This is a genomic window from Micromonospora sp. NPDC051924 (assembly GCF_055586005.1).
In genome coordinates this window covers 114069-170824 of the sequence record NZ_JBVJJA010000008.1, presented here as the reverse complement: position 1 = coordinate 170824, position 56756 = coordinate 114069, and the positions used below count along the sequence as shown (strand labels likewise).

The 56756-nt window shown below is 72.4% G+C and carries 54 protein-coding genes (2 of these 54 cut by a window edge); 31 read left to right on the top strand and 23 right to left on the bottom strand.

The window, feature by feature from the left end:
* Positions 1–146, bottom strand: the 5' portion of a protein-coding gene (locus ACZ6S5_RS09225) for a phospho-sugar mutase (protein ID WP_465999368.1). It extends 1528 nt beyond the left edge of the window; 146 of the gene's 1674 nt are visible here — the first part of the coding sequence; it begins with the start codon at positions 144–146; its stop codon lies beyond the left edge, outside the window.
* 49 nt (positions 147–195) lie between these two features.
* Entirely contained in the window at positions 196–2334 is a 2139-nt protein-coding gene (locus ACZ6S5_RS09220; RefSeq protein ID WP_465999366.1) for a serine/threonine-protein kinase, read from the bottom strand.
* Between the two features lie 209 nt (positions 2335–2543).
* Here ACZ6S5_RS09220 and ACZ6S5_RS09215 point away from each other — a divergent pair, with 209 nt between their 5' ends.
* The gene (locus ACZ6S5_RS09215) at positions 2544–4127 is read left to right on the top strand and encodes an acyl-CoA mutase large subunit family protein (RefSeq protein ID WP_465999364.1); all 1584 of its coding nucleotides are present in this window, start codon (positions 2544–2546) and stop codon (positions 4125–4127) included.
* Positions 4128–4829: 702 nt separating this feature from the next.
* Positions 4830–6089: an amidohydrolase gene (locus ACZ6S5_RS09210; RefSeq protein WP_465999362.1), complete on the top strand. Its 1260-nt coding sequence runs from the start codon at positions 4830–4832 to the stop codon at positions 6087–6089.
* On the opposite strand, the gene ACZ6S5_RS09205 is transcribed toward ACZ6S5_RS09210, so the two are convergent.
* Complete coding sequence (locus ACZ6S5_RS09205; RefSeq protein WP_465999361.1) at positions 6046–7035, bottom strand: DUF4349 domain-containing protein; 990 nt, start codon at positions 7033–7035, stop codon at positions 6046–6048. The two genes, ACZ6S5_RS09210 and ACZ6S5_RS09205, sit on opposite strands and share 44 nt — an antisense overlap.
* A gap of 121 nt (positions 7036–7156) precedes the next feature.
* Here ACZ6S5_RS09205 and ACZ6S5_RS09200 point away from each other — a divergent pair, with 121 nt between their 5' ends.
* From ACZ6S5_RS09200 to ACZ6S5_RS09185, 4 genes are read left to right on the top strand one after another with little or no spacing between them, the layout of a single operon-like run.
* On the top strand, positions 7157–7786 hold the full coding sequence (locus ACZ6S5_RS09200; RefSeq protein ID WP_465999359.1) for an MBL fold metallo-hydrolase: 630 nt from the start codon (positions 7157–7159) through the stop codon (positions 7784–7786).
* Positions 7787–7791: 5 nt separating this feature from the next.
* Positions 7792–8730, top strand: a complete 939-nt coding sequence (locus ACZ6S5_RS09195; RefSeq protein WP_465999357.1) for a hypothetical protein — start codon at positions 7792–7794, stop codon at positions 8728–8730.
* 43 nt (positions 8731–8773) lie between these two features.
* Complete coding sequence (locus ACZ6S5_RS09190; RefSeq protein WP_465999355.1) at positions 8774–9514, top strand: SCO6745 family protein; 741 nt, start codon at positions 8774–8776, stop codon at positions 9512–9514.
* A gap of 41 nt (positions 9515–9555) precedes the next feature.
* Positions 9556–10518, top strand: coding sequence for a GNAT family N-acetyltransferase (locus ACZ6S5_RS09185; protein ID WP_465999353.1), 963 nt, complete (start codon positions 9556–9558; stop codon positions 10516–10518).
* Positions 10519–10592: 74 nt separating this feature from the next.
* Here ACZ6S5_RS09185 and ACZ6S5_RS09180 read toward each other — a convergent pair whose 3' ends face one another.
* A complete protein-coding gene (locus ACZ6S5_RS09180; protein WP_465999351.1) occupies positions 10593–11048 on the bottom strand; it encodes a gamma-glutamylcyclotransferase in 456 nt (151 codons plus the stop codon).
* A gap of 106 nt (positions 11049–11154) precedes the next feature.
* Between ACZ6S5_RS09180 and ACZ6S5_RS09175 the strand changes: the two genes are divergently transcribed.
* Positions 11155–12558 (top strand): NAD(P)H-quinone dehydrogenase, encoded by a 1404-nt coding sequence (locus ACZ6S5_RS09175; RefSeq protein ID WP_465999349.1) that lies wholly within the window; start codon positions 11155–11157, stop codon positions 12556–12558.
* Here ACZ6S5_RS09175 and ACZ6S5_RS09170 read toward each other — a convergent pair.
* Both ACZ6S5_RS09170 and ACZ6S5_RS09165 read right to left on the bottom strand, forming a co-directional pair.
* On the bottom strand, positions 12536–13225 hold the full coding sequence (locus ACZ6S5_RS09170) for a DUF998 domain-containing protein (RefSeq protein ID WP_465999347.1): 690 nt from the start codon (positions 13223–13225) through the stop codon (positions 12536–12538). The two genes, ACZ6S5_RS09175 and ACZ6S5_RS09170, sit on opposite strands and share 23 nt — an antisense overlap.
* An 87-nt stretch (positions 13226–13312) precedes the next feature.
* Positions 13313–13939, bottom strand: coding sequence for a DedA family protein (locus tag ACZ6S5_RS09165; RefSeq protein WP_465999345.1), 627 nt, complete (start codon positions 13937–13939; stop codon positions 13313–13315).
* Between the two features lie 505 nt (positions 13940–14444).
* Here ACZ6S5_RS09165 and thrS point away from each other — a divergent pair.
* Positions 14445–15677: a threonine--tRNA ligase gene (gene thrS, locus ACZ6S5_RS09160; RefSeq protein ID WP_465999445.1), complete on the top strand. Its 1233-nt coding sequence runs from the start codon at positions 14445–14447 to the stop codon at positions 15675–15677.
* A gap of 79 nt (positions 15678–15756) precedes the next feature.
* Here the strand turns inward: thrS and ACZ6S5_RS09155 are convergent, their stop codons facing one another.
* The 3 genes from ACZ6S5_RS09155 to ACZ6S5_RS09145 form a co-directional block, all read right to left on the bottom strand.
* Positions 15757–17715 (bottom strand): ABC transporter ATP-binding protein, encoded by a 1959-nt coding sequence (locus ACZ6S5_RS09155; RefSeq protein WP_465999443.1) that lies wholly within the window; start codon positions 17713–17715, stop codon positions 15757–15759.
* Positions 17716–17822: 107 nt separating this feature from the next.
* Entirely contained in the window at positions 17823–19556 is a 1734-nt protein-coding gene (locus tag ACZ6S5_RS09150; protein ID WP_465999343.1) for an ABC transporter ATP-binding protein, read from the bottom strand.
* Positions 19550–20077 carry a MarR family winged helix-turn-helix transcriptional regulator gene (locus ACZ6S5_RS09145; protein ID WP_465999341.1) on the bottom strand — a complete coding sequence of 176 codons (528 nt, stop codon included), beginning with the start codon at positions 20075–20077 and terminating at the stop codon, positions 19550–19552. The genes ACZ6S5_RS09150 and ACZ6S5_RS09145 overlap by 7 nt, the downstream gene beginning before the upstream one ends.
* 86 nt (positions 20078–20163) lie before the next feature.
* Between ACZ6S5_RS09145 and ACZ6S5_RS09140 the strand changes: the two genes are divergently transcribed.
* Positions 20164–20718: a TetR/AcrR family transcriptional regulator gene (locus tag ACZ6S5_RS09140; protein ID WP_465999339.1), complete on the top strand. Its 555-nt coding sequence runs from the start codon at positions 20164–20166 to the stop codon at positions 20716–20718.
* 86 nt (positions 20719–20804) lie between these two features.
* Here the strand turns inward: ACZ6S5_RS09140 and ACZ6S5_RS09135 are convergent, their stop codons facing one another.
* Both ACZ6S5_RS09135 and ACZ6S5_RS09130 read right to left on the bottom strand, forming a co-directional pair.
* On the bottom strand, positions 20805–22244 hold the full coding sequence (locus ACZ6S5_RS09135) for a GuaB1 family IMP dehydrogenase-related protein (protein WP_465999337.1): 1440 nt from the start codon (positions 22242–22244) through the stop codon (positions 20805–20807).
* Positions 22245–22395: 151 nt separating this feature from the next.
* Complete coding sequence (locus tag ACZ6S5_RS09130; RefSeq protein WP_465999335.1) at positions 22396–24147, bottom strand: acetyl/propionyl/methylcrotonyl-CoA carboxylase subunit alpha; 1752 nt, start codon at positions 24145–24147, stop codon at positions 22396–22398.
* A gap of 133 nt (positions 24148–24280) precedes the next feature.
* Here ACZ6S5_RS09130 and ACZ6S5_RS09125 point away from each other — a divergent pair, with 133 nt between their 5' ends.
* The 4 genes from ACZ6S5_RS09125 to ACZ6S5_RS09110 all read left to right on the top strand — a co-directional run bounded on the left by ACZ6S5_RS09125 (position 24281) and on the right by ACZ6S5_RS09110 (position 28090).
* Positions 24281–24892 carry a PadR family transcriptional regulator gene (locus ACZ6S5_RS09125; RefSeq protein WP_465999441.1) on the top strand — a complete coding sequence of 204 codons (612 nt, stop codon included), beginning with the start codon at positions 24281–24283 and terminating at the stop codon, positions 24890–24892.
* Between the two features lie 121 nt (positions 24893–25013).
* A complete protein-coding gene (locus ACZ6S5_RS09120) occupies positions 25014–25973 on the top strand; it encodes an ATP-binding cassette domain-containing protein (RefSeq protein WP_465999333.1) in 960 nt (319 codons plus the stop codon).
* Positions 25974–25990: 17 nt separating this feature from the next.
* Positions 25991–26746, top strand: a complete 756-nt coding sequence (locus tag ACZ6S5_RS09115; protein WP_465999331.1) for an ABC transporter permease — start codon at positions 25991–25993, stop codon at positions 26744–26746.
* A 66-nt stretch (positions 26747–26812) separates the two neighbouring features.
* Positions 26813–28090, top strand: coding sequence for an MFS transporter (locus ACZ6S5_RS09110; protein ID WP_465999329.1), 1278 nt, complete (start codon positions 26813–26815; stop codon positions 28088–28090).
* A gap of 206 nt (positions 28091–28296) precedes the next feature.
* Here the strand turns inward: ACZ6S5_RS09110 and ACZ6S5_RS09105 are convergent, their stop codons facing one another.
* The 5 genes from ACZ6S5_RS09105 to ACZ6S5_RS09085 form a co-directional block, all read right to left on the bottom strand.
* Positions 28297–28950, bottom strand: coding sequence for an O-methyltransferase (locus ACZ6S5_RS09105; RefSeq protein WP_465999327.1), 654 nt, complete (start codon positions 28948–28950; stop codon positions 28297–28299).
* 9 nt (positions 28951–28959) lie between these two features.
* Positions 28960–29616 carry a Maf family protein gene (locus ACZ6S5_RS09100; protein WP_465999325.1) on the bottom strand — a complete coding sequence of 219 codons (657 nt, stop codon included), beginning with the start codon at positions 29614–29616 and terminating at the stop codon, positions 28960–28962.
* Positions 29617–29626: 10 nt separating this feature from the next.
* Positions 29627–30766: a S8 family serine peptidase gene (locus ACZ6S5_RS09095; RefSeq protein WP_465999440.1), complete on the bottom strand. Its 1140-nt coding sequence runs from the start codon at positions 30764–30766 to the stop codon at positions 29627–29629.
* 1387 nt (positions 30767–32153) lie between these two features.
* Positions 32154–32606, bottom strand: coding sequence for a hypothetical protein (locus tag ACZ6S5_RS09090; protein ID WP_465999323.1), 453 nt, complete (start codon positions 32604–32606; stop codon positions 32154–32156).
* A 90-nt stretch (positions 32607–32696) separates the two neighbouring features.
* Positions 32697–32909 (bottom strand): acyl-CoA carboxylase subunit epsilon, encoded by a 213-nt coding sequence (locus tag ACZ6S5_RS09085; protein ID WP_465999321.1) that lies wholly within the window; start codon positions 32907–32909, stop codon positions 32697–32699.
* A 91-nt stretch (positions 32910–33000) separates the two neighbouring features.
* Here ACZ6S5_RS09085 and ACZ6S5_RS09080 point away from each other — a divergent pair, with 91 nt between their 5' ends.
* Positions 33001–34929: a serine/threonine-protein kinase gene (locus ACZ6S5_RS09080; RefSeq protein ID WP_465999319.1), complete on the top strand. Its 1929-nt coding sequence runs from the start codon at positions 33001–33003 to the stop codon at positions 34927–34929.
* An 89-nt stretch (positions 34930–35018) separates the two neighbouring features.
* Complete coding sequence (locus ACZ6S5_RS09075; RefSeq protein WP_452309725.1) at positions 35019–35249, top strand: hypothetical protein; 231 nt, start codon at positions 35019–35021, stop codon at positions 35247–35249.
* 76 nt (positions 35250–35325) lie between these two features.
* On the opposite strand, the gene ACZ6S5_RS09070 is transcribed toward ACZ6S5_RS09075, so the two are convergent.
* On the bottom strand, positions 35326–36078 hold the full coding sequence (locus ACZ6S5_RS09070) for a GH25 family lysozyme (RefSeq protein WP_465999317.1): 753 nt from the start codon (positions 36076–36078) through the stop codon (positions 35326–35328).
* A 247-nt stretch (positions 36079–36325) separates the two neighbouring features.
* On the opposite strand from ACZ6S5_RS09070, the gene ACZ6S5_RS09065 reads away from it, so the two are divergent.
* The 4 genes from ACZ6S5_RS09065 to ACZ6S5_RS09050 all read left to right on the top strand — a co-directional run bounded on the left by ACZ6S5_RS09065 (position 36326) and on the right by ACZ6S5_RS09050 (position 39575).
* Entirely contained in the window at positions 36326–37069 is a 744-nt protein-coding gene (locus ACZ6S5_RS09065; RefSeq protein WP_465999315.1) for a M50 family metallopeptidase, read from the top strand.
* A gap of 98 nt (positions 37070–37167) precedes the next feature.
* Positions 37168–38151, top strand: a complete 984-nt coding sequence (locus ACZ6S5_RS09060; RefSeq protein ID WP_465999313.1) for a ketopantoate reductase family protein — start codon at positions 37168–37170, stop codon at positions 38149–38151.
* 58 nt (positions 38152–38209) lie between these two features.
* Positions 38210–38710: a SigE family RNA polymerase sigma factor gene (locus ACZ6S5_RS09055; RefSeq protein ID WP_465999311.1), complete on the top strand. Its 501-nt coding sequence runs from the start codon at positions 38210–38212 to the stop codon at positions 38708–38710.
* The gene (locus ACZ6S5_RS09050; RefSeq protein ID WP_465999310.1) at positions 38703–39575 is read left to right on the top strand and encodes a hypothetical protein; all 873 of its coding nucleotides are present in this window, start codon (positions 38703–38705) and stop codon (positions 39573–39575) included. The genes ACZ6S5_RS09055 and ACZ6S5_RS09050 overlap by 8 nt, the downstream gene beginning before the upstream one ends.
* 184 nt (positions 39576–39759) lie before the next feature.
* Here ACZ6S5_RS09050 and ACZ6S5_RS09045 read toward each other — a convergent pair whose 3' ends face one another.
* Positions 39760–41343, bottom strand: coding sequence for an acyl-CoA carboxylase subunit beta (locus tag ACZ6S5_RS09045; RefSeq protein ID WP_465999308.1), 1584 nt, complete (start codon positions 41341–41343; stop codon positions 39760–39762).
* 97 nt (positions 41344–41440) lie between these two features.
* On the opposite strand from ACZ6S5_RS09045, the gene ACZ6S5_RS09040 reads away from it, so the two are divergent.
* Positions 41441–42313 carry a biotin--[acetyl-CoA-carboxylase] ligase gene (locus ACZ6S5_RS09040; RefSeq protein WP_465999306.1) on the top strand — a complete coding sequence of 291 codons (873 nt, stop codon included), beginning with the start codon at positions 41441–41443 and terminating at the stop codon, positions 42311–42313.
* Between the two features lie 79 nt (positions 42314–42392).
* Positions 42393–42965, top strand: a complete 573-nt coding sequence (locus ACZ6S5_RS09035) for a PH domain-containing protein (protein WP_465999304.1) — start codon at positions 42393–42395, stop codon at positions 42963–42965.
* 118 nt (positions 42966–43083) lie between these two features.
* Here the strand turns inward: ACZ6S5_RS09035 and ACZ6S5_RS09030 are convergent, their stop codons facing one another.
* Entirely contained in the window at positions 43084–43803 is a 720-nt protein-coding gene (locus ACZ6S5_RS09030; protein WP_465999302.1) for a GtrA family protein, read from the bottom strand.
* 63 nt (positions 43804–43866) lie between these two features.
* A complete protein-coding gene (locus ACZ6S5_RS09025) occupies positions 43867–44457 on the bottom strand; it encodes a GtrA family protein (RefSeq protein ID WP_465999300.1) in 591 nt (196 codons plus the stop codon).
* A 428-nt stretch (positions 44458–44885) separates the two neighbouring features.
* On the opposite strand from ACZ6S5_RS09025, the gene ACZ6S5_RS09020 reads away from it, so the two are divergent.
* The 4 genes from ACZ6S5_RS09020 (at position 44886) to ACZ6S5_RS09005 (ending at position 49705) form a co-directional block, all read left to right on the top strand.
* Positions 44886–46727 carry a phosphoenolpyruvate carboxykinase (GTP) gene (locus ACZ6S5_RS09020; protein WP_465999299.1) on the top strand — a complete coding sequence of 614 codons (1842 nt, stop codon included), beginning with the start codon at positions 44886–44888 and terminating at the stop codon, positions 46725–46727.
* A gap of 39 nt (positions 46728–46766) precedes the next feature.
* On the top strand, positions 46767–47645 hold the full coding sequence (locus ACZ6S5_RS09015; protein WP_465999297.1) for a hypothetical protein: 879 nt from the start codon (positions 46767–46769) through the stop codon (positions 47643–47645).
* A 124-nt stretch (positions 47646–47769) separates the two neighbouring features.
* Complete coding sequence (locus ACZ6S5_RS09010; RefSeq protein WP_465999438.1) at positions 47770–48903, top strand: NAD(P)/FAD-dependent oxidoreductase; 1134 nt, start codon at positions 47770–47772, stop codon at positions 48901–48903.
* Between the two features lie 31 nt (positions 48904–48934).
* Positions 48935–49705: an isoprenyl transferase gene (locus ACZ6S5_RS09005; protein WP_465999295.1), complete on the top strand. Its 771-nt coding sequence runs from the start codon at positions 48935–48937 to the stop codon at positions 49703–49705.
* A 132-nt stretch (positions 49706–49837) separates the two neighbouring features.
* Here ACZ6S5_RS09005 and otsB read toward each other — a convergent pair whose 3' ends face one another.
* The 3 genes from otsB to ACZ6S5_RS08990 form a co-directional block, all read right to left on the bottom strand.
* Positions 49838–50662 carry a trehalose-phosphatase gene (gene otsB / locus ACZ6S5_RS09000; protein WP_465999293.1) on the bottom strand — a complete coding sequence of 275 codons (825 nt, stop codon included), beginning with the start codon at positions 50660–50662 and terminating at the stop codon, positions 49838–49840.
* Between the two features lie 68 nt (positions 50663–50730).
* Positions 50731–51084 carry a hypothetical protein gene (locus tag ACZ6S5_RS08995; RefSeq protein ID WP_393175545.1) on the bottom strand — a complete coding sequence of 118 codons (354 nt, stop codon included), beginning with the start codon at positions 51082–51084 and terminating at the stop codon, positions 50731–50733.
* Positions 51085–51264: 180 nt separating this feature from the next.
* Positions 51265–51705 (bottom strand): XRE family transcriptional regulator, encoded by a 441-nt coding sequence (locus ACZ6S5_RS08990; RefSeq protein ID WP_465999290.1) that lies wholly within the window; start codon positions 51703–51705, stop codon positions 51265–51267.
* Between the two features lie 264 nt (positions 51706–51969).
* On the opposite strand from ACZ6S5_RS08990, the gene ACZ6S5_RS08985 reads away from it, so the two are divergent.
* The 6 genes from ACZ6S5_RS08985 to ACZ6S5_RS08960 form a co-directional block, all read left to right on the top strand.
* Positions 51970–52311, top strand: coding sequence for a hypothetical protein (locus tag ACZ6S5_RS08985; RefSeq protein ID WP_465999288.1), 342 nt, complete (start codon positions 51970–51972; stop codon positions 52309–52311).
* Positions 52308–52742: a hypothetical protein gene (locus tag ACZ6S5_RS08980; RefSeq protein ID WP_465999286.1), complete on the top strand. Its 435-nt coding sequence runs from the start codon at positions 52308–52310 to the stop codon at positions 52740–52742. The genes ACZ6S5_RS08985 and ACZ6S5_RS08980 overlap by 4 nt, the downstream gene beginning before the upstream one ends.
* Positions 52743–53086: 344 nt before the next feature.
* A complete protein-coding gene (locus tag ACZ6S5_RS08975) occupies positions 53087–54499 on the top strand; it encodes a PhoH family protein (protein WP_465999284.1) in 1413 nt (470 codons plus the stop codon).
* 275 nt (positions 54500–54774) lie between these two features.
* Positions 54775–55455 (top strand): aggregation-promoting factor C-terminal-like domain-containing protein, encoded by a 681-nt coding sequence (locus ACZ6S5_RS08970; protein ID WP_465999282.1) that lies wholly within the window; start codon positions 54775–54777, stop codon positions 55453–55455.
* A 112-nt stretch (positions 55456–55567) separates the two neighbouring features.
* Positions 55568–56248: a rhomboid family intramembrane serine protease gene (locus ACZ6S5_RS08965; protein WP_465999280.1), complete on the top strand. Its 681-nt coding sequence runs from the start codon at positions 55568–55570 to the stop codon at positions 56246–56248.
* Between the two features lie 85 nt (positions 56249–56333).
* Positions 56334–56756, top strand: the 5' portion of a protein-coding gene (locus ACZ6S5_RS08960; RefSeq protein ID WP_465999278.1) for an NAD(P)/FAD-dependent oxidoreductase. It continues 546 nt past the right edge of the window; only the first 423 of its 969 coding nucleotides appear in the window; the start codon lies at positions 56334–56336; the stop codon falls past the right edge of the window.

Genomic DNA, 56756 nt, shown 5'->3' with positions numbered 1-56756 from the left:
AACCGGTCGGCCAGCTCGGGGCCGCTGCCCGGCAGGCCGTCCAGGACGGCGCGCAGCTCGTCGCGGCTGGCCGGGTCGGGGTCGTCGTCCAGCCACCGCCGGGCCTGGTCGCGAAGGTCGTCAAGATCAGTGGTATCCGCCGCCATTGCCTCTTGATAGCACGGCGGCGGATCACCACGGTCCGTCGGCCTCGGCTCAGTTGCCCCCGCCGAGCTTGAACGAGCTCGCGATCGCGTCGAAGATCGGCCGGCTGGCGGCGAAGTCGGCGTCGTTGGCGGTCAGGTAGAACGAGTAGACCTTGCCGTCCTGCACGACGCCCAGCCACACCCCGTGCCGCTTGGTGTCGCCGTCGCCGCAGGTGTACTCGAACTCGGCGGCCGGCTTACCGGCCAGCGTCGTCTCGGTCATCGCGAGCTGCTCGTACGGCTTGACGCAGGACTTGGCCTTGGTCCGCAGGTTGCGCGAGGCGAACTCGGCCCAGCTCTTCGAGGTGCCGCCCCATTCCTCGGCGAGGACGCGCACCTTCCGGCCGTCCTGCTGGGGGTCCACGAAGTCGACGAACACGCCGCCGGTGTTCTTGTCCCAGCCCTTCGGCACCTGCAGGGTGACGCCCTTGACCGACTCCTCCCGCATGTCCACCGGGGGCGGGGCCTGGGCGCTGCCGGTGGGCAGCGAGGTCACGATCGGCGGCGGCTGCTTGTCGCCGCCACCGGAGAGAGCGATCACGCCCACCAGCAGCAGCACGGCCACCCCGCCCGCGACCGCCAGCTGCACCTTGCGCGGCCAGCGCTTGACCGTGCCGACGAGCTGTCCGGCACCCTTGCCCTGGCCGGGACCGCCGGCCGGGGCCGGGGCGGCCCACGGCTGGCCGGTGCCGGGCACCGACCACTGGTTGCCGGCGGCGGCTCCAGGTCGCGGCGCGACGTCAGACGCGCCGAGCGGGAGTTGCCGTGCGTACACCGGCTGGGTGGCCTCGACGCCCCGGCCGTAGACGGGCTGCGTGGCGTCCGGGTGGCCGGTGGCGATCCGCTGGGTGACCTCCGGGTACCCGCCGCCGATCCGCTGGGTGGCGTCCGGCCGGACGCCCGGCGTGAGCCGCTGGAGCGAGTCCGGGGTGCCGCCCATCCCCATCCGCTGGGTGGCGTCCGGCGAGGTGCGCTGGGTCGCCTCCGGCGCGCCGGCCGGCAGGGCGCCGGTGGGGGTGTGCAGCGGCCCGGCCAGCGCGTCGGCGCTGGTCTCGTCGAGCGCGGCGCCGCCGGCGGCGGCCGGCTCGGGACGCTCGCCCCGGCGGAGGGCGGCCAGGCGGTCGGTCAGCGACTCACCGGGGGCGATCATCGCCCGGCCGCCGATCTGCCCGCTGGGCTTGGGCTCGGGGGCGACCGGCAGCGCCGCGGCCGGCCGCTGCACCGGCACCACCGAGTACGGGTCGGTGACCGAGTTGACCGCGGTGGCGTTGCTGGTCAGCGGGCCGGCGAGCAGCTCGCGCAGCATGCCCCGGGCGGTGTGCACGTCCAGCCGGCGGGCCGGGTCCTTCTCCAGCAGGCCCATCAGCACCCGGGTCAGCGGGCCGCTGCGCTGGGGCGTGGCCGGCGGGTCCTCGACCACGGCGTGCATGGTCTCGATCGGGTCGCCCTTGTCGAACGGGGGACGCCCCTCCACCGCGGTGTAGAGGGTGACGCCGAGCGAGAAGAGGTCGCTGGGCGGGCCGAAGTCCTGGCCCATGGCCCGCTCGGGCGAGATGAAGTGCGGCGAGCCGAGGACCATGCCGGGGGTGGTGAGCTGCACATCGGTCGGCATCCGGGCGACGCCGAAGTCGGTCAGCACGCAACGGCCGTCGGAGCAGATCAGCACGTTGGCCGGCTTGACGTCGCGGTGCAGCACGCCGATCGCGTGCGCCACCTCCAGGGCGCCGAGCAACGCGATGCCGATCTTGGCGACCGTCCGGCGCGCGACCGGCCCGTCCTCGATCACCATGTCGGCGAGGCTGCGGGCGTCCAGCAGTTCCATCACGATCCACGGGCGGCCGCCCTCGGTCACCACGTCGTACACCTGGACCACGGCCGGGTGCTGGATCGCGGCGGCGGCGCGGGCCTCGCGCAGGGTCCGCTCGTACATCGCGTCGCGGTCGCTGGGCGCCAGACCTGGCGGGAGGACGACCTCCTTCACCGCCACGTCGCGGCGTAGCAGCGTGTCTGTCGCACGCCAGACGGTGCCCATGCCGCCGTTGCCCACCGGCGAGCGCAGCGAGTAGCGACCACCGATGGTGGTGCCGGGTGCCGCGCGTCCAGTGGGGGGACTGACTGGTCCGCCGCTCCACGTCGGGATCTGAGTCACAGAAAAGCCACCGGGGGATATCGAGGGGGCTGGGACACAACCCCCCTATCTTGCTGGTTCCGACGGCCGATGCGAAACCCGACGCGGCCGACCTTTACCTACTCGACCGTACGTGGCGGGCTACTCACCGGCCGGTCACCCCCCGGGGCGGCCCCGATTGTGCGGAATCCCTCACTCATCGATGTCTTCCGGCGTCCTACCATCCGGGGATGAGCGAACGGCGGTCGAGCGAGTCCGGTTTCCCGATCAAGGGCGTCTACACGGCGGAGGACCTGCCCGGGGAACTGGCGGAGCGGCTGGGTGCCCCGGGTGAGTTCCCGTACGCCCGCGGGGTCTATTCGACGATGTACACCTCCCGCCCGTGGACCATGCGGCAGTACGCCGGCTTCGGCACGGCCACCGAGTCCAACGCGCGCTACCACCAGCTGCTGCGGGCCGGCACGATGGGCCTCTCCGTCGCGTTCGACCTGCCCACCCAGATGGGCTACGACTCCGACGACCCGATCGCGCACGGCGAGGTGGGCAAGGTCGGCGTCGCCATCGACTCCATCGAGGACATGCGGTTGCTGTTCGACGGCATCCCGCTGGACAAGGTCTCGACCTCGATGACCATCAACGCGCCCGGCTCGGTGCTGTTGCTGCTCTACCAGCTCGTCGCCGAGGAGTCCGGGGTGCCGGGCTCGGCGCTCAACGGCACCATCCAGAACGACATCCTCAAGGAGTACATCGCCCGGGGGACGTACATCTTCCCGCCGAAGCCGTCGCTGCGGCTGGTCGCCGACACCTTCGCGTACTGCCGCAAGGAGGTGCCGAAGTGGAACACCATCTCCATCTCCGGCTACCACATGGCGGAGGCGGGCGCGACGCCCGCGCAGGAGATCGCATTCACCCTGGCCAACGGCGTGGAGTACGTCCGCGCCGCGCTGGCGGCCGGGCTGGCCGTGGACGACTTCGCCCCCCGGCTGTCGTTCTTCTTCGTCGCCCGCACCACGCTGCTGGAGGAGGTCGCCAAGTTCCGGGCGGCCCGACGCCTCTGGGCCCGGCTGATGCGCGACGAGTTCGGAGCCAAAAACCCGAAGTCGATGATGCTGCGGTTCCACACCCAGACCGCCGGCGTGCAGCTCACCGCCCAGCAGCCGGAGGTGAACCTGGTCCGGGTGGCGATCCAGGGCCTCGGCGCCGTGCTCGGCGGCACCCAGTCGCTGCACACCAACAGCTTCGACGAGGCGATCGCGCTGCCCACCGAGAAGGCGGCCCGGCTGGCCCTGCGCACCCAGCAGGTGCTGGCGTACGAGACGGACCTGACCGCCACGGTGGACCCGTTCGCCGGGTCGTACGTGGTGGAGGCGATGACCGCCGAGATCGAGACGGCCGCCGACGAGCTGATGCAGCGGGTCTTCGACCACGGCTCGGCGGTGGACGCGATCGAGGCCGGCTTCCAGAAGCGGGAGATCGAGCAGTCCGCGTACCGGATCGCGCAGGAGATCGACTCCGGCGAGCGGGTGGTGGTCGGGCTCAACCGGTTCCAGATCGACGAGGAGGAGCCGTACGAGCCGCTGCGGGTGGACCCGGCGATCGAGGCCGCCCAGGCGGAGCGGCTGGCCAAGCTGCGCGCCGAGCGGGACGCCGGCGCGGTCGAGCGGAACCTCGGCGAGCTGCGGGCCGCCGCCGAGGGCAATGCCAACGTGCTCTACCCGATGAAGGAGGCGCTGCGCGCCAAGGCCACGGTCGGCGAGGTGTGCGGGACGCTGCGCGACGTGTGGGGGACGTACCGGCCGAGCGACCGGTTCTGACCTGCTCCGGCGGCGGCCCGCGCCGGCACCTTCCCCGGTGCCCGGCGCGGGCCGTCGCTCGTCTCCAGGGGTGACCCCTGACCTGGGCGGATGCTCTCGTCACGGGGCTTTGCGCGGGCGTACAGTCGATGGTCTCCCCGCGCACGGGCGGGGCGGTGACGGCTCTGCGAAGGTGCCGGCGGGCTCATGCCTGCCGGCCGCCCGGCGGCACCTTCGGTGCGGACCTCCCGGGCGACGCCGCCCGGCCCGGCTCCCGGCCGTAGGGCAGTGCGGCCCGCCGCCGGGCACGTGTGCGGATCGGGAATGCGGGTAACCCGATCGGGTGATCGTGACGGACAGCGTGTGCGGTCGCAGTTCGGGCCGACATGTCACCGTCGGGAGTTGCTCGGCAGCCGACCGTTGTCACGCAATTGTCGGAGCGGCAGTTAATCGCCGCGACTAATGCGACAATTCGGAACGATGGCCCGGGATTTGTGACCGCTGAATCGGTTACGCGTTGTAGGAGGTGTGGGACAGATGACGGCGCTCAACCCCGATCTACCTGCTGTCCCGCAGATATTCGAGCCCTCCCACCAGGGCATTCGTGACGCTGTGCGGTCCGACCGCTACGCGAAAGATGTTGCACAGCGTCACCGCCGAAGGTCTAGGCTGTCTGCTGTTCTCCCCGAAGATCCATCCATCTCTAGTGATCGAGAATTCGACGTGACGAGTGCGTTGACGCTGCCTTCCGGCAGCCCACTGGCGTCGTCCTGGCCGGAGACGCCATCCGGGTCCCAACCCCTGCCCTTCGAGCTGGACCACCTGCTTGCCCTCCGGGTACCCGGGCTCATCGCCACCCGCCGTCACATCCACTCCCACCCGGAGCTGTCCGGCGAGGAGTTCGAGACGGCCGCCCTGATCCACCGGGAGCTCTCCCTCGCCGGGCTGAACCCGCGACTGCTCCCCAAGGGCAACGGCGTCATCTGCGACATCGACGGGCGTCCGGACGGCCCGGTGATCGCGCTCCGCGCCGACATCGACGCGCTGCCGCTGACCGACCCGAAGGACGTGCCGTACCGGTCCACCGTGGACGGGGTCTGCCACGCCTGCGGGCACGACGTGCACACCACGGTGATGCTCGGGGTCGGCATGCTGCTGGCCCAGCTCGCCGACCTCGGCCAGCTCGGCGGCCGGGTCCGGCTCATCTTCCAGCCGGCCGAGGAGATCCTGCCCTGCGGCTCGCTGGAGGTCATCGAGGCCGGTGGCCTGGACGACGTGGTGCAGATCTTCGCCGTGCACTGCGACCCGAACCTGCCGGTCGGCAAGGTCGGCCTGCGGGTCGGTCCGATCACCGCCGCCGCCGACAACGTCACCGTCCGGCTCACCGGCCCCGGCGGGCACACCGCCCGGCCGCACCTGACGGTCGACCTGGTCGACGCGCTCGGCCGACTGGTCACCGAGGTGCCGACCCTGGTCAGCCGCCGGGTGCCGGCCAACAGCGGGCTGCTGCTGGTGTTCGGCCACGCCTCGGCCGGCACCCGCTACAACGTCATCCCGTCCGAGGCGTGCGCGGCCGGCACACTGCGGGTGATGGACCGCGACACCTGGGACCAGGCCCCGAAGATCGTGGCCCAGGTGGTCCGCGACGTCATCGCCCCGACCGGGGCCACCGTGGACCTGGAGTACCTGCGCGGCCGGCCGCCGGTCACCAACGACGCCCGGGCCATCGGCGTGCTCACCGCCGCCACCGCCGCCGCCCTCGGCCCCGAGGGGATCGCGGAGACCCCGCAGAGCATGGGGGGCGAGGACTTCTCCTGGTACCTGGAGCACGTGCCGGGCGCGCTCGCCCGCCTCGGTGTCGGCCGGAACGGGCCCAACGTGGACCTGCACCGGGCCTCGTTCGATGTGGACGAGCGCGCCATTCCGGTCGGCGTACGCCTCATGGTGCAGACCGCGTTGCGGGCACTGGCGGCGGCCCGCTAGGCGCCGGACCATTCACCGGACCGGCCGGTCCCGGCACCGCCGGGGCCGGACCGGCCGGCGGACCGCGTCGGGCCCGGCGACGGCGCGCCCGGCGGACCAGCAGCACCACCGGTACGCCGATCACCAGCGCGAACGGCAGCAGCGCGCCCAGCACGGTGAGCAGCACGAAGAACGTGGTGACGAAGACGTTCCAGCCGCCCTTCAGCCCCACCAGGAAGCCGAGTTCGGGCCCCTGGTCGGCAGTGGTGTCGTCCGGGCCGAGGAAGGTCACCGTGATCGTGGAGAGCGCGGTCAGGTCGGCCAGCCGGCGCTTCTTCGCCTCCAGCGACGCCAGGTCGGCCTCCCGCCGGCCCACCTCGTTCTCCAGCGTGACCAGCTCGTTGATCGTGCTGGCCCGGGCCAGCAGCTTCCGGGCGCTGTCCACCCGGGCACGCTGGGTGGCGATCCGGGCGTCCAGGTCGACGGTCTCCTCGGTGACGTCCTGGGTCTGAATCTCGCGCCGCTCCTGCTTGCCGAGCCCGGCCAGCTGGTCGATGACCGTGGTGAACCGGTCCGCCGGCACCCGCAGGGTCAGCTCGGCCCGGGCATCCGCGGACTCGCTGCTGCGCTGGTCGCCGCCGACGAAACCGCCCGCCGCCGTCACCCGGTCGGTCGCCTCGCGGGCCGCCCGGTCGACGTCCTCGACCCGGACCTGCATGGTCCCGGTGTAGATGATCGACCGCTGGTCCACCCGCAGGTCCGCCCCGCCTGAGCCGGTCGCGGCCGGCGCCGCCTTCTCTGGAGCCCCGCCGGCACCCGCGTTCGCGGCCCCGCCGGCGGCGGGCGCCCGTCCGGAGTCCGACGCGCTGTTCCCGCCGTCCGCGCCGCAACCCCCCGCGACCAGTACCGCGGCCAGTCCCACCACCGTGAACAGCACGCCCCGGCGGCGTCTTGCTCTTCCGCTCATGTCCCCGCTCCACTCGTCGACGACCCCGCGCCGGGGTCGATACCTCGGACGCGACGCGTCATCGCGCCGGTTCCGGCAGACTGCGACGAGGACGTCACGATTCGATAATCGAGGAGTCACGATGCAGGTCACCAAGTACGCCCACTCCTGCCTCCGGATCGAGCACGACGGGGGAGTGCTCGTGGTGGACCCCGGTGTCTACAGCGAACCCGAGGCGCTGGACGGGGCGGACGCGGTGCTGATCACCCACGAGCACCCGGACCACCTGAACGTCGAGGTGCTCACCCGCGCGCTGGAGCGCCGGCCGATGCCGGTCCACGGCCCGGCCTCGCTCGCCGGTGTCCTCGGCGACGCGGCCGAGGCGCTGGTCGTGGTCGCGCCGGGCGAGTCGTTCACCGCCGCCGGTGTGCCGGTCCGGGCGTACGGCGGCCAGCACGCGGTGATCCACCCGGACATCCCGGTGATCCCGAACCTGGGCTACGTCGTCAACGACGTGGTCTATCACCCCGGCGACTCGCTGGTAGTCCCGGACGACGTCCAGGTGGACACCCTCTTCGCCCCGATCCACGCGCCCTGGAACAAGTTCTCCGAGGTGGTCGACTTCATCCGGGCGGTCGCCCCGCGCCGGGCGTACGCGGTGCACGACGGTCTGCTCAACGCCAACGGGTTCGGTGTGCTGGGCCGGCAGTACACCGCGCTGTCGAACACCGACTACCGCCGCCTCGAACCGGGCACCCGGATCGACGCCTGACCGCCGTGCCCGGACCCACCCCCGAACAGGTCCAGCGGCTCTACGCGACGCCCCCGGACCGCTTCGTCGCGGCCCGGGACGCTGCGGTCGCCGAGGCGCGTCGGTCCGGCGACCCGAAGGCCGCCCGGGAGATCGGCCGGCTGCGCCGGCCCACCGTGGCCGCCTGGCTGGTCAACCTGCTCGCCATCCGCCGCCCCGAGCTGGTCGCCGACCTGGCCCAGCTCGCCGAGTCGCTGCGGACCGCCCAGCGCGAACTGCGCGGTGCCCGACTGCGCGAGCTGTCCGCGCAGCGCCGGGCCGTGGTCGGCGCCCTCGTCGCCGAGGTACGCAAGCTGGCCGCCACCGAGCCCGGCGCCCCGCCGGCCGGGAAACTGCCGTTGGGCGAGGTGGAGGCGACCCTCAACGCCGCCCTCTCCGACACCGAGGTGGCCGAGCAGGTCCGGGCCGGCCGGCTGCTCCGGCCCGTGCACTACGCCGGCTTCGGCGAGGTGCCCCGGCCGCAGCTGCGGCTGGTCACCGGGGGCGGCGAGGAGCCACCCGTACCGGACCGGGCGGCCGAGCGGGCCGAGAGCCGGCGGGCGCGCGACGAGCGGGCCGCCGAGCGGGCCGCCCGGGCGGAACGGGCGAAACGCCGCCGGGCCCTGGAACGCGAACTGGCCAAGGCCCGCGGCGACCAGGACCGGGCCGAGCGGGAGCTGACCGAGGCCACCCGGTCCGAGCAGGACGGGGTCGCCACCCTGGACCGGATCGAGACCGAGCTGGCCGAGCTGGAGCGCCGCCGGGCCGTCGCCGAGCAGGAGCTGAGCCGCGCCAAGCTGACCCGCCGGGGTGCGGAACGCTCGGTCACCGCGGCCCGCCGGCGCGCCGGCGAGGTGGAGGGTGCCCTGGAGGCGCTGGACGCCGAAGAGGGGGATGCCGCAGACGGTGGTCACCGGGCAGACTGAGCGTGATGGATGCCCATGGTGGACGGACGGTGGTGCCGCGCCGATGACGCCGGAACAGGTCGCCGCCGCCAGCAAGCCGCTGGTGCTGGAGCTGGGGGAGGCGTTCGCCCGTTGCCCGGCGACGCTGCGCCGGGCCCGGCTGCTGGGCATCTCCGGCTGGGCCTTCTACATCACCGGCCGGGCCGGCGCGCTCGGGGACGTACGGGCCGAGACGGTCGCCGCCGCGCTCGGCTTCATCGCGCCCGAGGCCGTCGCGGACGGCTGGGACGCCGCCGCGCGCACCGTCCGGCCGCTGGAGGTGGCCGGCGCGAACCTGGCCGAGTGCTGCCGGTGGGGGGCCGAACGGCTCGGCGACGCCCCCGAGGCACCCCGCCTGGCCGCCCTGCTGGACCGGGCGGTCGGCGCGGCGGAGAGCAGCGGGATGCCGCTCTTCGCCGCCTGGCGGGCCATGCCGGTCCCGGACCGCTCGCCGGGGGCCCGGGCGGCGGTCGGGTTTCTGCTACTCCGCGAGCACTTCGCCGGGGCCCACCTGCTCGCCGTGCGGGCCGCCGGGATGACCCCGCTGGAGGCGGTGCTGGCCGGCCCGGAGGGGGAGGCGGGGGCCGCCGCCTGCGGCTGGGCGCCCCCGTACCCGCCGGTGGGGCCGCTGGTCCGGCGGCGGCTCTGGGCCGAGGCGGTGACCGACCGGCTCGCCTCGCCCGCCTTCCGCGCGCTCGCCCCCGCCGAGGGAGCGGAACTGCTCAACCTGCTCACCGCCGCGCGGCTGCACCTGCGCGGCGGATAAATCAGCGGCGCGACCCCGGGGCGCCTGCCAGGATCGCCGGCGTGACGCTTCCCGCCGGCTGGACCGCCCGCCGCCCCACCCTCGACGACGTGCCCGCGATCCTGGCGGTGGTGCACGCCGCCGACACCTTCGCCGTCGGCTACCCGGACTTCGACGCCGAGGACGTCCGCGACGCGCTGACCGCCCCCTTCGTCGACATGGCCCGCGACTCCTGGCTGGTCACCGACCCGGTGGGCGTCGCGGCCGGCTGGACGATCCTGAGCAACCCCACCGGGGTGGGTCGGGAGTTCGTCGAGGTCTACGTCGACCCGGAGCGCGGGGCCGACCTGCGTGCGCCGCTGCTGGCGCGGCTGCTCGACCGGGTCGCCGAGCGGGCCGCCGAGCGCGGCCTGCCCGCGCTCAACGTCCGTACCGCCGCCTTCGCCCCGGAGACCCGCTGGGCGACGGAGCTGGCCGAGGCGGGCTTCACCCTGGTCAAGCGGTACGTGCGGATGACCCGGTCGCTGGCCGACCTGCCCGCCGAGCCGCCGCCCCCGCCCGGGGTGACCGTCCGGCCGCTGCGCCCCGACGACGAGTCGGACCTGCGCGAGTTCCACCAGATCTTCGACACGGCGTTCCGGGACACCCCGGACTACGAGCCGCTCGGCTTCGCGCAGTGGCGGGAGCTGCTCCCGTCGTCGGGCAAGGTCTGGGACGAGTGGTTCGTCGCCGAGGTTGACGGTGCGCCGGCCGGCGCCCTGCAATCCTCCGACCAGGCGCTGGACCAGGACATGGGCTGGGTCCGCACACTCTCGGTGCTGCCCGCGTACCGGCGGCGCGGGGTGGGGGCGGCGCTGCTGCGGCGGGCCTTCGCGACCTACGCCGGCAAGGGCCGGTCCGGCGCCGGGCTCGGCGTCGACCTGGCCAACCCGACCGTCCCGGTGACCCTCTACCGCGCCGTCGGGCTGCGTGAGAAGCGCTGGACCGACATGTACGAGCGGACCGTCCCGGCCACGGCGGTGTGACACGCGACCCGCGCTCCGGGGTCACCCTGCGGCCGGCGAACCGGCCGGAGGACACTGGGGCTGTGGGAGAGCCGCTAGGCCGAAGCCGTGCCGGTGGGGCGGGACCGCAGCTCGGTGACGTAGTCGTCCGGCGCGCCCGCCTTCTCCGCCGCGTTCGCGATCTCCGACAGGTACCAGGACGTCGGCAGGCCGCCCTCGTAACCGTCGAAGACGTAGAACCACGCGGTCACGTCCCCGTCCAGCGTCGAGACGCGGACGGTGAGCGTCCGGTACGTCCCGGCGGTCACCCCCTCGATCTCGTCGAGCTGGGCGGCGTCGTACGGGTGGACGTCGTAGAGCGCCACGAAGACCCGGTCGCCCGGGGACTCGACCACGGTGCTGACCGAGCCCTCCCAGCCGATGACGTCCTCGCCCGCGAAGGTGAGCCGCCACCCCTCCAGCCAGCCGGTGCCCACCATCGGCGAATGCGGGCAGTAGGCACGCATGCGAGCGGGGTCCAGGTTTGAGCCGTAAGCGGCGTACAGACGCACGGCGATGACGATAGCCCGGTGGGCGGGTGAGGGAGAATACGACGGAGCGTGTCGAGCGCGATGGGGAGAAGAAAGTCACTGTGAGCACTGACGAGGGGCGAGCGCTGTGAGCCAGATCGTGATCATCGGCGGGGGACCGGCCGGGTACGAGGCGGCGCTGGTCGCCGCCCAGCTGGACGCTGATGTCACCGTGGTCGAGGCGGAGGGGGCCGGCGGTGCCTGCGTGCTCTCCGACTGCGTGCCGTCCAAGACCTTCATCGCCAGCTCCCAGGTGGTCACCGGCTACCGGGACACCGAGGAGTTCGGGGTGCACTCGGACGGGCTGGAGGCGGTCACCGTCGACGCCAGCGCGGTGCACGAGCGGGTGAAGCGGCTCGCCCTGGCCCAGTCCGCGGACATCCACGACAAGCTGGTCAAGGCCGGGGTCGAGTTCGTGGCGGGCACCGCCCGGCTGGGCGAGGACACGCTCGGTCACACCCACCGGGTGATCGTCACCCCCGCCGACGGCCGTCCGGAGTACTCCATCGCGGCGTCCACGGTCCTGATCGCCACCGGCGCCACGCCGCGGCAGCTCCCCACCGCCCCGCCGGACGGCGAGCGCATCCTGACCTGGCGGCAGGTGTACGACCTGCCCGAGCTGCCCGAGCACCTGGTCGTGGTCGGCTCCGGCGTCACCGGCGCCGAGTTCGCCAGCGCGTACCTGGCGATGGGCATCCAGGTCACTCTGGTCTCCAGCCGGGACCGGGTCATGCCGCACGAGGACGCCGACGCCGCGATGGCGATCGAGCAGGTCTTCCGCAGCCGGGGCATGACCATCCTCAACAACTCGCGCGCCGAGGCGGTCCGCCGGATCGGCGACGGCGTCGAGGTGGTGCTCGCCGACGGCCGGGTGGTGGTCGGCTCGCACGCGCTGATCACCGTCGGCTCGATCCCCAACACCGCCGGCCTGGGCCTCGCCGAGTACGGCGTCGAGCTGGCCCGGGGCGGGTACGTGAGCGTCGACCGGGTCTCCCGGACCAACGTCCCCGGCATCTACGCCGCCGGCGACTGCACCGGTGTCCTGGCCCTGGCCAGCGTCGCCGCCATGCAGGGCCGGATCGCGATGTGGCACGCGCTCGGCGAGGCGGTCCGGCCGCTGCGGCTGCGTACCGTCGCGGCGAACGTCTTCACCGACCCCGAGCTGGCCACCGTCGGCGTCTCCCAGAACGAGGTGGACGCCGGCAAGGTCCCGGCCCGCCAGGTGATGCTGCCGCTCTCCGGCAACGCCCGGGCGAAGATGGACGACCTGGCCGACGGCTTCGTCAAGCTGTTCTGCCGGCCGGCCAGCGGCCAGGTGATCGGCGGCGTGGTGGTGGCGCCGAAGGCCAGCGAGCTGATCCTGCCGATCACCATGGCGGTGGAGAACAACCTCACGGTCAACGAGCTGGCGCAGACCATCACCATCTACCCGAGCCTGTCGGGCTCGATCACCGAGGCCGCCCGCCAGCTCATGCTGCACGAGCTGGAGTGACCTGCCGCGCCCGGCCGGCGCCGGGCGCCACCTCGGCGAGCTGGCGGTGTCCCGGGACCCGGGAGGCCGCCACCTCGCCGATCCCGCGGCGGCGGACCAGGGTCCCCGCGACCACGCTGAGCAGCGCGACCTCGGCGAGGATGAGCAGCCGTTCGGCCAGGCCGAGCAGCACCCGGTCACCCGGGTACGCGGACCAGACCATCGCCCCGGCCAGCAGCAGACTGGCCACGGCGAGGACGCGCAGCCAGCCGCCGGCCCGCCCGCCCAGCGGACCGGCGAGCAGCCAGCCGGCGGCCGGCAGGACGAGGAAGGCCACCACCGAGGCGTACCGGTGCAGGTAGGCGCCGGTGCCCATGGCCGTGCCGGGCTCGTTGGTGGGGATCGTCGCGGTGACCAGCAGGCCGGCGGCCCAGGTCACGAGCAGGAACCGCGCAGGCCGGGGCGCGCCGGCCCGGCGCAGCGCCGACAGGAGTACGACGCTCGCCGCGGCGAGCACCACCATGGCCACGTCGATGACGCCGCCCCGGTCGGAGACGGCGAAGTCGCTGACGGTCAGCGACCAGGGGTTCAGGTCGTCGTTCACCTCGAGGTGACCGACCACGGCGAGCACCGCCGCCAGGGCGATCCCGCCGAGGGCCAGCAGGCCGTTTCTCCGGGTTCCGGGCATGGGCTCAGCCTGCTGCCGGAACCACCCGAAACGGATCCGGGCCGGCCACCCACTTCGCCCCCGGGGACGCCCCCTAGATGGCGTAATTCAGTCGACCGGGACCTTGACCGGGGTCTCGGTCTCGGTGCGGCTGTTGCGCGCGCTGATCGCGGTCATCGCCCAGCCGGCGGCGGCGAACCCGGCCGCCGCCACCGCGCCGATCACCGCGAGCCGCCACGCCGACTGGGTGAGCGCCGTGCCGCCGAGGTGACCGACCAGCGTCCCGTAGCTGGCCCAGGCGGTGGCGGCGGCGGCCTCGTAGAGCAGGAAGAGGCGGTACGGGTAGCGGCTGCGCCCGGCCGAGAAGCAGGCGGCCATCCGGCCCCCGGGCACGAAGCGGCAGAGCAGGATGACCAGCGGACCTGGTTCGCGCAGCCCCCGGGTGACCCGGGCGGCGGCCCGGCGGGCCCGGCCCGGCATCACGTGTCGGGCCTGTCGGCGGTCCGGGGCGGTCCGGCCCAGCAGGTAGCAGGCGAGGTCGCCGGCGAAGACGCCGAGCGCGCCGACCGCGATGGTGAGCGGCAGGCTCAGTCCGCCGTAGACGGTCAGCGCGCCGCTGGTGATCATGACGACCTGGGTCGGCACCACCGGTACGAACGCGTCGGCGGCCAGCAGCGCCAGCAGCACGAGATACGCCCACGTCGGCGACGCGACGTCAGAGATGAGTTCGGGCACGACCGTCACCTCGCCGGATTCCCCCGATGAACCGTTCCGAGCCTGCCCGCGTGTCCGGCGTCACCGTGGACAGCCCCGCCCGGTGGTGACCGCTGACACGACCGGGCCACCGATGGACAACGAAACAGGACCGCCGAATGTGACGCCCCGGGGCGGGCGGCGGATCGCCGATCCGCGGCGTACCGTTGACGGGACGCGACCGCGTGGGCGCCGGGTCCCCCGTTCCTGGCGACCGGGTCGCGGCGGGTCGCCGGCAGGTCCCGAGCCGGCGGCCCGCACCCTCTTCCCGCACCCGGCCGGTCCACCGGCGGGTTTCGGCTCGCCGAAATCCGGGTGCGCCCGCCGAGCCGTCGCGCGTACCGTCGCGGCATGCGCAGCGCGGTGGTGACCACGACGCCGGGAATCCCCGGCGCGCCGCACTGACGTTTCCGTCGACGAGGCCCCGGGGCGAACCGCCCCGGGGCCTCGCGGCGTACCGGGCCAGCTCGCCTCCGGGTCGTACCCGATCAAGGAGAGCGCCATGATCGACCACCGCAGGCTCGGCCGGGACCTGGAGCTGTTCGTCTCCGACCCGCTGGCGGGCGCCGGGTTGCCCATCTGGCTGCCGGCCGGCGCCGCCGCCCGGCACGCCGTCGAGGAGTACGTGCGGGACCTGGAGCGCCGGGCCGGCTACCGGCACGTCTATTCGCCGCCGCTGGGCAAGCGGGAGCTGTTCGAGCTCTCCGGCCACCTCGGCTACTTCGCCGACGACATGTTCCCGCCGATGCGGCTGAGCGCCGACGACGAGTTCGTGCTGCGCCCGGCGCTCTGCCCGCACCACGCGCTGGTCTACCGGGCCCGCGGCCGGTCCTACCGGGAGCTGCCGCTGCGGGTCGCCGAGATCGGCGGGATGTACCGGGCCGAGCGGTCCGGGGTGCTCGGCGGGCTGTCCCGGGTACGCGCCATCTCGCTGAACGACTCGCACAACTTCTGCGCGCTGGAGCAGGTCGGCGACGAGGTACGCGAGATCCTGCGGCTGATCCGCGAGGCGCACGCGGCGCTCGGCGTGCGGCCGGCCGGGTTCCGGCTGTCGTTGCGCGGGCCGGGGGAGAAGTACGTCGGCGACGACGTCCAGTGGGCGCGGGCCGAGGAGCTGCTCCGGGCCGCCCTCGACGGGGTCGACTTCACCGAGGGCCCAGGCGAGGCGGCGTTCTACGGCCCGAAGATCGACATTCAGATCGTCGACGCGGCCGGCCGGGAGTCGACCATCTCCACCATCCAGCTCGACTTCGACAAGCCGGAGAAGTTCGACCTGTCGTACACCGACGCGGACGGCGGCCGGAAGCGGCCGGTGATGGTGCACCGCAGCCTGGTCGGCAGCATGGAACGGCTCTTCGCCTATCTGATCGAGGTGCACGCGGGCGCCTTCCCGGCCTGGTACGCCCCGGTGCAGTTGGTGCTCCTGCCGGTCGACGGCGGCCAGGCCGACGCCGCCCTGGACCTGGCCCGCCGGGTTGAGGCGGCCGGGCTTCGGGTCGAGGTCGACCAGGCCGGATCGCTGGGCGCCCGGATCCGCGACGCGGCCCGCCGGAAGGTGCCGTACGCCGGGGTGGTCGGCCCCCGGGAGGCCGCCGACGGCTCGGTCTCCCTGCGCCTGCGCGACGGGCGCGGGCTCGACCCGATGCCGGCGGCCGAGGCGCTGGGGCTGATCGGCGCGGTGGTGGCCGCCCGCTCGGCCGACCTGCTGCCGCCCGCCTGACACCCGTCGGGCCGGGCCGCCCGGGTGACCGCCGGTCACCCGGGCGGTGGCCGGTGTCGGACCTGCCGCCGGACCCACGTCAGTTCCTGGCCGGCGCGGTCGTCGGGCGCGTGCCGGCGGGCACGCCACCGGGGACCGGTGCGGTGATCTCGTCGGTGATCACCGCACCGGCGAACTGCGACCGGTAGAGCCCGGCGTACGCGCCGTCGGCGGCGAGCAGTTCGTTGTGGCTGCCCTGCTCGACGATCCGGCCCTGCTCCATCATCAGGATCAGGTCGGCGTCGCGGATGGTGGAGAGCCGGTGCGCGATGACGAAGCTGGTCCGGTCCGAGCGCAGCGCCGCCATCGCCCGCTGGAGCAGCACCTCGGTCCGGGTGTCCACCGAGCTGGTCGCCTCGTCGAGGATCAGCAGCGACGGCTCGGCGAGGAACGCGCGGGCGATGGTGATGAGCTGCTTCTCGCCGGCGCTGACGTTGCTCCCCTCCTCGTCGATCACGGTGTCGTACCCGTCGGGGAGGCTGCGCACGAAACGGTCCACGAAGGTGGCCCGCGCCGCCGTGCGGATCTCCTCCTCGGTGGCGTCCGGCCGCCCGTAGGCGATGTTGTCCCGGATGGTGCCGCCGAAGAGCCAGGTGTCCTGGAGCACCATGCCGATCCGGCTGCGCAGCTCGTCCCGGGGCATCGAGCTGATGTCCACCCCGTCGAGCGTGATCCGGCCGGCGTCCAGCTCGTAGAACCGCATGATCAGGTTGACCAGGGTCGTCTTCCCGGCGCCGGTCGGGCCCACGATGGCCACCGTGTGTCCCGGCTCGGCCACCAGCGAGAGGTCGTCGATCAGCGGCTTGTCCGGGTCGTACCGGAAGGAGACGTGCTCGAATTCGACCCGGCCGCTGACCCGCGGCGGTGCGGGCCGCTCGGGGGTCTGCTCCTCGGCGTCGAGCACCTCGAACACCCGCTCCGCGGAGGCCACCCCGGACTGGAGCAGGTTCGCCATCGAGGCGATCTGGGTGAGCGGCTGGGTGAACTGCCGGGAGTACTGGATGAACGCCTGCACGTCGCCGAGGGTCATCGTCCCGGAGGCGACCCGCAGTCCGCCGACCACGGCGATCGCGACGTAGCTGAGGTTCCCGACGAACATCATCGCCGGCATGATGATCCCGGAGATGAACTGGGCCCCGAAGCTGGCCCGGAACAGCTCCTCGTTCTTCTCCGCGAAGGCGGCCTGCACCTCCCGCTGCCGGCCGAAGACCTTGACCAGCTCGTGGCCGGTGTACGCCTCCTCGATCAGGCCGTTCAGCTCACCGGTGTGCCGCCACTGGGCGATGAACCGGCGCTGCGAGCGCTTGGCGATCTGCTGGGTGACGACCACCGACAGCGGCACCGCCACCAGGGCGACCAGGGCCAGCAGGGGCGAGATCCAGAACATCATGGCCAGTACGCCGACCACGGTGAGCAGCGCGGTGAGCAGCTGGCTGAGCGTCTGCTGGAGGGTCTGCGAGATGTTGTCGATGTCGTTGGTGACCCGGCTCAGCAGCTCGCCGCGCGGCTGCCGGTCGAAGTAGGGCAGCGGCAGCCGGTTGAGCTTGTCCTCCACGTCGGCGCGCAGCCGCAGCACGGTCCGCTGCACCACCCCGTTGAGCAGCCAGCCCTGCCACCACATCAGCAGGCTGGCACCCAGGTAGAGCGCGAGCGCCAGGGTGAGCGTGCGGCCCAGCGCGGTGAAGTCGATGCCGGCCCCGGGCACCAGGTCCATCCGGGCCAGCATGTCGGCGAAGTTGTCGTTGCCGGCGGCCCGGGCCGCGGCCACCGCCTGCTCCGCGGTGGTGCCGGCGGGGATCTGCCGGCCGACCACCCCGGCGAAGATGAGGTCGGTGGCGTGGCCGAGGATCTTCGGACCGATCACGCTCGCCGTGACGCTCGCCAGGGCCAGGGTGACGATCGCGGTCAGCTGCAGCCGGTGCGGCCGGAGGCGGCCCAGCAGACGCCGGGCGGACGGCCCGAAGTTCATCGACTTCTCCGCCGGCATCGCGGCGCCCATCCACGGCGGCCCCTGGCCGCGCCGTCCGGCCGCGGGCAGCCGGTTCGGCGTCCGCCCGTCGGCGGCGGCCACCGGGCCGGCGGTCTGCTTCTGCTCGGGTACGGAACTCACGCCGGCACCTCCGCCGTCTGCTGGGACGCCACGATCTCGGCGTACGTCGGGCAGTTCTCCAGCAGCTCCTCGTGTCGTCCCATGCCGACGATCCCCCCGTCCTCCAGCACGATGATCTGATCGGCGTCGATGATCGTGGAGACCCGCTGGGCCACGATCACCACCACCGCGTTCTCGGTGACCGGCTTCAGCGCGGCCCGCAGCCGGGCGTCCGTGCCGAGGTCGAGCGCGGAGAACGAGTCGTCGAAGAGGTAGATCTCCGGCTCGCGGACCAGCGCGCGGGCGATGGCCAGCCGTTGCCGCTGGCCGCCGGAGACGTTCGTGCCGCCCTGCGCGATCGGCGCGTCCAGCCCGCCGGGCATCTCCGCGACGAAGTCCCGGGCCTGGGCGACCTCCAGAGCCGCCCACAGTTCCGCGTCGGTCGCGTCCGGGTTGCCGTACCGGAGGTTGCTGGCGACCGTGCCGGTGAACAGGTACGGCCGCTGCGGCACCAGCCCGATCCGGCGCCACACCTCGTCCGGCTCCAGCAGCCGCACGTCCACCCCGTCGACCAGCACCGCGCCGGAGGTGGGGTCGACCAGCCGGGGGATCAGCGTGAGCAGGGTGGTCTTGCCGGCGCCGGTGGACCCGATGATGGCCGTGGTCCGGCCGGGGCTGGCCTTGAACGAGATGTCGTGCAGCACCGGCGCGCTCGCCCCGGGGTACCGGAAGGCGACCCGGCGGAACTCCAGCTCGGCGCGGCGGGTCATCGCGATCATCGGCTCGACCGGCGGCAGCACCGACGAGTCGGTGTCCAGCACCTCGACGATCCGCTCCGCGCACACCGCCGCGCGCGGCACCATCATCAGCATGAAGGTGGCCATCATGACCGCCATCAGGATCTGCATCAGGTACTGCAGAAAGGCGGTCAGCGCGCCGATCTGGATCTGGTTGGAGTCCACCCGCCCGGCGCCGAACCAGAGCACCGCGACGCTGGAGACGTTCAGCACCAGCATCACCACCGGGAAGATCAACGCCTGGAGCCGGCCGACCCGCAGGGCGGTCGCGGTGAGGTCGGCGTTGGCCTTGCCGAACCGCTTCGTCTCGTACGGCTCGCGGACGAACGCCCGGACCACCCGGATGCCGGTGATCTGCTCGCGCAGCACCCGGTTGACCGTGTCGATCCGGGTCTGCATGAGCCGGAAGCCGGGCACCATCCGCCGGGTGATCAGGCCCAGCGCGACCGCCAGGACCGGTACGCAGACCAGCATCAGCCAGGAGAGGCCCACGTCCTCCTGCAGCGCCATCACCACGCCGCCGACACTCATGATCGGGGCGGCCACCAGCATGGTGCAGCTCATCAGCACGAGCATCTGCACCTGCTGCACGTCGTTGGTGTTCCGGGTGATCAGCGAGGGTGCCCCGAACCGGCCCACCTCCCGGCCGGAGAAGCGGTTGACGTGGCGGAAGATGTCGGCCCGGACGTCCCGGCCGAAGCCCATCGCGGTCTTCGCGCCGAGGTAGACGGCGATGATCGAGCAGGCGATCTGGAGCAGGCTGACGAGCAGCATCCAGCCACCCGTACGCAGGATCTGGTCGGTGTCGCCGACGGCCACGCCCCGGTCGATGATGTCGGCGTTGAGGCTCGGCAGATAGAGCGACGCCATCGTGCCGACGAACTGGAACGCCACCACCGCGGCCAGCAACCGCCGGTACGGGCGCAGGTTGGTACGGAGCAGGCGGATCAGCACGGACGGCTCCCGGACGGGTTCTCGGTGTCGGACTCGCTGTCCCGGTTCAACCGGCGAAGGTCTCCGTCGGACATGGTCGTGATGATTTCGGTGAGGAACTCGCGTACCACCGCCTTCTTCGCCGGGTCGGCGTCGACGGAGGTGAGCGGGCGGTCGCTGTGGATCAGGTCGATGATGGCCAGCGCGTGCTCGCGGCCCTTGTCGGTCAGGGTGAGCTGGACGCTGCGCCGGTCGTTCGGGTTCTGCTGCCGGCTGACGAAGCCGTCGCGTTCCAGGGTGTCGACGATGCCGGTGAGGGTGGCGGGGCGGACGAAGCACCGCTCGGCCATTTCCCGGTGCGTGCTGTCGCCCGCCCGGAGCAGAATCATCAGCACCCGCATCCCGGCCGAGGTGAGGCCGTGATGTTCGGCGAGGTAGCGACCCCAGTGCTGTTCGACGACGTGACCGGCGATGGAGATCAGCCGGCCGAGCGGCGCCTGCCGGAGCGCGTCCGGGAAGGTGACGAGCGGTCCAATCTTCACGGCCGTTAGATTAGCCCCCAGATGGTCAGGGCCCAAACTAATTTCGGCGAACTGACATCTTGTCAGTGGAAAGATATGCTGCGCCGGTGACCACGACGCGTGGATACCACCACGGCGACCTGCGCCGGGCGCTGCTGGCGGCGGCGGCCCGGGCGATCGCCGAGTCCGGCCCCGCCGCGCTCAGCCTCCGGGACCTGGCCCGCCGGGCCGGCGTCTCGCACGCCGCCCCCGCCCACCACTTCGGAGACAAGGCCGGCCTGCTCACCGCGCTGGCCGTCGAGGGCTTCGACCTGCTCGCCACCGCGCTCGACGGGGCCGACGGCGACCTGCTGGAGGCCGGGGTGGCGTACGTGCGCTTCGCCGTCGGGCACCGGGCGCACTTCGAGGTGATGTTCGCGCCGGACCTGTACCGCGCCGACGACCCGGCCGTGGTCGCCGCCCGCGACCGGGCCGGCGCGGCGTTGCGCGGCGGTGTCGCCGCCCGGCCCGGGCCGCCCCGCGAGCCGGACCGGGACGCGCTCGCCGCCTGGTCGATCGTGCACGGCTTCGCCACCCTCTGGCTGGCCGGCGCTCTCCCCGAGCGGGTCGGCCCGGACCCGGAGGTCGCCGCCCGCACCGTGATCCGCCGCCTCTTCGAGTAGCCGGCCTCGTTGATCAAGAGGTTTGCGTCGGCAGGCGGCCGTACGGGGACGCAAACCTCTTGATCAACCGCGCGATCCGGCGGGAGCTACCAGCTGGTCGGCAGCGGCATGCCCTCGGTGTAGCCGGCGGCGCTCTGCACCCCGACCAGCGCCCGCTCGTGGAACTCGTCCAGGTTGCGCGCGCCGGCGTAGGTGAAGGCGCTGCGGACCCCGGAGATGATCTCGTCGATCAGGTCCTCCACGCCGGGCCGGGTCGGGTCCAGATACATCCGCGCCGTGGAGATGCCCTCCTCGAAGATCGCCTTCCGGGCCCGGTCGTACGCGCTGTCCTCGCCCGTACGGGCGCTGACCGCGCGGGCCGAGGCCATGCCGAAGCTCTCCTTGTACCGCCGGCCGTCCGGCTCGGTGTAGAGATCGCCGGGGGACTCGTAGGTGCCGGCGAACCAGGAGCCGATCATCACGTTCGAGGCGCCCGCGGCCAGGGCCAGCGCCACGTCCCGCGGGTGCCGTACGCCGCCGTCGGCCCAGACGTGCCGGCCCAATGCGCGGGCCGCCGCGGCGCAGTCGAGCACCGCGGAGAACTGCGGGCGGCCGACGCCGGTCATCATCCGGGTGGTGCACATCGCGCCCGGGCCGACGCCCACCTTGACGATGTCCGCGCCCGCCTCCACGAGGTCGCGTACACCGTCGGCGGTGACCACGTTGCCGGCCGCGACCGGGACCCCCGGGGCGAGCTTGCGGACCGCCCGGAGCGCCGAGATCATCCGCTCCTGGTGGCCGTGCGCGGTGTCCACCACCAGGGTGTCCACCCCGGCCTCGAGCAGGGCGGCGGCCTTGCCGGTCACGTCCCCGTTGATGCCCACGGCGGCGGCGATCCGCAGCCTGTTCCGGTCGTCCACCGCCGGTTTGTAGAGGGTGGCGCGCAGCGCGCCCTGCCGGGTCAGCACGCCGACCAGCCGCCCCTCGGCGTCCACCACCGGGGCGAGCCGGCGCCGGCCCGCGGAGAGCCGGTCGAAGCCGGTACGCGGATCCGCGTCCGCCGGCACGGTGTGCAGCTCGGTCGACATCACGTGCCGGAGCTGGGCGAAGCGGTCCACGCCCACGGTGTCCGCCTCGGTGACCACGCCGAGCGGCCGACCGGCCTCGTCCACCACGACCACCGCGCCGTGCGCGCGCTTCGGCAGCAGGTGGATCGCGTCGCCGACGGTGTCGGTCGGGCCGAGGGTGATCGCTGTGTCGTGCACCAGGTGGCGCTGCTTGACCCAGCCGACGACGTTGGCCACCACCTCGATCGGGATGTCCTGCGGGATCACCGCGATGGCGCCGCGCCGGGCCACCGTCTCGGCCATCCGCCGGCCGGCGACCGCCGTCATGTTCGCCACCACCAGCGGGATGGTGGTGCCCGTGCCGTCGGCCGTGGCCAGGTCGACGTCGAGTCGGGAGCCCACCTCGGAGCGGTTGGGCGCCATGAAGACGTCGTTGTAGGTCAGGTCGTGCGCGGGAACCGCGCCATGAAGGAACCGCACCCGAACATCATTCCTGCTCGCGGCCGGTCCCGCCGCCGCTGGTGGCCCAAACCACCCCGGCCTGCCTTGCCGGGCAACCGGAGACAGCAACTTCCCCGAAGTTGCTGTCTCCGGACGTCGGGAAGCAGCAACTTCGGGGAAAGTGTGCGGATCAGGAGATGGTGCAGATGGCCGCGCCGGCGGTGATCACTGCGCCGACCTCGGCGGCGAGGCCGCTCACGGTGCCCGCCTTGTGGGCGTGCAGCGGCTGCTCCATCTTCATCGCCTCCAGCACGACGACCAGGTCACCCTCGGCGACGGTGTCCCCGTCCGCGACGGCGATCTTGACGATCGTGCCCTGCATCGGGGAGGTGAGCGCGTCGCCGCTGACCGCGGCGCCGGCCTTGGCGCCACCGCCCCGGCGGGCCGGCTTCTTCGCGGCGGGCGCGGCGGCCGCCGTACCCGCGCCCAGGCCGGCGGGGAGCGTGACCTCCAGCCGCTTGCCGCCCACCTCGACCACGACGGTCTCGCGCTCGGCCGGACCCTCGACGGCGCCGGGGGTGGCGGTGAAGGCCGGCACGGTGTTGTCGAACTCGGTCTCGATCCACCGGGTGTGCACGGTGAACGGCTCGGCGGTGAACGCCTCGTCCCGGACCACCAGGCGGTGGAAGGGGAGCGCCGTGGCCATGCCCTCGACGACCATTTCGTCCAGCGCCCGGCGGGCCCGCTCCAGCGCCTCGGTACGCGTCTCGCCGGTGATGATCACCTTGGCCAGGAGCGAGTCGAAGTTGCCGCCGATCACGTCGCCGGCCGAGATGCCGGTGTCGACCCGGACGCCCGGGCCGCTGGGCAGCCGCAGCGCGGTGATGGTGCCGGGGGCGGGCAGGAAGTTGCGGCCCGGGTCCTCGCCGTTGATCCGGAACTCGATCGCGTGCCCACGCGGCGTCGGGTCCTCGGTGAAGCGCAGCTTCTCGCCGTCGGCGATCCGGAACTGCTCGCGGACCAGGTCGATGCCGGCGGTCTCCTCGGTCACCGGGTGCTCGACCTGCAGCCGGGTGTTGACCTCCAGGAACGAGATGGTGCCGTCCGCGCCGACCAGGTATTCCACGGTTCCGGCGCCGTGGTAGCCGGCCTCCCGGCAGATCGCCTTGGCGCTGTCGTGGATCTGCCGGCGCTGGGCCTCGGTGAGGAACGGGGCCGGGGCCTCCTCGACCAGCTTCTGGTGCCGGCGCTGCAACGAGCAGTCGCGGGTGCCGACCACGATCACGTTGCCGTGGTGGTCGGCCAGGACCTGCGCCTCGACGTGGCGGGGCTGGTCCAGGTACCGCTCGACGAAGCACTCGCCCCGGCCGAACGCGGCGACCGCCTCGCGGGTGGCCGACTCGAACAGGTGCGGGATCTCCTCCATGGTGCGGGCCACCTTGAGGCCGCGCCCGCCGCCGCCGAAGGCCGCCTTGATGGCGACCGGCAGGCCGTGGTCGACCGCGAAGGCCATCACCTCGTCGGCGTTGCCGACCGGGTCCGGGGTGCCGGGGACCAGGGGAGCGCCGGCGCGCTGGGCGATGTGCCGGGCGGTCACCTTGTCGCCGAGGTCGCGGATCGCCTGCGGGGTCGGGCCGATCCAGGTCAGCCCGGCGTCGATGACGGCCTGGGCGAAGTCGGCGTTCTCGGAGAGGAAGCCGTAGCCGGGGTGCACCGCGTCGGCGCCGGCCTTGGCGGCCACGTCGATCAGCTTGTCGATCCGCAGGTAGCTGTCCGCGGCGGTGTCGCCGCCCAGCGCGTACGCCTCGTCGGCCAGGGTGACGTGCAGGGCGTCCCGGTCGGAGTCCGCGTAGACGGCGACGCTCGCCAGGCCGGCGTCGCGGCAGGCCCGGATGACGCGGACGGCGATCTCGCCGCGGTTGGCGATGAGTACCTTGCGCACCTTGGTGGCTCCTCCCGGGAGGTCGATTCCGGGAGTGTATCGGCCGGGGTCGTGGCCCTAACGATCGCTCAGTGTGGCATCGCGCACTGTAGTCAAATTTGGCTATTACGCTTGTCCGGTGTCGGCGACGCGGATGATGATTCTGGGCCTGGTCAGGTGGATGCAGCCGGTGCACGGCTACGACGTACGCCGTGAGCTGCTGAGTTGGAGCGCGGACAAGTGGGCCAACGTGCAGCCGGGATCGATCTATCACGCGCTGCGCAAGCTCACCGACGAGGGGCTGCTCCGCACCGTCTCCGTCGAACAGGTCGGCGCGCGTCCCGCCCGCACCACGTACGAGGTGACCGCCAAGGGCGAGGAGGAGTTCGAGACCCTGTTGCGGGCGCAGTGGTGGCAGCTCAACGAGACCGCGGACCCGTTCGTGGCGGCCTTCTCCTTCCTGCCCGCCATGCCGCGCGACGAGGCCGCGGCGGCGCTGCGCAACCGGGCCAACCTGATTCGCGCGGGCATCGAGTCGATGCGCGCCTCGCTGGACTCGGACTGGGTGCGCAACCGCAAGCCGGTGCACGTCGGGTGGATGTTCGAGCTCTGGCTGGCCCGCGCCGAGGCGGACATGGCCTGGTGCCTGCGGATCGCGGAGCGGATCGAGTCAGGAGTGTCGTACCTGCCCGCTGGAATGGAGCGGTCCGAGGGGTGGTCGGGGTGGCAGGACGGCGGCCCGCCTCGCGGCGAAGACGCGGATTAATCAACGTTGACCATAAGAGCTATATCGCGATAGCGTCAGCGCGAACCGTGCGGGAGAGCTGCGTCCCCGGCGCGGACGATCGGCGGCCGGTCACGTCCGGCCCGGACGACCAGGAGCAGACATGATCGAGACCAGGGGGCTGCGGAAGTCGTTCCGCTCCCGCGCGGGTCGCGAGACCAAGACCGTGGACGCGGTCCGGGGGGTCAACCTCGAGGTCGCCGAGGGGGAGATCTTCGGTTTCCTCGGCCCCAACGGCGCCGGCAAGACCACCACCCTGCGGATGCTGGCCACCCTCATCGAGCCGGACGGCGGCGAGGCCACCATCGCCGGCGCCGACCTGCGCAAGGACCCGGCCGAGGTGCGCCGCCGGATCGGTTACGTGGCTCAGGGCGGCAGCACCTGGGACGAGTCCACCGCCCGCGAGGAGCTGGTGCTCCACGCCCGGCTCTACGGCATCACCAAGGCCGAGGCGCAGCGGCGTGCCGCCCGGGCCCTGGACGCCTTCCAGCTCAGCGAGTACGCCGACCGCAAGTGCAAGACCTACTCCGGCGGCCAGCGGCGCCGGGTCGAGATCGCGCTCGGCATCATCCACGAGCCGAAGATCGTCTTCCTGGACGAGCCGACCACCGGCCTCGACCCGCAGAGCCGGGCGCACATGTGGGACGAGATCCGCCGGCTGCGGGCCGAGGGGATGACCGTCTTCATCACCACTCACTACCTCGACGAGGCGGACGCGCTCTGCGACCGGATCGCGATCATGGATCACGGCGAGGTGGTCGCGGAGGGCACCCCGGCGGAGCTGAAGCGGGAGATCTCCGGCGAGGTGGTGCTGGTCGGCCTGGACGCCGCCAGCACCCCGCACGCCGCCGAGCTGCTCGACACCGAGGCGTACGTCAACAAGCTGGAGACCGCCGACGAGGGCGGCCTGCGCCTCTACGTCGACGAGGGCGCCACCGCCATCCCGCAGGTGCTGCGCCGCCTCGACGGCGCCGGCCTGGAGCTGCGCTCCATCGAGCTGCACCGCCCCAGCCTCGACGACGTCTTCCTCACCAAGACCGGCCGCTCGCTGCGCGAGTCCTGACCCTCGGAGAACCCGTCATGAAGCTCGCCCGTGACACCTGGCTCATCTTCCAGCGCCAGGCCCAGCTGCTGCTGCGCAACCCGGTCTGGGTCTTCGTCGGCGTCTTCCAGCCGGTGATGTACCTGCTGCTCTTCGCCCCGCTGCTCAAGCCCGCGCTCAACGCGCCCACCCAGGCGGCCGCGTACAAGGTCTTCGTCCCCGGCCTGCTGGTGCTGCTGGCCATCTTCGGCGGCCTGTTCCAGGGCTTCGGCCTGATCGCCGAGCTGCGCGCCGGGATCATCGAGCGGTCCCGGGTCACCCCGGTCAGCCGGCTCGCCCTGCTGCTCGGCCGCTCGCTGCGCGACGTCGTCTCGCTGGTCGTGCAGGCGATCATCATCACCCTGCTGGCGCTCCTGTTCGACCTGCGCGTCAACCTCGGCTACCTGCTGCTGGCGTACCTGATGCTGGCCCTGATCGCGCTGATGACCTCGGCCGTCTCGTACGGGGTCGCGCTCAAGGTCAAGAGCGAGGACGCGCTCGCCCCGCTGATGAACACGGTGGCGCAGCCGGTGCTGCTGCTCTCCGGCATCCTGCTGCCGCTCACCTTCGCCCCCGGCTGGCTCCAGGGCGTCGCCAAGTGGAACCCGTTCTCCTGGGCGGTCGACGGCACCCGCGCGCTCTTCGCCGGCGACCTCAGCAACGACCGGGTGTGGCAGGGCCTCTCGATCATCGCGGTGCTCGCCGTCGCCGGGGTGGTCTGGGCCGCGCGGCAGTTCGCCCGCAGCGTCCGCTGAGCCGGACGAGAGAGCTGCCTCTCACCAGGGGCGGGGCACCGGACGTGCACGCGTAGCGTAAGGCCGGTGCCCCGCCTCACCCATGACAGGACGACCTGGCTGACCTACGCTCAGTTGGGGCTGTGGGGCTTCTTCCTCTACGGGTTCGGCCCCGTCGTGCCGCTGCTCCGCGACGAACAGGGCACCAGCGCCGCCGTCGCCGGCCTGCACAGCACCGGCATCGCGGTCGGCGCCGTGGTCGGCGGGGCGCTCTTCGCGCCGGCCGCCCGCCGCCTCGGCCGCGGCCCGGCCATCTGGCTCGGCCTCGCCGGTGTGGCCGCCGGCGTCGCCGCCCTCGGCCTGCTCCACCCGCTCCCGGCCACCATCGCCGCCGTCGCGGTGATCGCCACCTTCGGCATGATCGTGATCAGCGGCGTGAACGTCGTTCTCGTCGGCCACCACGGGCCGGCCGCGCCCGCTGCGCTCGCCGAGGCCAACGCCGTCTGCGCCGGCATGGGCATCCTCGCGCCGCTGGTCATCGGCGCAAGCGTCGACGCCGGCCGGGGCTGGCGGCCGGCGATGGCCGTCGAGGTCGGCCTGATCGCGCTGGTCGCCCTCGCCGCCCTCACCTTCCGGGTACGCCTGCCGAAGGCCGCCCCTTCCGACGGCTCCAGCTCAGCGCGTCTGACGCCGCGCAGTGACCTGGAGCCGTCGGCTGCCGCGGCTGCCGCCGACCGGGTCGGGGCGACCGGTTCGGCGGCGCGGCTGCCCCGCGCGTACTGGATCGCCTGGGTGCTGATGTCGGTGACCGGCTCGATCGAGGTCTGCCTGTCGCTCTGGACCGCCGACGTGCTGCGCACCCATGCCGGGCTGAACGCCGGCGGGGCCTCGGCCGCCGTCGCGGCGATCGTCTGCGGGATGTTCGCCGGCCGGGCGGCCGGCGGTCGGTTCGCGCTCCGCCTGCCGCCGGTGCCGCTGCTGCTCGGCGCGCTGACCGTCTCCCTGGTCGGCTTCGCTCTCTTCTGGTCCGCCCCGGTCGGCTGGCTGGCGGTCGCCGGCCTGGTCGTACTCGGGCTGGGCAACGCCCTGCACTACCCGCTGGCGATCTCCATCGCCCTCGCCGTGGCCGGGCCGGCCGCCGACAAGGCGGCCGGTTGGTCCTCGTACTCGATGGGGGTGGGCTTCGGGATCGCGCCGGTCGCGCTCGGCTGGGTGGCCGACGGCGTCGGCCCCCACCTGGCCTTCCTGCTGCTGCCCGGCTTCATCGCGGCGGGCCTGCTGCTCACCGCCCGCCTCGGCCGCGCCCTGCGCACCCCGCACCCGGCCCACGACCCCACCGACGACCCCGCCCCGGTCCCCGTCTGACCCCCCGCGCTGCCCGCCCCGGGGGCTGGCCGCGCTTCGTCGCCGCAGCCCCGCTTGATCGACTCGCCTCGCGGCAGATCGCGCTCTCCGATCCACGCGATGCCCCGACATGCCGCATCCCGAGTGGACCATGACGGCCGGCGGCGCAAGGTCGCCGAGGTGGCGGTCTCCCCGGTCCGCGGTGGCCGCCACCTCGCCGATATGGTTCAGCGCACCCGGGCGAGCGTCACGCCGTCGGCGATCGGGAGCATGACCACGTCGACGCGGACGTCGGCGAGAATCTCGTCGTTGAACGCGGCGATCGCCCGGTCGTCGGCGTTCTGCGGGGCGAGCACCCGGCCGCCGCGCAACGTGTTGTCCACCGCGATCACCGCGCCCGGCCGCATCCGGGGCACCAGCTCGTCCCAGTAGACCGGGTACCCCACCTTGTCCGCGTCGATGAACGCGAAGTCCAGATGCCGCTCCCGGGGCAGTTCCCGCAGCGTCTCCGCGGCCGGACCGATCCGCAGCTCGATCCGGTCCTGCACACCGGCCCGCGTCCAGTACCGCCGGGCGACGCCGGTGTACTCCTCGGAGATGTCGAAGCAGGTCAGCCGGCCGCCCTCGGCCAGCCCGCGGGCGATCGCCAGCGAGGAGAGCCCGGTGAACGTGCCCACCTCGACGGCCTGCCGGACGCCGAGCAGCCTGGTGAGGAAGGTCAGGAACGCGGCCTGCTCCGGCGCGACCTGCATGCCCGCCTGGGCAGGAAGGACGGCCCGGGTCTCCTCGGCCAACTCCCGGACGACCTCGTCCGGGGCCGATCCGTGCGCGACGAGGTAGGCGTGCAGTTCCGGGGTCAGCGGCAGCGGCTTCGTGGTCATGACCGGACGCTAGCCGAGATGCTCGACCTCCTGGCCCCCCGGCGCGACCTTCGTCCACAGATCGGTGACGCTCAGTTCCAGCTCGGCGAGCAGACTGCGCAGCAGGGGCAGGGAAAGTCCCACCACCGTGCCTGGATCACCCTCGATGCCGGTCAGGAACGCCCCGCCCAGCCCGTCGATGGTGAACGCCCCGGCCACCGCCAGCGGCTCGCCCGTCGCCACGTACGCGGCGATCTCCTCGTCGCTGATGTCGGCGAAGTGCACCGTCGTCGAGGCGACCGCCTCCGCCCGCGACTCGTGGAGCACGTCGATCAGGCAGTGCCCGGTGTGCAGCACCCCGCTGCGGCCCCGCATCCGCTCCCACCGCCGGGTGGCGTCCGCCGCGTCGGCCGGCTTGCCCAGGATCTCCCCGTCGAACGCCAGCACCGAGTCGCAGCCCAGCACCAACGTCCGCTCGTCCGGCGTGCCGCGCAGCCGACCCAGCACCGCCTGCGCCTTCAGTCGCGCCAACTCCAGGCACAGATCCTCCGCCCGGTCGCTGACCACCTGCGACTCGTCGACGCCGCTGACCAGCACGTCAGGCTCGATCCCGGCGGCCTGGAGCAGCTTGCGGCGGGCGGGACTCTGCGAGGCGAGCACGAGGCGCAGCGGTACGGAGGTCAACACCCCACCGACGCTACCGGCTGATCCGCGGCGGCGGGTCGTCGGCACGGCGACGCCGCCGCCACACGAGATAACCACCGCCCACCGCCACCAGTACCCCCAGGGTCGCCAGCCCGCGTACGGTCGCCCCGTCGTCGCCGCTGTCGTCTGCGCCCGCCGCCCCGCTCGTGGCGGGTGCGGTCACGTTCGACGAATCGAAGCCCAGTGGGGGTACGTCCGCAGTGAGGGCGGCGACCAGGTCGATGACGCCGTAGCCGTACTCGTCGTCGCGGCCGGGTGGACCCTTGTCGATCGCGGTGGCGGTGAGGCGGTGGGCGACCTCTTGGGCGGGGAGGTCGGGGTACTTGGAGCGGATGAGGGCGGCAGCGCCAGCCACGATCGCAGTGGCGCTTGATGTGCCCGTGCCCTTCGAGTACTTGCCGTCGTAGCTGGTGCTGTAGACGTCGACCGCCGGGGCCACGACGTCGATTTCCGGTCCAGTCACTGAGATCGCGGCATGTCTACCAGACCGATCAATTCCTCCAACCGCGATGACTCCCTTCTCCGTAGCCGGGTAGCCCACGTAGGAGTCCTCGGGAGCGTTGCCGGCCGCCGCCACTACAACGATGTCAGCAGATACCGCAGCCTTCACTGCTCTGATTAGCTCCGGGCTTGACCCGCCGTTGCTAGAGATGCTGATGACATCTGCGCCGTTGGAAACCGCATACTCGATGCCGCGAGCAAGATCGTCAGGAGTGCCGAGGTTGTCAGCGTTCGATGACTTGATCGGCAGGATCTTCGCGTCGGGTGCGATACCTAGGGCGCCGGTGTCTCTCGCGCGGCCGTGAGCGGCAATTAACCCAGCCATGCTGGTCCCATGGCTATTGTCGTCCTGTCGCCCGTCGCCGGAACTTCCGGCGAGGGTTGCTGTCCCTGTAAGCAGGTTGAATCTCAAGTCTGGGTGAGGATCGACACCGGTGTCGGGAACAGCGACGATAATTCCTTGGCCCCGACATATTTGGTTCGCCTGGTCCGCTTTCAGATAGCGAAGGTGCCACTGGTCGGCACGTATTCGCATCGCTTCGTCAGAGCCTGGCACGGCAACCGCTGGCCAGGAAGCTAAAGATGGCGTCGCCAATATCAAGGCCGCGATTGTCAGAGCAAGCTTGGTCATCACCGGCTAAATCCGATTGCGGGACCGGGGTCGATCGGCCCTTCCTCATCGGGCGGCAGCATTATTGGACTGACCCCTTGGTCGGTCTCCCAAGGATTATCCGGGTCCCAGCGGCGAGGGCCGTCAGCTTTTTGCGGGTCTCGACCGAGTCGACTGCTCGGATGCTCAGCGCCTGTGTTGGAAGGTGAACCGCCGATCGGAGTGAGACCATGGGCTGTATTGAATTGGGCCGCACGACCTCCCCCAGGCCTAGAGCCCGCGGCACCACTTGGTGCTGTGCCAGCAGCGCCCCCACCGATCACACCGCCTACCGGGTTGATGCGGCGTGGCGTAGATCCGGAAGGCTGGCCTAGTCCCAACCCTGGCATGCCTCCGATCAACCCGCCGGGTGGCATGGCGCGCGGCGCGCTCGGTGGTGTTGGGCGGGGAGCAGAGTTTGGCGGCTCGTTTGTTGCCTGGCCAGGGGGAACTGGAGGTCCGTTAAAACGGTTCGCCGGAGCCCGTCCGAAGCCTGGCGTCGCAGGAAGCGGCGAGGGTGATCCCCCGCTCGGTCCTAGTGGAGTGGGTACGGTGCCAGGAATGGTGGGCTGAGGAGGCGATGCGGAAAGCCCTGAACCGACTCCACCCAGTACAGGCCCTGCTCCCTGAATAGGGCCACTTGCAGGCACGGATACCCAGGGCGCAGGTGCCGCAGGGTGGCCGGCGGAGGAAACTGAGCGTGGTGAGGCGACCGGTACCGCGACGACTGGAGGAATTACAGGGATCGCGGTCACCCCGTTGTACGTGTCTGCTTCGTTCGTCTGACGGCCTGGCCGCATTGGCGGCGGAGGCTTGCTAAGCATGGCTTGGGCCTGTTGGAGTTCGCCGCTCAGCCCCGACATCAACCCCCGTGCCTGCACGTTCAACCGCTCCAGCTCCGCCTCCGTCACCGGCGACTGCGCAGGCAGCCGGCTGCCCGCCACCGCCTTCGGGTCGGCGAGAACCTCCTCGTACGCCTGCTTCTGCTTGAACTTGGCCACGTACTCGTCGTAGAGCGGCTGGAGTTCGGCGCGGGTGCTGCCGATGGCGCGGGTGGCGGCGGCGAGCGCGTCGTAGTTCGCGGCGGCGGCGTCGTGGGTGCGTTGCGCCTTGTCGATGAGCTGGTCCAGCTCGCCGATGTAGGCCCGGGCGGCGGCGTTGGTCTCGGGCGGCCACGCCTCGGCGAGTCCGCGCCGGTACTCCCGCAGGCGGCCGAGGTGGGCCAGGGCGAGGTCGCAGATCTTGCGCCACCCGGCGACCTGCTTCCACTGCCCGGTGGTGTCCTGGTCCTGCAGGCACGCCCACATGCTGTGCACGTCCATCAGTTGCCAGTCGGTGAGTCCGCTGGTGCGGCCGCTGCCCCGTTCGATCACGGCAGCACCACCGGCCCGTCCTCCGGCCCGGTGGGATCGTGCAGCGGCGGTGTCGGGCGTGGCACGGTCGTGATCGGCCTGGCGAGCGCCCGTTCGACGTCGGCGACCCGGGCCGCGGTGAAGGCGTCGGAGTGCTGGTACGTGGTGGCGATGAGGCCGGCGGCCTCGGCGAGGTGGCCGGTGGCGGGGACCATGCCCCATACCACCTGGGCGGCGGCCGTCTGGGTCTCGTGGTGCGCTTGGAGGAACTGCACCAGTTCGACGAACGCGTCGGCCGGGTTGGGGATCTCCGCCTTCAGGTCGTCGGCGATGTACGACAGGTGCGGGGCGTAGTTGCGCGCCACCTCGTCGTGGAGCCGGTCGGCGAACTCTCGCATCTGTCGGATGTCGGCCTCGATGCCGCCGTAACCACGCAGCCAACCCGCCGGCTGGTTCTCCTCGGGGATCATCGACCCTCCCTGCCTGTCACCGCGCCGTTTCCCTGAGTGAGGCTAATGGCTCCCGGCGGATCCCGGCAGGGGGGCGTACCCGGGGAAGGGTCAGCGGGGGAGGCCGGAGGCGCGCCATGCGCCCGGGCCGGCGGCGGGCGCCGCGCCCGCCGGACGGGCGCTGCGAGCCCACTGCGAGACGGCGGCCGGCGCGGGGGCGGCGGCCGGTCGGGTCCGGACGGCGATCGCGCCGACCAGCGCGGCCAGCTCCTCGGCGGTGGGCACCCCGCGGACGATCCGGAACAGCGGCTCTTCGGCAGACATGACCTCAGGGTACGCGTCCAGAACTTGACCTTCGCCGCACAGTGGCGTGCCGGCGGTGTACGCGTTGAGGCTGCCGGGTACCGTCTCAGCGATGTCTGATGCGCTTCCCCAACTTGTCGCCGACCGGTACCGGCTCATCTCGCCGCTCGGCCAGGGCGGCATGGGTCGGGTGTGGAAAGCGCGCGACGAGGTCCTGCACCGGGACGTGGCGATCAAGGAACTCGTGCCGCCGCCCAGCCTCACCCCCGAGGAGCGCCGCGAGATGCGCGAGCGCTCGCTGCGGGAGGCGCGGGCCATCGCCCGCCTCAACAACATCAACGTGGTCCGCATCTTCGACGTGCTGCGTACCGACGGCGATCCGTGGATCGTCATGGAGTATGTGCCGTCCAAGTCCTTGCAGGACACCATCGCCGAGGACGGTCCGGTGTCGCCGGCGAAGGCCGTCGAGATCGGCCTCGGGGTGCTGGGCGCGTTGAAGGCCGCGCACAAGGCCGGCATCATGCACCGCGACGTGAAGCCGGGCAACGTGCTGCTGGGCAGCGACGGCCGGGTGGTGCTCACCGACTTCGGCCTGGCCACCATCCCGGGCGACCCGAACGTCACCCGGACGGGCATGGTGCTCGGCTCGCCCGCGTACATCGCGCCGGAGCGGGCGCGGGACGGCACGGCGGGTCCGGAGGCGGACCTCTGGTCGCTGGGCGCGACGCTCTACGCCGCGGTGGAGGGCAAGTCGCCGTACGCCCGGCCGTCGGCGATCGCCACCCTGGCCGCGCTCGCCACCGAGCCGCTGCCGCCGTCGAAGAACGCCGGGCCGCTGAAGCCGTTGCTCCAGGGCCTGCTGCGCAAGGACCCGGACGAGCGGATCACCGCCGAGGTCGCGGAGCGCCTGCTGCGCAAGGCCGCCGGCCGGCGGGCGAAGAGCATTTCGCTGCTGGACGGCGTACGCCGGCCGGGGCCGAACGGTCCGCGCGAGCCGCGCCCGCCGCTGGTACCGGCGCCGCGCCCGGCCGAACGGTCGACCACCCCGAGGTTCGCCCCGGGTACGGCTGCTGCCGGCGCGGCTGCGGCTGCGGCCGGGTCCGCTGACGCCGCGCCGACCGCGAAGGTGAGCCCGCCGGTCGCCGAGCCGACCGCGAAGCTCGACACCGCGCCGCCGCTTGCCGCCGACGACACCCGGGTGGATGAATCCGCCCCGGCGCTCGACGAGACGCGGGTGGACGAGGCGTCCGCGCAGCCGCCGAGCCCGCCGAAGAACCCGACCTCGTTCCTGTCGGAGCCGGTGAGCCCGGCGCCGTCGACCGGCCGGGCGGCCGTCGTTCCGGGTACGAAGCCGGAGCGCAACCGCCGCAACCTGCTGATCGGCGCGCTGGTCGCGCTGCTGCTCATCGGCCTGGTGGTGGCGGTGCCGCTGCTCAACAACGGCGACGACGAGGGCGGCGACGGCGGGCGGTCGACCGCCGCCACCTCGTCGGCCCCGGCCCCGACCAGCGCCGCGCCGACCTCGGCCGCGCCGAGCAGCGCGGCGCCCAGCCCGACCCCGTCGGCCACCACGTCCACCGACCCGAATGCCCTGCCGGCGGGTTGGCAGTTGTACGAGGGGCCGATCGGCTTCAAGGTGCCGATCCCGAAGGGATGGAAGGCAAGGGTCCGCTCCGCCGACAACTCCGTGGTGCTGTACGAGGTCGGTGGCGCGAACCGGGTGCTGCTCATCCAGTGGACGTCCACGCCGAAGAAGGACGCGGTGGCGGACTGGCAGCAGCAGGAGCCGAACCGCGCCAGCCGTGTCAAGAACTACCAGAACTTGGGAATCAAGCGTTGCGACTGGTACCGGACCTGCGCGGACTGGGACTGGTTGGAAACCCGGAACGGCGTCCGGTTCCACGTCCGCAACCGGGGCGTGGCCACCGCCAGCAACCGGGGTTACGCCCTGCGCTGGGAGGTCCCGGCCAAGGACTGGGACGCCAACCTGGCCAACTGGCAGATCATCATCAAGCACTTCGAGCCGGACCGGAGCAACTGAGCCGGGGAATCCCGCCCTCGCGAAATTGACTCGCATGGCCTTCCGTCGGAGGGGGTATTGAACCCGCGACGACGGAAGGAGGTACGACAATGAGTCACCGACACAAGGACACCGGACCCCGGCTGGCACTGTGGATGCTGGTCGCGCTCGGCGACATCGTCCTGCTGCTGGTGAGCGCCGGCCTGTCCGCGCCGGTCGCGGTGCTCGGTGTCGTGGCCCTCGTCGTCGCGGGGGTGGCGACGTGGCGGCTGGCCCGGCGGACCACCCTGGCCGGGCGGGGCGCCGTCCCCGTACCGGTCGCCACGCGACGCAGGGCCTGACCGAGGCGACACAGACGACGGCGGCAGCGGGACCAGGTGCGGTCCCGCTGCCGCCGACCGCTGTCGGGCCGGTGCGTCAGGCGGTGTTGTTGGCCAGGGCGACCAGGCGGGTGCGGTCACCGTTCCAGTAGTCGCGGTCGACGCTGCCGCTGATCCCGGAGACCGAGCCGCTCGCGGTGTACTGCCAGAAGCTCCAGACCGGGGCGCCGGCCGGCAGCGTGCCGGGCGAGGTGGACCAGCGGGCGACCCAGAGCGGGTGGTTGGTCCACGGCGCGGTCCAGCTGCCGGTGCACTGGTTCCACCAGCTGGTGGTGGTGTAGATGACGGCGTACCGAGTGGTGCGGGACTTGTAGCGGTTGAGGAAGTCGCTGATCCAGGTGCGCATCCCGGAGGTGGTCAGGCCATAGCAGTAGCCGCCGCTGTACGGGTTCGCCTCGAGGTCGAGGGCGGCCGGCAGGGTACGGCTGTCGGCGGACCAGGCGCCGCCGTTGTTGGCCAGGTAGTCGGCCTGGGTCGCGCCGCCGGAGATGTTCGGCCGGGCGAAGTGGTACGCGCCGCGGATCACGCCCGCGTAGTACGAGTTGGTGTAGTTGCTGTTGAAGGCCGGGTCCTTGTAACTGGTGCCCTCGGTGGCCTTGATGTAGGCGAACTGGATGCCGGCGTTCTTCACGCTGGTCCAGTTGATCGTGCCCTGGTAGTGCGACACGTCGATGCCGGGGGTGGTGGCCGCGGCGGCCGGTCCGGCGGTGGCGACGAGGGCCGCCGTCGCGGTGGCGACGACGGTGAGACCGGCGGCGAGCAGCCGGCGTACGGACAGTCTGCGGACCATTGATGCCTCCATGGACGTCAATCGATTGACGACCATACTTGGAGGTAACTGCCCAAGATCACAAGAGGTTCTAAAGAAATTTTCATCGACGACCGTCATCGCCCCGGTGTTCTCGCGACGTCGGGGCCGGGGCGACTCAGCAGAGGGTGGCCGGGTCCAGCACCCAGCGAAACGGCTCGGTGACGCTCCCGCGATACGAGGCCGCACCCTATGAACGACACAGTTCGGGCCGGTAGGCTCCCCGCCCATGCCCCTGATCGACGGCCTGACGACCATCTGGGACAAGCTGACGAGCGCGCAGCCGGACCCGCCGCCGCTGCTGGTCCTGCTCACCGCCGTCGTCGCGGTCCTGGTGGTCGCCACCCGGCTGTCCTGGCGGATCTCCCGCAACGCGGTGACCATCGCCCACGAGGGCGGCCACGCGCTGGCGGCGCTGCTCACCGGCCGCAAGCTGCGCGGCATCCGGCTGCACTCGGACACCTCGGGGCTGACCCTCTCGGCTGGGCGTCCCAGCGGCCCGGGGATGATCCTCACCCTGCTCGCCGGGTACGTGGCCCCGTCGCTGGTCGGTCTCGCCGGGGCGTGGCTGCTCGCCGGCAACCGGATCACCCTGCTGCTCTGGGTTGCCGTGGCGCTGCTGCTGGCCATGCTGGTCATGATCCGCAACGTGTTCGGCGTGCTGTCGCTGCTGGTCACCGGCGGCGTGGTGCTGGCCGTCTCGTGGTACGCGTCCCCACAGGTGCAGGCCGCCTTCGCGTGGACCTCGGTGTGGTTCCTCCTGCTCGGCGGCGTACGCCCGGTGGTGGAGCTGCAACGGCTGCGCAGCCGGGGCCGGATGCCGGAGTCCGACGCGGACCAGCTCGCCCGGCTCACGCCGTTCCCGCCGCTGTTCTGGGTGGGCGTCTTCATGCTGGTAAGCCTGGCCGCGCTCGCCGCCGGCGCGCTGCTGCTCGCCGGCCCGATCCTCACCGACTGGGGCCTCACCGCCTGAGGGTCCGCGGGCCACGGGAAGGACGCAACCGGCGGGCAAGGAGTGGTTGTGCCACCTCGCCGAGGCAGCCTGACCGGGCACGCGGCAGAATCGGACGGATGCGGTACCTGATCATCGGAGCGGGCGCGGTCGGCGGCACCATCGGCGTACGGCTGGGGGAGGCCGGCCGGGACGTGACGCTGGTGGCCCGCGGCGCGCACCTGGCCGCGCTCCAGGAGCGAGGCCTGACCCTGCGCACGCCGGCGGGCACGGTGACCAGCCGGCTGCCCGCGGTGGCCGGGCCCGGCGAGCGGCCGCTGCCCGCCGACACCGTGCTGGTGCTGACCGTGAAGTCGCAGGACACCGAGGCGGCGCTGGCCGCCTGGGTGGACACCCCGGTCGAGGACGGCGGCGCGGCCGGCGAGCGGCTGCCGATCGTGCTCGCCCAGAACGGCGTCGCCAACGAGCGGGCCGCGCTGCGGCTCTTCGCCCGGGTGCACCCGGTCTGCGTCTGGCTGCCGGCCACCCACCTGGAACCGGGCGTGGTCGTCGCCAACGGGCACCCCCACCCGGGGATGCTCCACCTCGGCCGCTATCCGTCCGGATCGGACGACACCAGCCGGGCGGTCGCCGCCGACCTGACCGCCGCCGGGTTCGTCGCCCCGGTCCGCGACGACGTGATGCGCTGGAAGTACGGCAAGCTGCTCGGCAACCTCGGCAACGGCCTCCAGGCGCTGCTCGGCCGGGACATCCCCGAGGCGCTGGCCGCCCGGGTACGCGCCGAGGGAGAGGCGGTCCTCGCCGCCGCCGGCATCCCGCACACCACGCCCGCCGAGGAGGCCGCCGAGCGGGGCGACCGGGTCCGGCACCGGCCGGTCGACGGCGAGGAACGGGCCGGCGGCTCCACCTGGCAGAGCCTGGCCCGGGGCACGGGGTCCGCCGAGGCCGACCACCTCAACGGCGAGATCGTGCTGCTCGGCCGGCTGCACGGCGTACCCACCCCGGCGAACGCGTCGGTCCAGGTCGCCGTCCGGCGTGCGGTCCACGAGCGGATCCCGGCCGGCGGCTTCCCCCTCGCCGAGCTGGAGAAAATGCTCGGCTGATCGGGCAACCACACCCCGCGCGCCAGGCGTGTCCCCTGCGAACACGGGGAGGTGACAGGTGCCCGACAGCGAGGGATTCGACGAGTTCTACCGCGGCAGCCGGCAACGGCTGCTCGGCTTCGTCTACGTGCTCACCGGCGACCTGGCCGAGGCCCAGGACGCCGTGCAGGAGGCGTACATCCGGGCCTGGCAGCGCTGGTCAGCGGTGTCCCGGTACGACGATCCGGAGGCCTGGGTCCGGGTGGTGGCCAGCCGGATCGCGGTGAGCCGCTGGCGCAGCCTGCGCAGCCGGGCCCGGGCTTACCTGCGGCACGGGATGCCGGAGAGCATCCCCGAGCCGAGCACCGACACCGTCGAGGTGGTCGCCGCGCTGCGCCGGCTGCCCGAGGAGCAGCGCACCGCCATCGCCCTCTACTACCTGCTCGGCATGCCGGTGGCCGAGGTGGCCCGGGAGACCGAGGCGCCGGTCGGCACGGTCAAGGCGCGGCTGTCCCGAGGGCGGGCGGCGCTCGCCGGGCTGCTCACCGTCGTGGATGTGGAGGAGGCCGCAGATGCGTGACGACGTGAGGTTCGTCGAGCTGGTGCACCGGGATCTGGGAGAGGTGCGCTGGCCGGAGCCGGCCGAGATCCGGACGGCGGCCCGGCGCCGCAGCCAGCGTACGGCGGTCGCCGCCGCCACGGCGGTGCTGGCCGTCGCCGCGGCCTCCGCCGTTCTCGTGGGCCGGGCCGAGGGCCCGTCCCCGTCCCCGGCCGCTTCCGTCGGCGGACGCGCGGAGATTCCGACCGAGGCGATGCTGGACCCGGCCGACGTGCCGGTGAGCAGCGACGAGCGGCTCGGCGACACCGGCCTCGGGGAACGGGTCCGGGTCGACGACCTGCTCCGCTCCTGCGGGCAGGACCAGGGGCTGTCGCCGGCGGCGACCGAATCGCGCATCTCCCGCTCGCAGAGCCTGATCGGCACCGAGACGGTGAAAGGCTTCGCCCCCTACCGGCGGCCGGTCGTCAGCCAGGACGTGTACCGGTTGACGGCGGCGGATCGCGTCTTCGCCGGGCTCGACCGCCTGGTCGCGGCCTGCGCGGCGTGGCGGCAGACCGGCCCGGTCCAGGGGGACGCGGGGACGATCACCGCGACGGTCGTGCACCGCTGGACCGTTGTCGTCCGCGACTTCGCCGGTGACCAGGCGGTCCTGCTCCGGCACACCGTCTCCGTGCCGGTGGATCCGGCCACCGGCGGGCCGGTCGGAATCTCGCCGGGGCCGGAATACCGGCTGGTCGTCCGGGTCGGCGACCTGGTCACGGTGCTGGTGCCGGGAGAGCCGCTTCGCCCCGGTGTGCCCGGCAGCACGATCACCGAGGCGGGACTGCTCGACGTGGGGCGGGCCGCGGCCGACCGGCTCTGCGTCGCCGCCAACCCCGGCTGCTGACGTGGGGGGGGGGGGGGGGGGGGGGGGGGGGGGGGGGGGGGGGGGGGGGGGGGGGGGGGGGGGGGGGGGGGGGGGGGGGGGGGGGGGGGGCGTCGCCCACCCCCCCCCCCCCCCCCCCACCCCCCCCCCCCCCCCCCCTCCCCCCCCCCCCCCCCCCCCCCCCCCCCCCCCCCGGCACCGTCCACTACAGCGGGATGTTGCCGTGCTTCTTCGGGGGCAGCGTCTCGCGCTTGGTGCGCAGCACCCGCAGCGCCCGGACCACCTGGGTACGGGTCTCGTGCGGCGGGATCACCCCGTCGACGTAGCCGCGCTCGGCGGCGATGTACGGGTTGGCCAGCGTGTCCTCGTACTCGGCGATCTTCTCGGCCCGGACCGCGGCCGGGTCCTCGGCGTTCGCCAGCTCCTGCCGGTAGAGGATGTTCACCGCGCCCTGCGCGCCCATCACCGCGATCTGCGCGGTCGGCCAGGCGAAGTTCAGGTCGGCGCCGAGGTGCTTGGAGCCCATCACGTCGTACGCGCCGCCGTACGCCTTGCGGGTGATGACGGTGACCTTCGGGACGGTGGCCTCCGCGTACGCGTAGATGAGCTTGGCGCCGCGGCGGATGATGCCGTCCCACTCCTGCCCGGTGCCGGGGAGGAAGCCGGGCACGTCCACGAAGGTCAGCACCGGGATGTTGAACGCGTCGCAGGTGCGCACGAACCGGGCCGCCTTCTCCGAGGCGGCGATGTCCAGCGTGCCGGCGAACTGCATCGGCTGGTTGGCGACCACGCCCACCGGACGCCCCTCGACCCGGCCGAAGCCGACCACGATGTTCTGCGCGTAGAGCGGCTGGACCTCGAGGAACTCGCCGTCGTCGAGGACGTGCTCGATGACCCGGTGCATGTCGTACGGCTGGTTCGCCGAGTCGGGGATCAGCGTGTCCAGCTCCCGGTCCTCGTCGGTGATCTCCAGCTCGGCCGGGGCGTCGTAGACGACCGGCTCGTCCAGGTTGTTCGACGGCAGGTACGACAGCAGCGCCTTCACGTACTCGACCGCGTCCTCCTCGTCGGTGCCGAGGTAGTGCGCGTTGCCGCTGCGCGCGTTGTGGGTGCGGGCGCCGCCCAGCTCCTCCATGCCCACGTCCTCGCCGGTGACCGTCTTGATCACGTCGGGGCCGGTGATGAACATGTGCGAGGTCTGGTCGACCATCACGGTGAAGTCGGTGACCGCCGGGGAGTAGACCGCGCCGCCCGCGCACGGGCCCATGATCAGGGAGATCTGCGGGATGACGCCGCTGGCCCGGACGTTGCGGAAGAAGATCTCGCCGTAGAGGCCCAGCGAGGCGACGCCCTCCTGGATCCGGGCGCCGCCGGAGTCGTTGATGCCGACGACCGGGCAGCCGATCTTCATGGCCAGGTCCATCAGCTTGACGATCTTCTCGCCGAAGACCTCCCCGAGGGACCCGCCGAAGACGGTGAAGTCCTGCGCGAAGACGCAGACCTGCCGGCCGTCCACCGTGCCGTAGCCGGTCACCACGCCGTCACCGTACGGCCGGGTCTTCTCCAAGCCGAAGTTGGTGGAGCGGTGCCGGGCGAACTCGTCCATCTCGACGAACGAGCCCTCGTCGAGGAGCATCTCGATCCGCTCCCGGGCGGTCTTCTTGCCCCGCGCGTGCTGCTTCTCGACCGCCCGCGCCGACCCGGCGTGCACCGCCTCGTCGAGCCGTCGCTCCAGGTCCGCCAGCTTGCCGGCGGTCGTGTGGATGTTGATCCCGGTCTCGGTAGTCACCCACGGAATATAACGATGGTTCAGGTCGGCGCCGCTGTGCAGTGCGCCTCACCGGCTTCCCGGCGACCGGCGCCGTGCCGGGCCGTAGGCTGACGGGATGCCCGGCTCGCCGTACACCGATCTCGACCGCCCGCCGTTGTCGGCGGCCCGGCTGCGGCGCGCGCTGGTCGCCCCGCACGGGGCGTGGCGCCGGCTGGAGCTGCGGGCGGAGACCGGCTCGACCAACGCGGACGTGGGCGAGGCGGCGCGGGCCGGCGAGCCGGAGGGACTGGTGGTGGTCGCCGAGCGGCAGACCGCCGGGCGAGGCCGCCGCGGCCGGGTCTGGCAGTCGCCGCCGCGGGCCGGCATCGCGACCAGCGTCCTGCTCCGGCCCGGTGTGGCCGTCGCGGAGCGCGGCTGGTCGCCCGTGCCACCCCAGGGGTACGGCTGGCTGCCGCTGCTCGCCGGGGTCGCCCTGGTCGAGGCGGTGGCCCGGCTGGCCGAGCTGGACGCCCGCCTCAAGTGGCCCAACGACCTGCTGATCGACGGTGCCAAGTGCGCCGGCGTGCTCGCCGAGGCGGTGCCGGGCGACGCGGCCCAGCCGCCCGCGATCGTGGTCGGTATCGGCCTCAACGTCACTCTCCGCGCCGACGAGCTGCCGGAGAACCCGACCGGGCTGCCGGCCACCTCGCTCCAGCTCGCCGGGGCCACCGCCACCGACCGGGACCCGCTGCTGCGCGCTTTGCTCCGCGCCCTCGCCGACTGGTACGACCGCTGGCGCTCGGCCGGCGGCGACGCGGTGGCCAGCGGGCTGCGGGACGCGTACGTGGCGGCCTGCGCGACCGTGGGTCGGCAGGTCCGGGTGCTGCTCCCCGACGGCCGGGAGGTGCACGGCACCGCCACCGGGGTGGACGCCGACGGTCAGCTCCTGGTCGACGCGGCGGACGGCCCGTTGCGCCTCGCGGCGGGCGACGTGCTGCACCTGCGCTGAGCACCCTCCGCGCGGCCGATCCCGCGAAGATGCGTCGACCGGATACGGTCAGCGCGTCCTGTTCTGCGAGGAGGTTCCCGTGGCGTTCCCCGAAGACGTGCTCACCGAGGACGAGCGCGTCGTGCTGCACCTGCATCCGCACTGGAAGGCCCTGATCAGGCCGATTCTGGTGCTGGTGCTCGCCATCGCGGCGGTGGTCGCGGGCTGGGTCCTGCTGCCCGAGGGCGGCGGTGGCACCATCGCGCTGTACGTGATCGCGGCGCTCGGCCTGGTGCTGGTGCTCTGGCTGGGTCTGTGGCCGTTCCTGGTCTGGCGCACCACCCACTACCTCTTCACCAACGAGCGGGTGCTGCTCCAGGAGGGTGTCTTCTCCCGCAACCGCCGGGACCTGCCGCTGACCCGGATCAACGACCACTCCATGCATCAGAAGTTCGTCGAGCGGCTGCTCGGCTGCGGCACCCTGACCATCGAGTCGGCGGGTGAGCGGGGCCAGTCGGTGCTCACCGACGTGCCGCACGTGGACAAGGTGCAGACGAGGCTCTACGAGCTGGTCGAGGCCCACCACGACAAGCACAGCCTGGGCGACGGCGAGATGCGTGAGATCCTGGCCGACATGACCGAGGGCAAGTCCCTCCGCGACCCCTCCGCCTGACCCCGACCCCGCGCCGCTCGTGGTGATCAAGAGGTTTGCGTCGGGTCTGTGCTTCCTCCCGACCCAAACCTCTTGATCAACGGGCAACGCGCGGCGCCCCGGGCCGGAGGTCGGGCGGTCAGCGGCGGGGGAGGCGGCGCGGGGTGGGCTGGAGTTCGGCGGCCAGCTCGGCGTCCAGGCCGCCGAGGCCGGCGTCCGCCGGGGCGGGCCGCCCCTGCGGCGGGGCGTAGTCGGCGTCCCGGTCGGTGGCCAGGCTGGTTCCCCGCCTGGCGCGCTCGCCCGGACGGGGCTCGGTCTCCTCCAGCTCGCTGACCGACTCGGCCAGCTCCGCCACCGGGTCCATCTCCCCCACGTTGTCCCACTCGTCGCGGGGAATGGCGTGCCAGGTCTCCTCGGCGTGCTGCGGGACCGGCTGGAAGACGAAGGTCCGGTAGGACCAGAACCGGAACAGGGTGGCCAGCAGGACGCCGCCGGTCTTCGCGACGTTCAGCATCAGCAGGCTGGTCACGCCCAGCCCGTACTTCGCCGCCGCCAGGACACCGAGTTCGATGAGCAGGCCGGTGGCGTTGAACAGGAAAAACAGGGCGTACTCGCGCTTGAGTGCCGAACCCGGTCGGTCCCGGTACGTCCAGTGCCGATTCATCAGATACGACGTGATCGTCGCCACGATGGTCGCGATCACCGTCGCCTTGAGCTGGCCGTTGCGGAAAACCGTGAGTGCCAGCGCATTGAACACCGCGTAATTGATGACGGTGTTGATGCCGCCGACGATGCCGAATTTGAGCGCCTCGTGGACGAACTTCTGCCAGCGCTCGGGCAGTAGACGGACAAGAGGCATGCGGAACACCTTAGGTCAGCGGGCAGGGCCGACTCGGCCCGGCGGGACAGGTTGGGCGGTAGGTCACGCCCCGGACTCTCGGTCGTGGCTCGCTCCCGGAACGGGGGGAGTTCCCGCCTCCACGAAAACGAACCGCCGGTACGACCAGAATCGGAACAGCGTCCCGAGGCCGGTGCCGACGATGAAGCTGGCGACGTTGTCGGCCAGCGGGGTCTTGAACACCGCGGGCCAGACGGCGCCCAACCCGTAGCGGCTGATCGCGAGGCACGCGACCGCGATGCCGAGGCCCACCGCGTTGAAGAAGAAGAAGAGCGCGTACTCCCGGGCCGGGTTGGAGCGCTGGCGGTGCCGCCAGGTCCAGAACCGGTTGCCGAGGAAGGCCAGGGTCGCCGCGATGACCGTGGAGATGGTCTTGGCCAACACCGGCGGCACGTGGCGGACGCTGGCCAGGTAGTTGAAGAGCGCCAGGTCGACGAGGAACGCGAACCCGCCGACCGTGGCGAACTTGCTCAACTCGTGGACCAGGTGCCCGAAGCGGTCGACGAGCGCGCCGAGCGGACCCGGACGGGTGTGCGGAGTCCCCGACTGGTCCCGGGTCATCGTCGCGGCCACCCGCCGAGAGTACCGGTTCCGGACACATGGGAGCGGCAACAAGCAACTAGTGGGACCACGAGTGCCCGACGGCCTCCGGCGTCCTCCGCCGACCGACCGCCGTTTTCGATCTCCGTGACTGGAGCGTAACGGGCTGTCGTGGAATTGTGGGCGGGATCGCGGAATCGTCGTTCGTGACACCGGCGTGCGGTTCCGCGCATGGTGCACCCGCGGACGGTCGGTGCCGCCGGGACCCGGCGGAGGTTCTTCGCAAGATTTGCGTGAAACTGCGCGCGAAAGCGGGTATCAGATCGCGATGCCGCAGCGTGGCCGTACCTTGTGCAGTTCTTCACAACCAGTCCCACTGACTCGCGGGGCAGCCCGGTTTACGCTGAGCCCAATCCCAGGTTTCCACGAAGGCGACGCACACTCGCTCGCCAGAACTCGTGCATCCCATACATCGGTCAGCGTCGACCACAAGGAGATGTGACATGGTTGCTCCGGCTACTGTTCGGGGTATCGATCAGGCCCCGACGTCCCACCCCAAACTGCTCGCCTGGGTACGTGAGGTCGCGGAACTGACCACCCCCGACCGGGTGGTCTGGGTGGACGGGTCCGATGAGGAGTGGCGCCGCCTCACCGACGAGCTCGTCGAGAACGGCACCCTGATCCGGCTGAACCCCGAGAAGAAGCCCAACTCGTTCTACTCGCGGACCGACCCGACGGACGTCGCCCGGGTCGAGGAGCGCACCTTCATCTGCTCGGTGGACGAGGCGGACGCCGGCCCCACCAACAACTGGATGGCGCCGGCCGAGATGAAGCGGACGATGACGGAGCTGTACCGCGGCTCCATGCGCGGGCGCACCATGTACGTCATCCCGTTCTGCATGGGCCCGGTCGAGGCGGAGAGCCCCATGTTCGGCGTCGAGATCACCGACAGCCCGTACGTGGTCGCCTCGATGCGGATCATGACCCGGATGGGTTCGAAGGTCCTGGAGGCCATGGGCGACGACGCCGACTTCGTGCACGCGCTGCACTCGATCGGCGCCCCGCTCGCCCCGGGCCAGCAGGACGTGGCGTGGCCGTGCAACGAGACCAAGTACATCTCGCACTTCCCGGAGACCCGGGAGATCTGGTCGTACGGCTCGGGCTACGGCGGCAACTCGCTGCTGGGCAAGAAGTGCTACTCGCTGCGGATCGCCAGCGTGATGGGCCGCGACGAGGGCTGGCTCGCCGAGCACATGCTGATCCTCAAGATCACCTCGCCGGAGGGCAAGGTCTACCACATCGCCGGCGCCTTCCCGTCGGCCTGCGGCAAGACCAACCTCGCCATGCTGGAGCCGACCATCCCGGGCTGGAAGGTCGAGACCATCGGTGACGACATCGCCTGGATGCGGTTCGGCCCGGACGGCCGCCTCTACGCGGTCAACCCCGAGTACGGCCTCTTCGGCGTCGCGCCGGGCACCGACTGGAAGACCAACGCCAACGCGATGCGGACGCTGGACCGCGGCAACTCCATCTTCACCAACGTGGCCCTCACCGACGACGGCGACATCTGGTGGGAGGGCATGGGCGAGCCGCCGGCCCACCTGATCGACTGGAAGGGCAACGACTGGACGCCGGAGAGCGAGAACCTCTCGTCGCACGCGAACAGCCGGTTCTGCACCCCGATCACCCAGTGCCCGATCCTGGCCGACGACTACTACGACCCGAACGGCGTGCCGATCGACGCGATCCTGTTCGGCGGCCGGCGGCGGGACACCGTCCCGCTGGTCACCGAGGCCCGCGACTGGGTGCACGGCGTCTACATGGGCGCCACGCTCTCCTCGGAGACCACCGCCGCCGCGTCCGGCGCGGTCGGCGTGGTGCGCCGCGACCCGATGGCCATGCTGCCGTTCATCGGCTACCACGGCGGTGACTACTTCCGGCACTGGATCGAGATGGGCAAGGGCGCGGACGGCGACGAGTCCAAGCTGCCCAAGATCTACTACGTCAACTGGTTCCGGAAGGACCCCGAGGGCAGCTTCCTCTGGCCGGGCTTCGGGGAGAACTCCCGGGTGCTCAAGTGGGTCATCGAGCGGATCGAGGGCCGCGCCGAGGCCGTCGAGACCCCGATCGGCATGGTCCCCGCCCAGGACGCGCTCGACGTCGAGGGCCTGGACATGACCCCGGAGGACGTCCGGATCGCCCTCAAGGTCGACCCGGAGGAGTGGCGCAAGGAGCTGCCGCTGGTCACCGAGTGGTTCGAGAAGTTCGGGGACAAGCTCCCCGGCGTCCTCTGGGCCGAGCTGGACGCGCTGCGCGCCCGGCTCGACGCGGAGCCGCAGAAGTAGAGGTGTGACGGTTGCCCGCACCGGGCAACATCGGATCCCATGAGGACGGCCGCCGAACCTGTCGAGGTCCGGCGGCCGTCCGCCGTTCGGGTGCTCACCACCCTGCTCGGCGCCACGGCGGTGGCCACCGTCGTGGTCGAGCTGCTCAACTACTGGTACGCCCCGGAGCAGGAGTTCGGCCTGGCCGTCCGGACCGGCTGGGCGATGCTGCGTTCGCTCGGCTTCCTGGTGCTGATCGGGCACGTCAACCGGGGTCGGGTGGTGGCGAAGCCGTTCGGGCTGATCCTCGCGATCACCACGGTCTTTGCGGTGGGGCGGCTGGTCGTACCCCGGTCGGGGGTGCCGCCGCTGCCCGGCCTGCTCGGCTTCGGCGTGCTCACCGCGCTCTGCCTGGCCGTGGTGGTCCTGCTCTACCGGTCGGACGCGGTCGGCGGGCACCTGGTCCGGCACCGCAAGGGCCTGGTCGTCGAGGGCGGCGTGATCTCCTGGCGGGAGGTGACGCCGAAACGCGCGCCGGTCGCCGGCTGGCTGCTCACCGCCCGGGTCGCCGCGTTCACCTACAGTCCGCTCATGCTGGTCCCGGCGCTGGTCGCCGGCGGGTCCATCCTCGACGGCCGGCTCAGCGCGGTGCCGGCGGTGCTGTTCTGGTTCGCCGCCGGGATCGCGGTCAGCTGGCTGGTCCTGTTCTGCACCGAGTTCGTGGTGCGCGGCCGCCGTTGGGCCCGCAAGCTCCTGGTCGTCATCGCTCTCGGCAGCCTCGCGATCGACCTCCCCCTCTGCTGGTGGCTCCTCGGCCTGGATGGCCTGATCCGCGACGGCGCCCCCCTCCTGGCCGCCGCCCTCCTCTGCCTCTGGTCCCTCCACCACGCCCCCGGTACCACCCGCCGCGCACCGACTCCCACCCCACCGCCTCGTTGATCATGAAGTTGGCGACGATGTCGATCTCCTTCACTGCCGCCAACTTCATGATCGACGCGATCGGGCGGGGCGCGGCGCTCGGTGTTCCGGGGTGGGGGCGGAGGAGGATGGGGGCGTGGGGGAGCTGTGGGACGTGGTCGTCGTGGGGGCGGGGCCGGCGGGGGCGGCGGCGGCGCTGGCGGCGCGGCGGGGCGGGGCCCGGGTGCTGCTGCTCGACCGGTACGACTTTCCCCGGGACAAGGCCTGCGGGGACGGGATCGCGGCGCACGCGCTGGACGTCCTCGCCGAGCTCGGGGTGACCGGGGCGGTCGACGGCTACCGTCCGCTGCCCGCGTTGCGCCTGATCGGCCCGGGCGGGGGTGCCGTGGCCCGCGCGTTGCCCCGGCCGGCGTACACGGTGCCCCGGCAGGTGTTCGACGCCCGGCTGGTGGCGGCGGCGGTCGGCGCCGGCGCGGAGCTGCGCCGGCACACCGTACGTCGGGTGGAGGTGCGCGCCGACCGGGTGGTGCTCGACGGTGCCCTGGCGGCGAGGGCGGTGGTCGGGGCGGACGGCGCGGGCTCGGTGCTGCGCCGGGCGCTCGGCCACCCGGTCAACCCGGACCGGCACCTCGCGCTCGCCATCCGGGGCTACGCCCCGGGGCTCCCGGGCCCTCCCGAGCAGCTCATCGTGACGTCGTCGCCGCGCTGGCCCGCGTACGCCTGGTCCTTCCCGATCGGCGACGGCCGGGCGAACGTCGGGTACGGGGAGGTGCTGCGCGGCGAGCGGCTGACCCGCGCCCACCTGCTCGACGGGCTGGCCGCCCTGCTCCCCGGCGTCGACCCGGCCACGGTGACCGACCTGCGGGCCCACCACCTACCGCTGTCCACCCACCGGCCGGCACCGGGCCGGGGCCGGGTGGTGCTGGCCGGCGACGCGCTCTCGCTGATCAATCCGTTCACCGGTGAGGGGATCTTCTACGCGCTGCGCTCCGGGGCGCTGGCCGGCGCGGCGGCCGCCGCCACCCCCGAGCGGGCGGCCCACCGGTACGCCGACCGCCTGCGCCGCCGGCTCGGCACGCACCTGCGGCACAGCTCGGCCGCGGCGTGGCTGGCCCGGCGCCGGTGGGTGGTGGACGGGACGGTCCGGGCGGCCCGCCGGGACGACCGGGTCTACTGGAACGTGGTGGAGCTGGGGCTGGGTGACGGACGTCTCGACGCCCGTACGCTGGCTATGATCGCCATCGGCCTGACCCGCGCGGATCGGCCACCGTGGCACTGATCTTCAACGCGGGTCGCTACCCTGCAAGGTGATGACTCTGCGGAAACTCCTCTACTCCGTGTACGAGCGCCGGCTCACGGCGAAGCTCGCGGGCAAGCCGGTGCCCCGGCATGTCGGCGTGATGTGCGATGGCAACCGCAGGTGGGCCCGGGAGATGGGCTTCGTCGATCCCAACGACGGCCACCGGATGGGCGCCGAGCGGATCAAGGAGCTGCTGCGCTGGTGCGACGCGGCCGGCGTCGGGCACGTCACGCTCTGGCTGCTCTCCACCGACAACCTCTCCCGGCCGGCCGCCGAGCTGGACCCGCTGCTCCAGATCATCGAGGACCTCACCACCGAGCTGGCCGAGGAGGGCAACCCCTGGCGGCTGCGGATGGTCGGCGCGCTCGACGTGCTGCCCGCCCCCCACGCCGCCGCACTCAAGGCCGCGGAGGAGCGCACCCGCGACCGCAGCGGTGGTGCCCAGGTCAACATCGCCGTCGGGTACGGCGGCCGGCGCGAGATCGCCGACGCGGTCCGCTCGCTGCTGCTGGAGCACGCCGCGAATGGCGGCACCATCGAGGAGCTGGCCAACTCGATCGACGTCGACCACATCTCGGAGCACCTCTACACCAAGGGCCTGCCGGACCCGGACCTGATCATCCGGACCAGCGGCGAGCAGCGCCTCTCCGGCTTCATGCTCTGGCAGAGCGCCCACTCCGAGTTCTACTTCTGCGAGCTCAACTGGCCCGACTTCCGGCGGGTCGACTTCCTCCGCGCCCTGCGCTCCTACGCCACCCGCCAGCGCCGCTACGGCGTCTGACCCCCCGACCCCCGCTCCGCGCCCGCTGCCCCCGCCCGCTTCCGGCGATCTTGCACTTCCGGTGGACTGTTGGCGTGCAGATGCGGCTTTTGCACCCACCAAAACCGCAAGATCGCCAAGGGTGGGTGTGGGTCAGGGGAGGTGGGGGAGGGCGTTGGTGAGGAAGTCGGCGAGGGCGGCGGGGGAGTCGAGGGTGAGGTCGGCCGCGTCGGCCACCTCGTGACCGGTCTCCGGGTTGGCGACGGCCACGCAGACGCCGAGGAAGTCCGCATCGGCGGCGGCCCGGGCGCGCAGCGCCGCGAAGGCCTTGATGTCGGAGACGTCGTCACCGAAGTACCAGGCGCCGCCGGCGTCCCGGACCACCTCGCCGATGACCATGCCCTTGTCCCGGTCGACCGGAGGCTTCAGCTCCAGCACCATCCGCCCGGCCTGGCAGCGCAGCCCCAGCCGCTCGGCCCGCTGCCGGCCCCACTCCTGCACCAGGTCGCCGAGCTGGGGGGCGGTGCGCCAGTGCAGTGCGACGGAGAGTCGCTTGAACTCCACCAGCGCCCCGGGCGGCAGCTCGGCCCGGGCCTGCTCGGCCAGCTCGGCCATGGTGGGCACCCAGGGCAGGGCGGCCGGCTCGGTGACGGTCTCGCCGCCGGAGTGGCTGTGCTCCAGACCGTAGAGCCCGTACAGGTCGATGCCGGCGAGGCCGCCGAGCTGGTCGCGGAGGAAGTCCACCGGGCGCGCGGAGACGATGGCGATCCGGCGTACGCGGGGGGCGAGCGCCTCCAGCGCGGCCAGCACTTTCGGCGCGGGCTGGACCGCGGTGGGGTCGTCGTCGACCGGCGCGAGCGTGCCGTCGAAGTCGAAGAAGAACACCACGTCGGCGGCCCGGGCGGCGGTGGCGCGCCACGCGTGCTCGGCGTCCAATGGGGTCTTCGGCTGCTGGTTGCCCAGATTCAACGGCGGCACGCGCGTCAGCGTACCCCGGGCACGGCGGCGTATTCGTGGCCGAGAGGTGACGTCCTGCTGGGCTCGGGTCAGCGTTCGGCGGCCCCCCGCCCCCGGCGCCCGAACGGCACCACGGCCGCGTCCTGACCGTGGCTGAGCAGGTAGCCCTCCACGAAGCCGGTGTTCCGGTCGCCGGTGTGCGCCTCGATCTCGTTGAGCCGCGCCACCAGGAACTCGGTGAGCGCGCTGACCCGGTCGTTGAGCCGGTCGTGCAGCTCGGCGACGACGGCGAGGACCACCGCGGTGCCGGCCGTGGTGAGGGCGAAGAGGTTGACGACCAGGGGAAGCTGCCCGCCGTTCAGTACGCCGACCACCACGTTGCCGGTCACGCACGATGTCACCGAGACCACCGCGACCACGACTGCCAACCATTTCAGGGTCATGGACAGACCCCTCCTTCTGTCCCGCAGGGCTGAAGTTCGGCTTTGTCCCGTCCCCCCGCCGATGACGAGCCCCGAGCAGTACAAGCAGGGACGCTAGCGTGTCCGCTCCGGGCCCGTAGGGGATCGATCGGATCTGTCCTGCCGTTCTTTCGCCATTTGCGGAACTATCCGGCGGGTCGACTATCCGGCCTGCCTGCCTCGTTTTCCCGCATCAGCCGGCATTGTCGGGCGGTAAGCGAGGTAGCGAATGGTCTCCCGGATATGGAACTTCTCCGCGTCGGACACGTTCGGATCCACCAGCCGGCGCAGCAGCGCCTCGACGTCCGGATCCATCGGCGGCGCGGTGGGGGCGGTACGCGGCGCGGTGGCCCGGTTCCAGCCGAGCGCGGCGAACGCGGCTGCCGGGTTGAGGCCCAGCCCCTCGCAGAAGGCGACCACCCGCTCCACCTCGGGGTCGCTGGCCCAGTCGCCGCGTACCCAGCGGTTGATGGTCTGTCGGGAGACGCCGGTGCGTCGGGAGACCTCGGTGCCGCTCCAGGCCCGCATGGCCCGCGCGTCGTCCAAGGCCCGGCGGACGAAGGTGGCGAAGGCGATCTTCCGTGCGTTGGCCGTCTCGGTCACCCCGTGACGGTACGACCAGTCTCCGGCCCCGGGGCTGCCCGGCACGCTGCTGTCACGCCGACGTGACGGCGGCCCCGGATTTCCGGTAAACGATTCTGCGCTGCTTCGGAGGGGTGCCACCCGGGCAGAATAGATGGACGCCAGTACGGCGGTAAACAGACGAAAAGCTGATACTGTCTCGCTCATGAGACAACTTACGGTGTGTCACGTGCATGAGACGATCAGTGCTCACATGCGTCACTCCGCGGGTGCCGAGGGGGACTCGTGACCGAGCTCGCGACCCGCGCCCAGGCCTTCGGCCTGATCGCGGACGGGGTGGCCGCCGGGCTCAGCGCCCCGTGGCGTCTCTACCTCGCCCGGGGCTGCCGGTACCTGTCGCTGAGCGTCGGCGACCGGGTTGAGTGGAACGCCTGGCGTACCCACCTCGGCTGCCCGGAACTGAGCGTCCGGGTCTACGACGCCGGGGGCGAGGTCCGGCGGGCCTCGGTCGCCGAGGTGGTGCTGGACGGCTGCCGGATCAGCGTCGAGCTGGTCGAGGAGGTCAGCACCGCCGACCTGGAGCAGCTGCTGGTGGTCGATCCGCTGACCGAGCCGGAGGAGCGATGAGTCCGTTCCTCGCCGTCGTCCTCGTGCTCGTGCTCAGCTCGACCTGCTATGCCGCGGGTCGGCTGCACGGCCAGCTCAGCTATCGGATCGGCTACCGGTTCGGTTACCGCCAGGGGTACTTCGACGGTGACCGGGGCGCCTGGAACCGGCGGCGCCGCGACGCGCAGGCCGCGATCGCCTCGGCGCTGTCCCGTCCCGCCGCGGCGGAGGTGAACACCCCGGCGGCCCGCGCCACGGCACCCTTCGCCGGCACCGCCGTCCCGGCCGCGGTCGCCGCCCGGCCGGTCTCCGGCGGCCCGTCCCGGGGCACCGCGACCGCGCAGTTCGGCGGGCTGGTCAGCCGGACGGGCACCACGTACACCGGCTCCTCGTTCGGTGCCGCCGCAGCCGGCGGACGGCAGACCGGGACGCTGGTCCGGCGGCAGGGCTGACACCACAAGCACGGTGCGGCGTCCGCGGCGGACCCGCACCGTCGGAGTCACGTCAGACCGGTGACGGTGGCTCCCGCCGGCCGGGATGCGCGCAGGGGGCATGCATCCCGGCCGGCTCCGCCGCGCACGGCGTTCACCTGCCGGTCGCCCGTGATCCATGGTCACCACTAGCCGATGGCCTGAACTGCCGCTAGCGTCTAGCCATGGCGCGGGGTTTTCCCGGGCCAGCCGGATAGCCCGGACCTGCGACCTCGCGCACGGGGCCCGCATCCGACCCCGTGTCCGACCGGGCACCGGAAGTGGCGGAACTCGGGTGGCCGGGTGCCCATCCGCGGAGCAGGCCTGTGACCACTCGCCGTACCCCCGCCGGTGCCGACCAGACCCCGGCCGCGACTGCCACGACCCGCCGGACCACCCGGAGCCGCCGCGCGGCTGCCGCGTCGGCCGGCACCGAGGAGCCTCGACCAGCCGGCCAGGCCTTCGTCCTGGACACCTCGGTCCTGCTCTCCGATCCCGCGGCGTTCCACCGCTTCGCCGAGCACGAGGTGGTGCTGCCGCTGGTGGTCATCTCCGAGCTGGAGGGGAAGCGGCACCATCCCGAACTCGGCTGGTTCGCCCGCCAGTCGCTGCGCATGCTGGACGAGTTGCGAGTGAAGCACGGCCGGCTGGACCGGCCGGTGCCCGCCAACGAGCAGGGCGGCACCCTGCGGGTGGAGCTGAACCACACCGACGACGGCGTGCTGCCGGCCGGCTTCCGTACCGACTCGAACGACGCCCGGATCCTCTCGGTGGCGCTCAACCTCGCCGCCGAGGGGCGCGAGGTCACCCTGGTCAGCAAGGACATGCCCCTGCGGGTGAAGGCGGCGTCGGTCGGCCTGCGGGCCGACGAGTACCGGCACGACCAGGCCAGCGACCCGACCTGGACCGGGATGGCCGAGCTGGAGCTGGGCGAGGAGGAGATCTCCCGGCTGTACGCGGGCGAGACGCTGGACCTGGACGGGGCCGCCGGCCTGCCCTGCCACACCGGTCTGGTGCTGCACTCGGGGCGGGGCTCGGCGCTCGGGCGGGTGCTGCCCGACAAGACCGTACGGCTGGTCCGCGGTGACCGGGAGGCGTTCGGCGTGCACGGGCGCTCGGCCGAGCAGCGGGTGGCGCTCGACCTGCTGCTGGACGAGTCGATCGGCATCGTGTCGCTGGGCGGCCGGGCCGGCACCGGCAAGTCCGCCCTGGCGCTCTGCGCCGGGCTGGAGGCGGTGATGGAGCGGCGCCGGCACAAGAAGGTGATCGTCTTCCGTCCGCTCTACGCGGTCGGCGGCCAGGAGCTGGGCTACCTGCCGGGCTCGGAGTCGGAGAAGATGTCCCCCTGGGCCCAGGCGGTCTTCGACACGCTCGGCGCGGTGGTGCACGAGAACGTGCTGGAGGAGGTCACCGGGCGCGGCCTGCTGGAGGTGCTGCCGCTGACCCACATCCGGGGCCGCAGCCTGCACGACGCGTTCGTGATCGTCGACGAGGCGCAGTCGCTGGAGCGCGGGGTGCTGCTCACCGTGCTGTCCCGGATCGGGCAGGGATCGCGGGTGGTGCTCACCCACGACGTGGCGCAGCGGGACAACCTCCGGGTGGGACGGCACGACGGGGTGACCGCGGTGATCGAGGCGCTGAAGGGTCATCCTCTTTTCGCGCACGTCACCCTCAGTCGTTCGGAGCGTTCTCCGATCGCCGCAATGGTCACGGATCTGTTGGAGGACATCCCGCTCTGACGCGCCCCTTTGACCGGATTTGATGGCTTTCACTTTGTGACGCAGATCACAAATCGCGCCCTTGGTTTCCCATCAGTCTCACTGTGCGCAATGGTGTCCATCGAGCGCTCGCGCATCAGGAAGATCGTCAGGCATCGTTCGCCGCGACAGGGCGGAGATCCACTGGCGCCGGTGCGTCGGCTGCGACCGCGGGGTCGGGGCGCTCACGACGCCGGCGTGGCGATCGACGACCACGCGTCGCGTCGTGTCCTTGCCCCCGACGAAGGGACCACTTCGTGAGTCGGCTGTGGAGCCGGTTCGGCGCCCGTACGGCCGCTGTCGCGCTGCTCTCCGTGGGCGTTGCCGGTGGCTTCTACCTGGGCGAAGACCGACAGACCCAGCAAGAGGGCCTGACCGCGCAGGTCGGCCTCGAGGTCGACCAGGCGGAGTACGCGTACCAGCGCGACCGGCAGGCCGACCACCGGTTGGACTCCGCCAAGCAGCGGGCCGCCGAGTACCAGGCGAAGCTGCGGGCCGCCGAGGCGGCCAAGGAGGCCGCCGAGCGGGCCAAGGAGGCCGAGGCCGCCGCGGCGTCCCGGAAGAAGGCGCGCGACGCGGCGGCGGCCGCCGAGACCAAGCCGTACGACGGGCCGATCCCGAGCTCCTGCGAGGAGTACAGCGGCAACCGGAAGATCGGTTGCGCCATCATGCTGGACGAAGGCTTCGGCATCGACCAGTTCCCCTGTCTGGACAAGCTCTGGACCAAGGAGAGCGGCTGGAACCACAAGGCCTACAACGAGTCGTCCGGAGCGTACGGGATTCCGCAGGCGCTCCCGGGCAGCAAGATGGGCTCGGTCGCGGACGACTGGAGGACCAACCCGGCCACCCAGATCAAGTGGGGCCTCGGCTACATCGAGGGCCGGTACGACGACCCGTGCGGCGCCTGGCAGCACTCGCAGAGCACCGGCTGGTACTGATCGGACGCGGAGGACGGCGGGATGTGCGGGATCCGCGCATCCCGTCGTCGTCTCCGGGCGCGCCGCGCCGCTCGGGTGGCGGCCGGCCGCGATTGCTGATAGCTGTTGGTACGTGACCTGGCGCGGCGGCCCTCCGGGCAGCGACCCCCGACGGTTCGGCACCGAGGCGTTCTACGCGTCGCTCGGCCGGGCCTTCGTGGCGATGTGCGCGGTCGTGCCGGTGCTGTTCCTCGTCGAGGCGCTCGACGTCGGACTGCACGCCAATCTCGACGTCACCGCCGGGATCATCCCGCGCCGGATCCAGGGCCTCGACGGGGTCATCTTCTCGCCGTTCCTGCACGCCGGCTGGAACCACCTCTACAGCAACAGCATCCCGCTGATCCTGCTCGGCACCTTCGTGCTGGCCGCCGGCACCCGCCGGTTCGTCTGGTCGACCATCGTGATCATCCTGGTCAGCGGGCTGGGCGTGTGGTTCACCGGCTCGCCGAACTCGGTGGTGGTCGGCGCCAGCGGCGTCATCTTCGGCTACCTCGGCATCCTGCTCACCCGGGGCGTGGTCGAGCGGAGCTGGTGGAACCTCGCGGTGGTGCTGCTGGTCGGCCTGCTCTACGGCTGGCAGCTGCTCGGCATCCTCCCGACCGACGAGCGCATCTCCTGGCAGGGACACCTGTTCGGGCTGCTGGGCGGGGTCGTCGCGGCGATCCTGTTCCGGCGCCGCCGGGCCGAGCTGCCGGACCCGGAGCGTCCGGAGTCCCCCACCGTCACCATGCCTCGACCGGGCGTCGACGCATAGCTGGGATGTGCTTGCCCGGGGGCGACCCGGGGCCTACCGTCGGGATCAACACGCGTTGATCCGTTGGCGAAAGTGACGGTACGCCATGCGCGAGGTCGATGTCGCCGTGATCGGGGCCGGACCGACCGGCCTCTTCGCCGCGTACTACGCCGGGTTCCGCGGGCTCTCCGTGGCCGTGGTCGACGCGCTGCCCGAGCCGGGTGGACAGGTGACCGCCATGTACCCGGAGAAGCTCATCCTCGACGTCGCCGGGTTCCCGGCGATCAAGGGGCGGGACCTCGTCGCCAACCTGGTCGCTCAGGCCGCGCCCTTCCACCCGGAGTACCTGCTCGGCACCCGGGCGGAGAAGCTCTCCCACGTCGACGGGCGGCCGGTGCTGGGCCTGGCCGGGGGTGAGCAGCTCGGCTGCGGGGCGGTGGTGGTGACCGGTGGGCTGGGCAGCTTCACGCCCCGGCCGCTGCCGGTGGCCGACAGCTTCCTGGGCACCGGGATCGTCTTCTTCGTACCC

Coding starts and splice junctions, on each gene's coding strand:
- ACZ6S5_RS09215 (WP_465999364.1), top strand. CDS start 2,544: ATGAGCGAACGGCGGTCGAGCGAGTCCGGTTTCCCGATCAAGGGCGTC.
- ACZ6S5_RS09205 (WP_465999361.1), bottom strand. CDS start 7,035: ATGAGCGGAAGAGCAAGACGCCGCCGGGGCGTGCTGTTCACGGTGGTG.
- ACZ6S5_RS09200 (WP_465999359.1), top strand. CDS start 7,157: ATGCAGGTCACCAAGTACGCCCACTCCTGCCTCCGGATCGAGCACGAC.
- ACZ6S5_RS09190 (WP_465999355.1), top strand. CDS start 8,774: ATGACGCCGGAACAGGTCGCCGCCGCCAGCAAGCCGCTGGTGCTGGAG.
- ACZ6S5_RS09170 (WP_465999347.1), bottom strand. CDS start 13,225: ATGCCCGGAACCCGGAGAAACGGCCTGCTGGCCCTCGGCGGGATCGCC.
- ACZ6S5_RS09155 (WP_465999443.1), bottom strand. CDS start 17,715: ATGGGCGCCGCGATGCCGGCGGAGAAGTCGATGAACTTCGGGCCGTCC.
- ACZ6S5_RS09125 (WP_465999441.1), top strand. CDS start 24,281: ATGATGATTCTGGGCCTGGTCAGGTGGATGCAGCCGGTGCACGGCTAC.
- ACZ6S5_RS09120 (WP_465999333.1), top strand. CDS start 25,014: ATGATCGAGACCAGGGGGCTGCGGAAGTCGTTCCGCTCCCGCGCGGGT.
- ACZ6S5_RS09115 (WP_465999331.1), top strand. CDS start 25,991: ATGAAGCTCGCCCGTGACACCTGGCTCATCTTCCAGCGCCAGGCCCAG.
- ACZ6S5_RS09105 (WP_465999327.1), bottom strand. CDS start 28,950: ATGACCACGAAGCCGCTGCCGCTGACCCCGGAACTGCACGCCTACCTC.
- ACZ6S5_RS09095 (WP_465999440.1), bottom strand. CDS start 30,766: ATGACCAAGCTTGCTCTGACAATCGCGGCCTTGATATTGGCGACGCCA.
- ACZ6S5_RS09090 (WP_465999323.1), bottom strand. CDS start 32,606: ATGATCCCCGAGGAGAACCAGCCGGCGGGTTGGCTGCGTGGTTACGGC.
- ACZ6S5_RS09085 (WP_465999321.1), bottom strand. CDS start 32,909: ATGTCTGCCGAAGAGCCGCTGTTCCGGATCGTCCGCGGGGTGCCCACC.
- ACZ6S5_RS09080 (WP_465999319.1), top strand. CDS start 33,001: ATGTCTGATGCGCTTCCCCAACTTGTCGCCGACCGGTACCGGCTCATC.
- ACZ6S5_RS09075 (WP_452309725.1), top strand. CDS start 35,019: ATGAGTCACCGACACAAGGACACCGGACCCCGGCTGGCACTGTGGATG.
- ACZ6S5_RS09070 (WP_465999317.1), bottom strand. CDS start 36,078: ATGGTCCGCAGACTGTCCGTACGCCGGCTGCTCGCCGCCGGTCTCACC.
- ACZ6S5_RS09065 (WP_465999315.1), top strand. CDS start 36,326: ATGCCCCTGATCGACGGCCTGACGACCATCTGGGACAAGCTGACGAGC.
- ACZ6S5_RS09060 (WP_465999313.1), top strand. CDS start 37,168: ATGCGGTACCTGATCATCGGAGCGGGCGCGGTCGGCGGCACCATCGGC.
- ACZ6S5_RS09050 (WP_465999310.1), top strand. CDS start 38,703: ATGCGTGACGACGTGAGGTTCGTCGAGCTGGTGCACCGGGATCTGGGA.
- ACZ6S5_RS09040 (WP_465999306.1), top strand. CDS start 41,441: ATGCCCGGCTCGCCGTACACCGATCTCGACCGCCCGCCGTTGTCGGCG.
- ACZ6S5_RS09030 (WP_465999302.1), bottom strand. CDS start 43,803: ATGCCTCTTGTCCGTCTACTGCCCGAGCGCTGGCAGAAGTTCGTCCAC.
- ACZ6S5_RS09020 (WP_465999299.1), top strand. CDS start 44,886: ATGGTTGCTCCGGCTACTGTTCGGGGTATCGATCAGGCCCCGACGTCC.
- ACZ6S5_RS09015 (WP_465999297.1), top strand. CDS start 46,767: ATGAGGACGGCCGCCGAACCTGTCGAGGTCCGGCGGCCGTCCGCCGTT.
- ACZ6S5_RS09005 (WP_465999295.1), top strand. CDS start 48,935: ATGACTCTGCGGAAACTCCTCTACTCCGTGTACGAGCGCCGGCTCACG.
- ACZ6S5_RS08995 (WP_393175545.1), bottom strand. CDS start 51,084: ATGACCCTGAAATGGTTGGCAGTCGTGGTCGCGGTGGTCTCGGTGACA.
- ACZ6S5_RS08980 (WP_465999286.1), top strand. CDS start 52,308: ATGAGTCCGTTCCTCGCCGTCGTCCTCGTGCTCGTGCTCAGCTCGACC.